Source organism: Microbacterium sp. p3-SID336 (genome assembly GCF_025143365.1).
Taxonomy (GTDB): Bacteria; Actinomycetota; Actinomycetes; order Actinomycetales; family Microbacteriaceae; genus Microbacterium.
Map to the genome: position 1 here is coordinate 1 of NZ_JALXPE010000027.1, position 54,104 is coordinate 54,104.

51 protein-coding genes and 1 tRNA gene are annotated in these 54,104 nt (G+C 64.4%); 24 read left to right on the plus strand and 28 right to left on the minus strand.

Going from position 1 to position 54,104, the window contains the following annotated elements:
- Nucleotides 1–24: 24 nt before the first annotated feature.
- Nucleotides 25–549 (minus strand): hypothetical protein, encoded by a 525-nt coding sequence (locus tag M3C17_RS09595; RefSeq protein WP_259977461.1) that lies wholly within the window; start codon nt 547–549, stop codon nt 25–27.
- Between the two features lie 350 nt (nt 550–899).
- Between M3C17_RS09595 and M3C17_RS09600 the strand changes: the two genes are divergently transcribed.
- The 10 genes from M3C17_RS09600 (at nt 900) to M3C17_RS09645 (ending at nt 12,170) form a co-directional block, all read left to right on the plus strand.
- Nucleotides 900–2,540, plus strand: a complete 1,641-nt coding sequence (locus M3C17_RS09600) for a hypothetical protein (RefSeq protein ID WP_259977462.1) — start codon at nt 900–902, stop codon at nt 2,538–2,540.
- A gap of 172 nt (nt 2,541–2,712) precedes the next feature.
- Nucleotides 2,713–2,937, plus strand: coding sequence for a hypothetical protein (locus tag M3C17_RS09605; protein ID WP_259977463.1), 225 nt, complete (start codon nt 2,713–2,715; stop codon nt 2,935–2,937).
- Between the two features lie 108 nt (nt 2,938–3,045).
- The gene (locus tag M3C17_RS09610; RefSeq protein WP_259977464.1) at nt 3,046–3,552 is read left to right on the plus strand and encodes a hypothetical protein; all 507 of its coding nucleotides are present in this window, start codon (nt 3,046–3,048) and stop codon (nt 3,550–3,552) included.
- Nucleotides 3,549–4,136 (plus strand): hypothetical protein, encoded by a 588-nt coding sequence (locus tag M3C17_RS09615; protein ID WP_259977465.1) that lies wholly within the window; start codon nt 3,549–3,551, stop codon nt 4,134–4,136. Before M3C17_RS09610 ends, M3C17_RS09615 begins: the two co-directional genes overlap by 4 nt.
- The gene (locus M3C17_RS09620; protein WP_259977466.1) at nt 4,133–5,962 is read left to right on the plus strand and encodes an FtsK/SpoIIIE domain-containing protein; all 1,830 of its coding nucleotides are present in this window, start codon (nt 4,133–4,135) and stop codon (nt 5,960–5,962) included. The genes M3C17_RS09615 and M3C17_RS09620 overlap by 4 nt, the downstream gene beginning before the upstream one ends.
- Nucleotides 5,963–6,365: 403 nt before the next feature.
- Nucleotides 6,366–6,731: a hypothetical protein gene (locus M3C17_RS09625; RefSeq protein WP_259977467.1), complete on the plus strand. Its 366-nt coding sequence runs from the start codon at nt 6,366–6,368 to the stop codon at nt 6,729–6,731.
- 1,571 nt (nt 6,732–8,302) lie between these two features.
- On the plus strand, nt 8,303–8,830 hold the full coding sequence (locus tag M3C17_RS09630; protein WP_259977469.1) for a hypothetical protein: 528 nt from the start codon (nt 8,303–8,305) through the stop codon (nt 8,828–8,830).
- Between the two features lie 719 nt (nt 8,831–9,549).
- A complete protein-coding gene (locus M3C17_RS09635; protein ID WP_259977471.1) occupies nt 9,550–10,476 on the plus strand; it encodes a hypothetical protein in 927 nt (308 codons plus the stop codon).
- A gap of 163 nt (nt 10,477–10,639) precedes the next feature.
- Nucleotides 10,640–11,608, plus strand: coding sequence for a prepilin-type N-terminal cleavage/methylation domain-containing protein (locus tag M3C17_RS09640; RefSeq protein WP_259977472.1), 969 nt, complete (start codon nt 10,640–10,642; stop codon nt 11,606–11,608).
- Between the two features lie 97 nt (nt 11,609–11,705).
- A complete protein-coding gene (locus M3C17_RS09645) occupies nt 11,706–12,170 on the plus strand; it encodes a hypothetical protein (protein WP_259977473.1) in 465 nt (154 codons plus the stop codon).
- 45 nt (nt 12,171–12,215) lie between these two features.
- Here M3C17_RS09645 and M3C17_RS09650 read toward each other — a convergent pair whose 3' ends face one another.
- Entirely contained in the window at nt 12,216–13,010 is a 795-nt protein-coding gene (locus tag M3C17_RS09650; protein WP_259977474.1) for a hypothetical protein, read from the minus strand.
- 112 nt (nt 13,011–13,122) lie between these two features.
- Between M3C17_RS09650 and M3C17_RS09655 the strand changes: the two genes are divergently transcribed.
- Entirely contained in the window at nt 13,123–13,590 is a 468-nt protein-coding gene (locus M3C17_RS09655) for a hypothetical protein (protein WP_259977475.1), read from the plus strand.
- 81 nt (nt 13,591–13,671) lie between these two features.
- On the opposite strand, the gene M3C17_RS09660 is transcribed toward M3C17_RS09655, so the two are convergent.
- Genes M3C17_RS09660 through M3C17_RS09675 form a run of 4 tightly spaced genes read right to left on the minus strand, consistent with a single transcriptional unit; the run spans nt 13,672 to nt 19,412 of the window.
- Nucleotides 13,672–16,473 (minus strand): DNA methyltransferase, encoded by a 2,802-nt coding sequence (locus M3C17_RS09660; protein ID WP_259977476.1) that lies wholly within the window; start codon nt 16,471–16,473, stop codon nt 13,672–13,674.
- A 37-nt stretch (nt 16,474–16,510) separates the two neighbouring features.
- Nucleotides 16,511–17,140 carry a hypothetical protein gene (locus tag M3C17_RS09665; protein WP_259977478.1) on the minus strand — a complete coding sequence of 210 codons (630 nt, stop codon included), beginning with the start codon at nt 17,138–17,140 and terminating at the stop codon, nt 16,511–16,513.
- On the minus strand, nt 17,127–18,542 hold the full coding sequence (locus M3C17_RS09670; protein WP_259977479.1) for a hypothetical protein: 1,416 nt from the start codon (nt 18,540–18,542) through the stop codon (nt 17,127–17,129). Before M3C17_RS09670 ends, M3C17_RS09665 begins: the two co-directional genes overlap by 14 nt.
- Nucleotides 18,543–18,563: 21 nt before the next feature.
- Nucleotides 18,564–19,412 carry a hypothetical protein gene (locus tag M3C17_RS09675; protein ID WP_259977480.1) on the minus strand — a complete coding sequence of 283 codons (849 nt, stop codon included), beginning with the start codon at nt 19,410–19,412 and terminating at the stop codon, nt 18,564–18,566.
- A 213-nt stretch (nt 19,413–19,625) separates the two neighbouring features.
- Between M3C17_RS09675 and M3C17_RS09680 the strand changes: the two genes are divergently transcribed.
- Together M3C17_RS09680 and M3C17_RS09685 are read left to right on the plus strand one after the other, a co-directional pair.
- Nucleotides 19,626–20,255 (plus strand): hypothetical protein, encoded by a 630-nt coding sequence (locus M3C17_RS09680; protein WP_259977481.1) that lies wholly within the window; start codon nt 19,626–19,628, stop codon nt 20,253–20,255.
- Nucleotides 20,256–20,371: 116 nt separating this feature from the next.
- A complete protein-coding gene (locus tag M3C17_RS09685; protein WP_259977482.1) occupies nt 20,372–20,929 on the plus strand; it encodes a hypothetical protein in 558 nt (185 codons plus the stop codon).
- Between the two features lie 64 nt (nt 20,930–20,993).
- On the opposite strand, the gene M3C17_RS09690 is transcribed toward M3C17_RS09685, so the two are convergent.
- Nucleotides 20,994–21,314, minus strand: a complete 321-nt coding sequence (locus tag M3C17_RS09690; protein WP_259977483.1) for a hypothetical protein — start codon at nt 21,312–21,314, stop codon at nt 20,994–20,996.
- Between the two features lie 120 nt (nt 21,315–21,434).
- On the opposite strand from M3C17_RS09690, the gene M3C17_RS09695 reads away from it, so the two are divergent.
- On the plus strand, nt 21,435–22,502 hold the full coding sequence (locus M3C17_RS09695) for a tyrosine-type recombinase/integrase (RefSeq protein ID WP_259977484.1): 1,068 nt from the start codon (nt 21,435–21,437) through the stop codon (nt 22,500–22,502).
- Between the two features lie 28 nt (nt 22,503–22,530).
- Here M3C17_RS09695 and M3C17_RS09700 read toward each other — a convergent pair whose 3' ends face one another.
- The 3 genes from M3C17_RS09700 to M3C17_RS09710 all read right to left on the minus strand — a co-directional run bounded on the left by M3C17_RS09700 (nt 22,531) and on the right by M3C17_RS09710 (nt 25,429).
- Nucleotides 22,531–24,105 (minus strand): tyrosine-type recombinase/integrase, encoded by a 1,575-nt coding sequence (locus M3C17_RS09700; protein ID WP_259977485.1) that lies wholly within the window; start codon nt 24,103–24,105, stop codon nt 22,531–22,533.
- Between the two features lie 144 nt (nt 24,106–24,249).
- Nucleotides 24,250–24,337, minus strand: a tRNA-Ser gene (locus M3C17_RS09705).
- Between the two features lie 45 nt (nt 24,338–24,382).
- Nucleotides 24,383–25,429 carry a hypothetical protein gene (locus M3C17_RS09710; protein WP_259977486.1) on the minus strand — a complete coding sequence of 349 codons (1,047 nt, stop codon included), beginning with the start codon at nt 25,427–25,429 and terminating at the stop codon, nt 24,383–24,385.
- Nucleotides 25,430–25,572: 143 nt separating this feature from the next.
- Here M3C17_RS09710 and M3C17_RS09715 point away from each other — a divergent pair, with 143 nt between their 5' ends.
- From M3C17_RS09715 to M3C17_RS09725, 3 genes are read left to right on the plus strand one after another with little or no spacing between them, the layout of a single operon-like run.
- A complete protein-coding gene (locus M3C17_RS09715; RefSeq protein WP_259977487.1) occupies nt 25,573–26,349 on the plus strand; it encodes a hypothetical protein in 777 nt (258 codons plus the stop codon).
- A gap of 38 nt (nt 26,350–26,387) precedes the next feature.
- On the plus strand, nt 26,388–26,864 hold the full coding sequence (locus M3C17_RS09720; RefSeq protein WP_259977488.1) for a molybdenum cofactor biosynthesis protein B: 477 nt from the start codon (nt 26,388–26,390) through the stop codon (nt 26,862–26,864).
- Nucleotides 26,861–27,295: a molybdenum cofactor biosynthesis protein MoaE gene (locus tag M3C17_RS09725; RefSeq protein WP_259977490.1), complete on the plus strand. Its 435-nt coding sequence runs from the start codon at nt 26,861–26,863 to the stop codon at nt 27,293–27,295. Before M3C17_RS09720 ends, M3C17_RS09725 begins: the two co-directional genes overlap by 4 nt.
- 218 nt (nt 27,296–27,513) lie before the next feature.
- On the opposite strand, the gene M3C17_RS09730 is transcribed toward M3C17_RS09725, so the two are convergent.
- From M3C17_RS09730 to M3C17_RS09755, 6 genes are read right to left on the minus strand one after another with little or no spacing between them, the layout of a single operon-like run.
- A complete protein-coding gene (locus M3C17_RS09730; protein WP_259977491.1) occupies nt 27,514–27,747 on the minus strand; it encodes a MoaD/ThiS family protein in 234 nt (77 codons plus the stop codon).
- Nucleotides 27,744–28,019 (minus strand): DUF6457 domain-containing protein, encoded by a 276-nt coding sequence (locus M3C17_RS09735; RefSeq protein ID WP_259977492.1) that lies wholly within the window; start codon nt 28,017–28,019, stop codon nt 27,744–27,746. The genes M3C17_RS09730 and M3C17_RS09735 overlap by 4 nt, the downstream gene beginning before the upstream one ends.
- Complete coding sequence (locus M3C17_RS09740; RefSeq protein ID WP_259977493.1) at nt 28,016–28,630, minus strand: molybdenum cofactor guanylyltransferase; 615 nt, start codon at nt 28,628–28,630, stop codon at nt 28,016–28,018. Before M3C17_RS09740 ends, M3C17_RS09735 begins: the two co-directional genes overlap by 4 nt.
- A complete protein-coding gene (gene moaC, locus M3C17_RS09745) occupies nt 28,627–29,100 on the minus strand; it encodes a cyclic pyranopterin monophosphate synthase MoaC (protein WP_259977495.1) in 474 nt (157 codons plus the stop codon). Before moaC ends, M3C17_RS09740 begins: the two co-directional genes overlap by 4 nt.
- A complete protein-coding gene (glp, locus tag M3C17_RS09750; protein WP_259977497.1) occupies nt 29,097–30,323 on the minus strand; it encodes a gephyrin-like molybdotransferase Glp in 1,227 nt (408 codons plus the stop codon). The genes moaC and glp overlap by 4 nt, the downstream gene beginning before the upstream one ends.
- Nucleotides 30,320–31,699 (minus strand): HesA/MoeB/ThiF family protein, encoded by a 1,380-nt coding sequence (locus tag M3C17_RS09755; RefSeq protein WP_259977499.1) that lies wholly within the window; start codon nt 31,697–31,699, stop codon nt 30,320–30,322. The genes glp and M3C17_RS09755 overlap by 4 nt, the downstream gene beginning before the upstream one ends.
- A 156-nt stretch (nt 31,700–31,855) precedes the next feature.
- Here M3C17_RS09755 and M3C17_RS09760 point away from each other — a divergent pair, with 156 nt between their 5' ends.
- The 4 genes from M3C17_RS09760 to M3C17_RS09775 are packed head-to-tail and all read left to right on the plus strand — an operon-like array spanning nt 31,856 to nt 34,749.
- Nucleotides 31,856–32,245, plus strand: coding sequence for a molybdopterin-binding protein (locus tag M3C17_RS09760; RefSeq protein ID WP_259977501.1), 390 nt, complete (start codon nt 31,856–31,858; stop codon nt 32,243–32,245).
- A gap of 26 nt (nt 32,246–32,271) precedes the next feature.
- Nucleotides 32,272–33,033 carry a molybdate ABC transporter substrate-binding protein gene (modA, locus tag M3C17_RS09765; protein WP_259977503.1) on the plus strand — a complete coding sequence of 254 codons (762 nt, stop codon included), beginning with the start codon at nt 32,272–32,274 and terminating at the stop codon, nt 33,031–33,033.
- A gap of 10 nt (nt 33,034–33,043) precedes the next feature.
- Nucleotides 33,044–33,862 carry an ABC transporter permease gene (locus tag M3C17_RS09770; RefSeq protein ID WP_259977504.1) on the plus strand — a complete coding sequence of 273 codons (819 nt, stop codon included), beginning with the start codon at nt 33,044–33,046 and terminating at the stop codon, nt 33,860–33,862.
- Complete coding sequence (locus M3C17_RS09775; protein ID WP_259977509.1) at nt 33,859–34,749, plus strand: ATP-binding cassette domain-containing protein; 891 nt, start codon at nt 33,859–33,861, stop codon at nt 34,747–34,749. Before M3C17_RS09770 ends, M3C17_RS09775 begins: the two co-directional genes overlap by 4 nt.
- A 115-nt stretch (nt 34,750–34,864) precedes the next feature.
- Here M3C17_RS09775 and narI read toward each other — a convergent pair whose 3' ends face one another.
- The 4 genes from narI to M3C17_RS09795 are packed head-to-tail and all read right to left on the minus strand — an operon-like array spanning nt 34,865 to nt 41,707.
- Nucleotides 34,865–35,620: a respiratory nitrate reductase subunit gamma gene (gene narI, locus M3C17_RS09780; RefSeq protein WP_259977511.1), complete on the minus strand. Its 756-nt coding sequence runs from the start codon at nt 35,618–35,620 to the stop codon at nt 34,865–34,867.
- The gene (gene narJ / locus M3C17_RS09785) at nt 35,617–36,324 is read right to left on the minus strand and encodes a nitrate reductase molybdenum cofactor assembly chaperone (RefSeq protein ID WP_259977513.1); all 708 of its coding nucleotides are present in this window, start codon (nt 36,322–36,324) and stop codon (nt 35,617–35,619) included. Before narJ ends, narI begins: the two co-directional genes overlap by 4 nt.
- A complete protein-coding gene (gene narH / locus M3C17_RS09790) occupies nt 36,321–37,958 on the minus strand; it encodes a nitrate reductase subunit beta (protein ID WP_259977515.1) in 1,638 nt (545 codons plus the stop codon). Before narH ends, narJ begins: the two co-directional genes overlap by 4 nt.
- Entirely contained in the window at nt 37,955–41,707 is a 3,753-nt protein-coding gene (locus M3C17_RS09795) for a nitrate reductase subunit alpha (protein WP_396819967.1), read from the minus strand. Before M3C17_RS09795 ends, narH begins: the two co-directional genes overlap by 4 nt.
- Nucleotides 41,708–41,836: 129 nt before the next feature.
- Here M3C17_RS09795 and M3C17_RS09800 point away from each other — a divergent pair, with 129 nt between their 5' ends.
- Both M3C17_RS09800 and moaA read left to right on the plus strand, forming a co-directional pair.
- Nucleotides 41,837–43,078 (plus strand): MFS transporter, encoded by a 1,242-nt coding sequence (locus M3C17_RS09800; RefSeq protein ID WP_259977517.1) that lies wholly within the window; start codon nt 41,837–41,839, stop codon nt 43,076–43,078.
- A 1-nt stretch (nt 43,079) separates the two neighbouring features.
- A complete protein-coding gene (gene moaA / locus M3C17_RS09805; protein ID WP_259977518.1) occupies nt 43,080–44,138 on the plus strand; it encodes a GTP 3',8-cyclase MoaA in 1,059 nt (352 codons plus the stop codon).
- A gap of 1 nt (nt 44,139) precedes the next feature.
- Here the strand turns inward: moaA and cydC are convergent, their stop codons facing one another.
- The 5 genes from cydC to M3C17_RS09830 are packed head-to-tail and all read right to left on the minus strand — an operon-like array spanning nt 44,140 to nt 50,584.
- Nucleotides 44,140–45,807: a thiol reductant ABC exporter subunit CydC gene (gene cydC, locus M3C17_RS09810; protein WP_259977520.1), complete on the minus strand. Its 1,668-nt coding sequence runs from the start codon at nt 45,805–45,807 to the stop codon at nt 44,140–44,142.
- Nucleotides 45,804–47,468: a thiol reductant ABC exporter subunit CydD gene (gene cydD / locus M3C17_RS09815; protein WP_259977521.1), complete on the minus strand. Its 1,665-nt coding sequence runs from the start codon at nt 47,466–47,468 to the stop codon at nt 45,804–45,806. Before cydD ends, cydC begins: the two co-directional genes overlap by 4 nt.
- The gene (cydB, locus tag M3C17_RS09820; protein WP_259977522.1) at nt 47,465–48,493 is read right to left on the minus strand and encodes a cytochrome d ubiquinol oxidase subunit II; all 1,029 of its coding nucleotides are present in this window, start codon (nt 48,491–48,493) and stop codon (nt 47,465–47,467) included. Before cydB ends, cydD begins: the two co-directional genes overlap by 4 nt.
- Before the next feature lie 14 nt (nt 48,494–48,507).
- On the minus strand, nt 48,508–49,923 hold the full coding sequence (locus M3C17_RS09825; RefSeq protein WP_259977523.1) for a cytochrome ubiquinol oxidase subunit I: 1,416 nt from the start codon (nt 49,921–49,923) through the stop codon (nt 48,508–48,510).
- On the minus strand, nt 49,910–50,584 hold the full coding sequence (locus M3C17_RS09830; protein WP_259977524.1) for a metalloregulator ArsR/SmtB family transcription factor: 675 nt from the start codon (nt 50,582–50,584) through the stop codon (nt 49,910–49,912). Before M3C17_RS09830 ends, M3C17_RS09825 begins: the two co-directional genes overlap by 14 nt.
- Before the next feature lie 100 nt (nt 50,585–50,684).
- Between M3C17_RS09830 and radA the strand changes: the two genes are divergently transcribed.
- On the plus strand, nt 50,685–52,052 hold the full coding sequence (gene radA / locus M3C17_RS09835) for a DNA repair protein RadA (RefSeq protein ID WP_259977525.1): 1,368 nt from the start codon (nt 50,685–50,687) through the stop codon (nt 52,050–52,052).
- Between the two features lie 42 nt (nt 52,053–52,094).
- Here the strand turns inward: radA and M3C17_RS09840 are convergent, their stop codons facing one another.
- From M3C17_RS09840 to M3C17_RS09850, 3 genes are all read right to left on the minus strand, one after another.
- Entirely contained in the window at nt 52,095–52,505 is a 411-nt protein-coding gene (locus M3C17_RS09840; protein WP_259977526.1) for a dehydrogenase, read from the minus strand.
- 346 nt (nt 52,506–52,851) lie between these two features.
- The gene (locus M3C17_RS09845) at nt 52,852–53,496 is read right to left on the minus strand and encodes a hypothetical protein (RefSeq protein WP_259977527.1); all 645 of its coding nucleotides are present in this window, start codon (nt 53,494–53,496) and stop codon (nt 52,852–52,854) included.
- A 60-nt stretch (nt 53,497–53,556) separates the two neighbouring features.
- Nucleotides 53,557–54,057, minus strand: a complete 501-nt coding sequence (locus M3C17_RS09850) for an amino-acid N-acetyltransferase (protein ID WP_259977528.1) — start codon at nt 54,055–54,057, stop codon at nt 53,557–53,559.
- Nucleotides 54,058–54,104 lie beyond the last annotated feature (47 nt).

The window sequence follows — 54,104 nt, forward strand, 5'->3', positions numbered from 1 at the left end:
TGGGGCGCTTCTTCTTGCTGTTGCTCAGGCGTTGGCTTCTGCTTCGAGCTTGGCGAGTCGGTCTGCGAGTCGCTTCGCATCCTTCTCTGCCTTCTCCTTCGCCTTGCGGAGTTCTGCGAGCTTCTTGGTCTTGGCGCTGTTCTGCTTCTTCTCAGCGTCCCGTGCTGCCTTCTCCTGCTGCTTCACGAGTTCACGCTCGTAGCGGGTGATCTGCTGCTTCTTGTCCTTGATGCCCTGAGTGAGTTCGATGACTCGCTCCTTGGCTTCGGCAAGGTCGCTCTCCCACCCGGACAGTTCGGCGCGGAGGCTGTTCAGCCCCTCATCGTCAAGGTCGCCGGTGATGACAGCCCGCTTCTTGCGGGGGTTCTCGTTCTTCCACCCGAGGCTGTCAAGAAGGGACTGAGGGATACGGGACTGCTGCCCACGTCCACCGAGTTCAGCCCCACCATCCTTGAGAGCCTTCTTCTTCTCCGGGTCGTTGAGCCACGCGACAGAGTAACCGAGGTACTCCGCTGCTTCCTTGAGCGAGAAGAACTGTTCCTCTGCCATTGTCTTCACCTTGCTTCCTTGAATCAGTCAGGTTTGAAAGCCACTTTACACAGAGGATCCGTCATTTCGTCGTACTTCGCCCTCGTTAGAGATGAAGTACACCCCCCGCCTGACCATCCAAGGAGACCAACTCATGAAGTTTTTAACCACCCATCCCCAACCCGACCGGCTTGCCCAAGCCCGATCCGTCTACTACCGCTCCCCCGAAGGGAAGGTAGCGCTCGCTCGTGCGGGTCGCTTCATAGAGCTTGTGTTCGTCGCTGATGAGACCGAAACAACCGAACTGATTGAAACCTACCGATAACAGTTGGTGAGAGCATTCCCCGACCCGCTCTCACAAGGAGACCCTGATGTGCCAATTGAAGAGTGAAGGACCACGCTGCGCCACTCACGCCCCCGCCCTCTACCTGTATGCGGAGAACCGCTGCTCCGTATACGCCCGCATCCTTGCTGATGACTCCGTTCTCACACCTGAGGAACAGGCATCGTTCAAGGAACTCTCCGCGAAGGCAGTGTTGGATGCCAAAGAGAAGAACCGCCTGTCGGAGTTACAACGCATCCAAGCCAACGGCTCTAAGTTGTCTGAGACTGAGAAGGACAATTACGAGAAGAACCGCGCCTCCTTCTTGAAGCTATCTCGTGACGTTGACCTGAACGCTGTAGCCGGTGGAGCGATGAGCGTTCGTCAGCTTCATGCTGCTCGTGTGGATGTGCTGCGCGCCGTGACCCGTGACCCTTCCTTCAAGTCCCGCCCTGACCACAGGCTCATCACTGAGGCATTAGCGGACATAGACAGAGACCCCGAGAACTTCGGAAAGCTCTCTCGTGACCTTGAACGCACCGCCGATGAGCTTGTGGAGAGTGGCGCAGTAGCCGACTTGAAGCCCACCGTGAAGCTCGGGAACGGTCGCATCTACCCGGTGGACGCGAACAGGTTGGAGAACTTGAAGTTTCTTGCCAACCGCTACTACGAGGTGAGGGGTCAATCTCCTGTCGCTGCTGACAAGAAGCAGCGGGACGCGTATGGGGTAGTCACTCGACTTCGTGTGAACAACCCTGAGGCGTTCAAGACGATGTGTGACTTGGATGCCACAGAGGAAGAGATTGCCGAGCTACCTCCTGAATATGTTCAGTTGCGTACAAGCGCTCACTTCACCAAGGTGCTTGCGCTCGCGCATCACTATGACACGAAGCAGTTCGCGTCGGGCATTATCGCTGCTGAGGCGAAGGTTCACTCTCCCACGAACTACAAGAACAACCCTGACCGTGATGTATATGACGAGTACATTGCTGCGCTACCGAGCGTCCCTCACGTAGACGGCGTTGAGTGTGGATGGGCGGACGAAACGAAGTTCGGCAGCATGCGCAAGAGACTCACTCGTGACGAAGCTCTTCTCAGAGTGGGGAAGTATGCGCAACTCATCGAAGACTACAACGGAATGTTCACCACAACCCCACCCACCGTTGCTCTTCCAATGCCCGGTGCTCCAAAGAAGAATATGAACCCTCGTGAAGCTGAGCTACACGCTGCTGCTTCTCTCCCTCGTGGTACATCGCCTTCAAAGAAGACCGAACCATCTCTCCGTCCTGAGCTACTAACCGGCAAGGGAGGGGTGAGTCCATCAGATGCGAAGGCTCGCGCGACTGTGAAGACCTCAACTTCCACGGATGAGCCTGTGACCACACCTAAGAGCACCGTCAGGGCGTCCATCCGTTCGGATGCTCAGAGCACTCCTGCTCCTACGGTCAAGGCTGCGCCGTCAGCGACGAAGCCCTCTCCACTGCCTTCACCTCTGCCTCTTCCTTTCCCTGACAAGCAATCGTCTGCGCCGATGAAGACAACCTCCGTGGAAGTTCCTCTCAGTGCGGTCACTTCGGTGAAGGAGAGTAAGCCTCTGCTACCTCCTGCTGACACAGCGAAGGAGAAGGTAACCGAGGGAAGCATCACTGACTTCATAAACAAGATACTCAGACCAAAGAGAAGGCACTGACGTTCGTGAACCCCCACCGAATCAGGTGGGGGTTCTTCGTTCGCGCCTCTGACCGGGAAATGGGTTGAGGGACAAGTTTCCGTCCCATCCGCATTTTTGTTCCTCGTCATCATCTTGCTCGTTAGAGATAGATCATCACTCTCCCCTGAGTGCCTGACCAAGGAGAACCAAAATGCCTGAATTACTCATACCCGCAATCGCTGTCGTGATGGTGGTGCTACTCACCTTCTTCATTCCGAACACGGTTGTGAAGGTGTTGCTCGTCGTGGGCTTCATCAGTTACGTCGTGTTCGCGGGCTTCAACGCTGCTGACACGCAACAGAAGTTCGTCAACGACACCACCTCATACATCGGTGAACTCGACTCAGTGAAGACCATCACTGATGGTTTGAAGTGACCCGAACCACTTCACGGCAGATCTGCCGATAAAACTTGTGAGAGGTTCCTTCGGACAGTTTTCGGACGAGTTTCGGACGAGTTTCGGACATGCCCTCTCAATCATCAGATGAAAGGACTGTCTATGTGTAGACCTCAACCCGCTCCCCGTTGCGCATCTCACGCCAAGGGTGCGATAGCGAAAGCGAAGAAGAACGGTGACGTTGAAGCTCTGACTGCTGCGCAACGCGCCTACGAACTCACGCCTGAGTTCAGGAAGCAACTGAGTCAAAAAGTTGAAGAGTTGCGTGCTGACCTTGTGCGTGGTGTATCCGATGGAAAAGGACATCAGGAGCTGCTTGATGAGCTTGCTGCTGCGGAGCTACTACTTGCTCGCCGTTCTCGCGAGTACAACAGGCGCATCAAAGCTTGGAAGAAGAGTCGCTGTGTTCTTGCTGCTGACACCTCAGCCAACTACCCCACCATCACGAAGCTCGTGGAAGACGAGAGAGAGCCTGTGGAGGCTCGTCGCATCGGGATAGAGAACCTTCGCACTCGTGGTGGACTCTACGGCTCATTTGAGTCGCGTGAACTGTCCGCGATGTTCGGGGTTCCTCTGTTGAAGGAGTCCGCATGAACCCGAACGAGTTTGAGATGCGTGTGCGTTCTTCTGTCTACCGAGCGAGCGCTGCTGTTGCTGTGCTTCCCGCAGTCAATCCACCCAACCCACCACAACCGGCTGACTTCATCAATGCCTACTTCAAGCACATAGGAGAACCCGCCCCTGCGATGACAGACGGAGTGAGAGAAGGGTTCCTTCACGCCGGTAGTCAAGTACAGATGCTCTTCGTGGCAATCAACCACACGCAGTGGTGCCTCTGTGCCGATTGGTTGAACAGGGAGTTCTCTTCTCAAATCACCGCCTCAGCAAGCATCCGTTGCTTCACCGACAGGGTTACCGCAGCGAACGAACCGTTCCGTCAAAGGATAGGGAGAACTGACTACCTCGTGTTGGTGTCCACTCCCTACGGAGCGAAGAACACAGTGAAGAACCATGTGAGCGACATATGGCGGGTAAACGTGAACGTGCTGAACGCTCAACCGTCAGCATCATCTTCACCGCAACCAACGAAGTTCAACCTTCACACCCCGGACAGGTTCAAGAACCTTCCACCCCGACCACAACCATTTACCCCAATCAACCGAAAGGACACACCATGAAAAAGAAAGAAGAAGAGTTACCCCGCATCAACCGTTGGGAACTGTTAACCAACAAGCAAGACCCGTGGGAAGACCTCTACGAGTTGTACACTCGTCCGCGAGTGGAGCAGCCCTCTCCGGTAGCTGAGCTCTTACACTCAATACTGCGCGGGGTCGGCATCTTTGGTGTAATCGCGGGGATAATCATACTATTCTTCGCACCGTTCGCCGGAATCACACTCATAGCCGTAGCGAGCGGGGTCTACTTCGCTCAGGTCTTCCTTGTGATACTTGACTTTGCGTTCCTGTTCGTCATCTCTCGTTATCCCCTTCAAGTTCACGTTGCGGGGTTGGCAGTTTCGTTCGGAGTGTTCGTAGCGAGCTTAATCTTCAAGCTTGGAAACACAACCACGGCATTTGCCTTCTTCTCTGCCGCCTACTTCTTGGCGGTGTCAGTAGTTGTAGGTCTCTACATCGGCATTCGTCGCTTTCTAAATCCACCCGTGATGGAGGAAGTGACAACCAAGAAAGACACGAGAACCAAGTTCGAGGTCAAGGTTGATGAGCAACTCCCCTCCACCCTTGTCAACTACTACTCACCAACTACCGAGTATCCGGTAGACAGGCTTGTAGAACGAGACTTCGCGAGCAAGGAAGATTTCAAGGTTGCGCAAAGAGAGGCAAAGGAGGAAAACCATCTTGAACGCGTCCGTGACGCCAACCGCTACATTGACCATGCCCGGGAGATAGAAGACGGCGTGGTCGAAGTTCTGTTGCTCACCAAAGAGGGAACTTCAGCGGACAAGCTCATCAGCAACATATCCATCATCAACAACGACTTAGGCGCTTTCGGGGTGAACGTCGTTGCTAACCCCGACCGTCCATCCAACCAAGTTCTCATTCACATCAACATGAAGAGACAGAAAACTGAGATGGAGAAACTGATTGAAGCTCGTCCCAACGCTGCGATGTACGCGAATCACTCACGCGAGAACCTCTTCCGTCTTCCAATCGGCGTTGACGCTTCGGGTACGACTATCTACCTTGACCTCTCACACACGTTGATTGCGGGCGTGAGCCGTTCCGGAAAGGGTTCTCCAATTCAAAGAATCCTTGAGTACTACGCACCCCTTGTGAAGGAAGGCAAGGTTCGTCTGTGGGGTATCGACCCCAAGAATGCGGAGTTCAAAGATTTTCGCAACACCACCCTGTTCTACCGTCTCGCGATTTACTCCAACGAGCAAGGAGCGCTACTCGATGAGTTCCACTCCGAGATGAAGCGTAAACAAGAAATCTCCGGGCGTCATGGAGAGGTGTCTACCGAGACCCCCATTGACATCCTCATCGTCGATGAGATTGTGGCGTTGATGAACAACAAGACTGTGATGAAGAGTGAGGGATACACAGGAGAGTCGCGTCAGCTTCTTTGGGACGAGATTCTTACCCAAGGTGCTTCTGACTTCTCCTTCATCGTTGCCGCGACTCAGATAGTGGTTGCGAGTGTCTTGGGTGATACTCGTGTTAACTACATCAACCGAATCGCGCTTCGTCTTGCTTCCGCAAGTCATGTTGACATCGTTCTCGGAGATGGTGCCGTTCGTGACGAAGGTGCGCTTGCTAACAAGATTCCACGCGCAACAGTCGGAAACGGCTACTTCTCGTCCGGTATCGCTAACGTGGTTGGCGACGATGGGCTTCATCTCATCAGGTTCGCATACACAAGCGACGAGGATATTGAGAGGCTGATAGAGGCGTTCCCTCTACCCGAGGGCACTCCCCCTGTGGACGTAGGTGAAGACAGAACGGCTGAGATTGATGCCTTCCTCTCTTCCTTCGCTGAAGACTGAGAATCATCCTGAACGAAACCCACCACTGAAAAGTTGGTGGGTTTCGTTCGTTTTGGCGTACTTCTGCCGATATAGAAGGAGACAAGGTTCCCCGTTTGAATCAGTCCTTTCGTTGAACATGTCACCGAACCCATAAAGGTTCTCCAACACAGATCAAGGCTCAGGGGTAAAAGTAGTCTCTGATCACCGAAGGTTGGAGGAAGTCACACCACTCCGGTACTGACATCCTCCAACCTTCTTTTTCGATTCGGGAATGTTGCTTTTCGGAGAAGTGTTCTACTATGTACTACACAACATGTCAAGTTGGGAGTTCTCAAAGTCATTCTCGTTAGGGATGTACTTAACACAAGATCGGAGAACTAACCGATATAGCTTGTGAAGTCCCGACCAAAGGAGAACACCAATGACTATCAAGAAGAGCCTCACAGTCCTCAGCCTCATCGTGGCTGCGAGCATCACACTCACCGCGTGTAGTGGCACCGCAGAACCCACACCCAAGCCGAGCGTGACCGCACCCGCAACCACCGAACCCACACCTGTTGAGACCCCTGACGAGGGTGAGCAGATCAGCGGCGTGGAGGACAAGGCAGTCGACATTGACCTTGCGGAGGGTCAGACCACCGTTGAATACGAAGGTCAGACCTACGAATGTGAGAGCGGTGCTATCGCTGTTCGTATCAAGACCACGCCAAGCGGAACCATCCACGAGTGTGTTCTTCCCGTTGATGACGAGATCGGTGGGCTGATTGAAGAGCATGTAGGCGAGTAAGGGTTTGACCGTTGTATGAACCGATTACTCAACTACATACTTGGAGGCTTCCTCGTCCTAACAGGCGCAGCCCTATCACTCACGCTCAGTGAGACATCCGCTCATGCGGTGAACTGTGGCGCTGCTGAATGCTACGCCGACTCCACCGTTCGCGGTGAAAGCAATTGGGAGGACACAGCATCCTCCGGTGGCTCAGGTTCCACGGGTGGCGGGGGCGGAGGTCACTCTTCCTCAGACTTCGTGATGACCGTCCGAACCTGCGACTCGTGGCTTCCTGTTGGTGGAGGGCAAAGCACCGGCACCTACCCTGCTGAGAACTCCAACCGCTACAACTGCTCGTTCGCTGATGGTGGCGCATACACAGGCTCAGGCGGCGAGATATGGTTCAGCTGTGCTCCACGCTCTGACCGTGCCTCAAACGGTCGTGTGACGGTCTTCTACCAAGACCCGAACACCGGTAGACGAACCTACGCGTGGTACTACTGCCTGTACCCCACCGACGCATACGCTCCGATTGAACGCCTACAAGGTTCCGGAAAGATCTACACAGGCGGTCAAGGCTCCTTCTTCCTCACAGGAACAAGCCCCAACGCGTCACAGGTGCGAACCTATAACGGTGGAGGCAACCTCTCCAACACCTCCGGTTACATCAGCCGAAACGTGAACCTCGCAAATCCTGAGGCGTACACCGGGGCATGGCAACCATCCTTCACCGGGCGAACTTCCACGAAATCCAACGGAGACCCTGACTACGGGTTCTACCGTTTGGATTGGCGTTTGGACTACCGAATCTGTGAGAAGTGGGCTTATCCATCTTGGTTGGGTGTTCCCGCCCGCTACGACTGTTCTCGCACCGGAGTGGACACTTCCGCGACTCCATACACCTACGCATGTAACTTCAACCCACCACTTGTTGAAGGCGTCCGTTCAGATGGACTGTTCATCCCGAGCGCGTGTGAACCACGTTGGGTATGTGACATCAGTGGTGACACCACCGTTGGTGGTCAGCCTGATGCTCTCACAGTGATGCGTAACGGTGAGCAGCTTCCTGTTCGCTTCCCAAGCGTAGGAGTGTCAGGAACGAACGTTCGCAACGCTACTGATTGGCGCTACTTCAACGCTCCCCTGCGGGATGTGTCACCAACCCTGAACTACGTGGAGTCCTCGTGGGCTTGGAGCACGTGGGATAGCTACCGTCAGGATGGAACGATTGCGTTCCGTTGGGCAAGTGTGAAAACAGGGCAAGGCTTTGAGTGGAACACTCGCTTCCGCTTCACAGCGCAGTTCTACCTACCTACACAGACCGTGGTGGGTGGTTCGCCTACCTACCGTTGGGTGACGGGCACGGCTGAGTGTCCTCAGACTGTTGATAGTCCGAAAGTGGAGGTGGTGCGTGCTGTGAACAGATGAGCCGATAGTACTTGTGCCACCTCGGTTCGTATCGTTGTTCGGTTTTTGTGTTGAAGTGCCCCACCTGAGTCAGGTGGGGCACTTCGTTGTTTCACCCTCGCCCGCATTTTTGTGGCGATTCTGCCGATATAGAAGGGGAACGACTAACCAAGGAGGACTCCATGAGCGAGATCACTGACCAAACACCTGAGATGAAAGCAGTGATGCTTCATACGAAGAAGACCACGCGTGCGTTCTTGAAGCAGCGTCATCCTGAGTTGGGGTCTCGTGCTTCCATCGGAAAGATCGACTACGGCTTAGAGAAGAAGCAGCGTGCCGAGTTTGATCCTGAAACGGCTGATGATGACTACAAGCACTTGATGTCAGTGTTCCCATACATCTCACGTTCTATGACTCGCTTGGCGGTTGAGAACCCGGATGTCTACAACGAAGAACTCGTTGAGGATCTCGTTGAGATGTACAACGCTGACCCCGCTATCCCTTCAACTGTGCTCGCTTTCGCCTCTCCGTTCAATGAGGACGGCAATCTGTTGGTCACTTTTGTGTTCGCGGACATCCCGCTTCGTGACGAACGTGCTGCTGCGGGTGAGTACACCACGCTTGAGGATGTCGTGGAACCGATAGAGCTTCTACCTCCACGTCCTGTCTCCAAGGTCAACCCAATGAATCTGCTTCGTTCAGCGGAGTGACCACCTGAAACCCCCACGCTGCTTGTTCGGCGTGGGGGTTTCGTTTTGCCCGTTAGGAACTTCAGGTCTTCAAGTTTTTGAAGCGTTCTGTCCGTTACGGACGAGATCTGCCGATAACACTTACAACCCCTGATCCTGCCACCGACTGAAAGGCAGTTCACCCTGAAGGAGACCTAACGATGACACCCTCAACCACCACGCTCAACGAGCAACACTTAGCTGATGCGGCATTCGACGCTCGTGGTGCCACAACTGAGCATCAACGAAATCGCGCTCGTCTATACCGAGACCACATCACGTTCAACCGAATCTCTTCAACCGCAAGCGGTAGGAACTGTTTCCGTTCTCGTCGTGGAGGCTCCAACGGAACTGCACTACTTAGGACACACACATCCAAAGGCATCTTCTCAAAGTGGGCGCGTCAGTCTTGTAAGAGTGCTCTCTGCCCCATCTGCTCCACACAACGCGCGAAGCAGGATGCTGCTGAACTTACAGTTGCGACTCGTGCTCACGTGGCTCGTGGTGGCACAGCCCTGTTCCTCACGTTGTCCGCGCGTAGTGTCTATTCGCGAACTCCACAGTTTGACAACGCCGAGTACCACTTCCGCAACGACGCAGAAGCCCTTACGGCGTTCAGAGAGTCAGAGAAGAACTACTCTCCTGTCGGAAGGTCAGAGAGGCTCAGAGCACGGGTAGCTGCTTACGCAGAAGAACATGCCGTGAAGGTTCACACTCACACGGATTGGGAGCTTACTCATCGCCATGACGTGTTCAAGAGTGTGGCATCTCGTAGCGTCTTTGGTGGAGCACAGTGGAGCAAGGACGCAAAGCGTTACGGTGTGCGTGCCCGCGTCATCGTGACTGAGTTGGTGCCTACTCCCGCGAAAGCCAAGTCATCCGCACCCAACAAGCGCGGCGTGGATTGGAACTATGTGACCCACAACCTTCACCTTCATATCGTTCTCTTCCTTGACCCTCTTCCTACGGAAGAGGGTTCCACTCGTCGTCTGAACGCTTCGGAGCGTGACGAGCTCGTGAACCGTCTATACGGTCGTTGGGAACGCGCTCTCAAGAAGCACGGAATCACCGCGAAGAAGGAAGCACAGGATTTCTCTTGGATAGCCGCTGATGAGATTGAGAAGGTTGCTCACTACATCAACAAGCTTCCTCGTGAACTCATCACCGGGAAGTCAGCGGGTAAGGAAGGGCACATGTCGATATGGGATGCGTTACGTGCTGCTGAAGGCGGTCACATCACTGAGTCAGGTGAACTACTTGAAGCTGACCCCGCTGCTCGTAATTGGTTCCGTCAGGTTGAGCAACTCTTCTACCGCAAGAAGCTCATCATGTTCTCCACCAACTTCGCTGAGCGAATGGGTGTTGCTGATGAGTTGAAGGCTCGCCGTGAAGAGTTCTTCAGCACCGCACTGACGGAGACCGTGCTGTTGTTCGGTGAGGGCACGTGGAGGTGGATGTGTGAAGAGAACCCCGAGTTCCGATACGAACTTCTCAACATGGCTGAGAACACCACAGGCGAGAACTTGAAAGCCTTCATCAGAGAACACGGTTACCCGTTCATCGAGCCGTCAACACCAACCTTGGATGAGGTTGAAGATGACGACTTTTGGAACATGGAACCGTTCTGAGTCACTCCCGTTCTCGCTACTGCCCCTCGTTCTTCTTGAGCAAGGGGCAGTTCCATGTCTCGCCCTGATTCACGGTCGTAGAGAGACGCGATCTTGTCCCGTCCGCATTTTCTGAGATCTACCGATATTAGAAGGGAATGAACAACGAAAGGACTACACCAACATGATTCAAAAGCTTAGAGAGTTACAAGCGCAAGCATCGGAAGAAGGCTTCACCCTCATCGAACTGATGATCACAGTCGTCATCATCGGAATCCTCGCAGCGATAGCGATCCCCATCTTCACCGGGCAACAGAAGGCAGCCATAGACGCAGGAGTGAAGAGCGACGTGAAGAACATGGCTGACGTAACCATACCCACCAAGCTCTCCGCGAACGGCAACAACCTTGCTGCTCAAGTCGCTCCCTTAGTTGGCTCCGTGGATGGTCAAACCCTCACCGCACAACAAGCCAAGTATCAAGACATCAGCCTCTCAGACGAGAACACCAAAATCACCATCGGTGGTGGGTGGTCTGACTTCACTGTTCTTGCCACCAACGAGAGTAGTGAATCCGTATGGTGTTCATCTATCAAAGATGGAGCAAGACGCCTTCACTCCGGTGAGGACTGTAAGGGCATCCCCGGTTACACCGAATGGACAGATGAACTTGGTAACCCCGGCGAAGGCGGCGGCTCATTAGCTGAAGGTTGTGAAGCGTTCGGCGGACTACAACCGGAAGAGGTTGCTCTACAACACGGATGGTACGGCTCATACGAGGCTGACCACTACGTAGACAATATTGACGAAGGTTGGTTACGCACACCTCAGCAGAAGGCTGACTGTCGCGCTCGCTACTCAGCAGCCGAAGCAGCTGATATTGGCGCAAAAGAACGTGCTGCGGCTCGTGAGGTTGTTCTTCAAATGGTGAAAGACAACATCGCAGCAAACAACAGAACCGACCGCACCGAGTGGAGTGGAAGCACTACCTACTTAAATATTGAAGGTAGCTACAATTACAACTACGGAGCGGTCGACGTTGATGGTGCTGACTTCAGCGCAGAAGCATCAGTGACTTCCAAAGATCCACGTATCGGAATCCAAGAGAACTTCACTTGCTACGGAAGTTCAATCGCAACCGCTACCTGTTTCTAAACGCTCCGACTGAGACCCCCTCTGACTTGTTCAACGAGGGGGTCTCATCATGTTTCGTGTCAGATCTTCCGATATTAGAGATGAACAAGGAGAACCCATGAAACGAAAAACACTCACACTCACTGCGATAGGTGCTTCCGCCCTCATCCTTGCGGGAGCAATCGCTGTTCCTTCTCTCGCAGCAACCACCACATCCAACGCCACCGCTCCACCCGCTATGAACCAAGCAGCGGTCAGTAGAACCGCTGTCGTGGCTGCTGCTGTTGCGGGAACGAAAACAATCACTTCATGTATTGCCTCAAAGCCCGTGGACACCTACGCGAACGTCGTTCTGACTGAGGATGTGGAAGATTGCCGCTCTCGTGCCGGATGGAAGGACAGCTATACAGACGGCTACCTCTCCCAAGCGTTCGGCAACAACACCAAGGCTCCCGTAGACCCCTACAACTTCGGACGCCCCATACCACCATCCACATACTGCGTAGAGGTCACCTATTTTGGTAGCGAAGACCTTCCCCGCTACCCGGTCATCTGTAACGGTGTGCTCTACACCACGTACTGACACGAAGAACCCCCACCTGAATCAGGTGGGGGTTCTCGCATAGGTTCACGCAGCGAGGTCAACCATGCGCCACGTCTGAACGTCACAAGGGAACAGGAGCAGCCCATCGAACTGCCACTCGTCAAGCGATGGACTGACACAGGCAATTGGCACTTGAACACAGTGGTCAGTGTCAGAGTTCGGGCTGAGGGTAAACGCTGCTGCTTCACCCGGTGCCTCATCCTCAGGGAGGAAACCCAACACGGCATGTTCGTTGGCGTGAGCGTTTCGGACATTCTCAATCTCGGTCGCTATCCCACTCATCTCTGCTCTGAAGATGTCACTCAGTGCGATAACAACTTCGTAGTACTCATCGTCGTAGTCGTATGCGATGCGTGCGGCTGTCTCGTTGATGAAGGCTTCGAACTGTTCACGGTGTTCTCGGGTGGGCACACTGATGATGAGCGTCTTGGTTCGAACAGGACGGTACTCAGTTCTGTGAACCTCGACTAATCCACCGTCGTCAGACATCACCGCGTGGGTGTTGTAGCCGTTGCTTGGTGGACGTGTGTCCACAATCGGGAATAAGGTGTAGAACTCAACACTGCTGTCCTCACCGAATGAGTAGATCGCATGGATGGGGTAGTCCCTCACATCGTCTTCTACGCGGTGGGTGGATGGGGTGATGCCGTGGTTGGCACACCAAAGCTGATAGTTGCGGATGAGGGGTTCAAGGGAGAGATCGCGGATCATCCCGGCGTAGGCACTGTGGTCATCTTCTTTGGGGTGGAGGTGGTCTGTGGTGAGTCGTTCGTAGAGCGTGGGTTCGTCGTTGTCAAAGTTCAGTATGTCTGCGTTCATGTTGGGTGCCTTTCGTAAGATGTCCACCTTCTATATCGGTAAGAACACACTCCGATGAACAGCAAAATCATCATGTTGAGTAGAGTTAGATCGTCAACGAGGGGATGGGTGCGTGCCGATCAACGACCCGGATGAGCGAGAAGCGATAGATTCATCCAACCCTTTCCGTCTTTGGTGTTTGGCTCAGCACCCTTCTGCGCAAGTGAAAGAGCTTGTGGCATACAACTCTTGGACGCCGCCTGACGCGTTGGCATGGCTCGTGGGCGGTAGTAACCCATATGTTCGCGAAGCGGCTCTGAAACACCCGCGTATGACTTCTCAGGTCATGTTGTGGGCTTGGGAGGTAGCTGATGTTTGGACGAAAGTGGATTTGGTGGAGTTGGAGGACTGTCCTCTTGAGCTTCTCACTGATGCGCTGTTGGAACATCAGCCGATGCGGTTGAGGTGGGCTGCGTGGCAGCAGATTGTGGAAGAGCCGCTTGGGTCTGAAAAGTTCGAGACTGTGATGCGTCCACTGTGGGCTGATGGAGACTACACGTCGATGCCGCACTCGTGGATCGGTGCCATGTTCGGCTTCTGAACCGGTGTCGTGCTGAGAAGCATGAACTGAGAGAACAACACTTCTCTCAGCGTTGTTCTCTCAGTTCATTGAAAGCCCGTCTTAGCGCCTCTGACGCTTCTTCGGAGCAGCCGCAAGCAGCCCTGCCGTGACGCTCTCGTAGAGATTGAACAGCGTCTCCAAGATTCCGACCTCACTCGTGTTGGTACGCAGCCCATAGGCGTTGAGAACAGCCTTGTCGAGATCTGCGTGTGCCTTCCGGAGGACGGTTGGCATCACTGCGCGGTTGTAGAGAGTCGCGAGTGTGGAGTCCGGGAACTGAGCACGTGCTTCCAACACCTTCTCTGCTGCGACCGTCACAGCCTTCTTACGAGCATCATCCGTGTAGACCGGGAAGGGGAAGTTGTTGTAGGTGATCTCAGAAGAGATGCGCGGGTCTTCCTTCAACCGTCCCGACACCGCTTTGTTCCAAACGCTGAAGACCTTGCTGCTCATCACACCGAAGGTCTCAGTGCTTGCCCCGATAACGCATGAGAGCGCATCGTTCGGCACGAAGTCGGGGGTCAGGAACTCAAACGGCGTATAGTCCCGGTCGTGAGATGAGTGCCGGGGAACCCCAAGGAAGTCGACGGTGGGCTGACGGTTAATCTGCTGCCACTCCCACGCCCGGTCGGCATCCTTCTGAGTGGCGAGCTTCGTTGATGCCGCACGGAACGCCCGCACAGCCTCAACGCGCTCCTTCAGCACCGGGCTGTTGAGCAGGTCGTTAGGGTCAACCCCCACCATCCACAGCCCCCACCGCTCAATGCCGTTGATGAGTTCCTCGCTGCCGACAACTCGCCTCAGGTACTTCGCCGCAATGGGGTCATTCGCCCGGATGCGCGCAGCGTCCTCAGCGCTGATCTTGGAGAGCAGGTTGTTGTCCACCGGCTTATTGCCGTTGGTCATGGGAGGGCTGTCCGCACGAAGGGGCTTGCTCCTGCTGCGGATGAGAAGGTTTGGGGCGTCCAACAGGTAGGCATTGATGTTGTCCACCGCGACAAGCTCAGGGTCGCTGTTCACGGTTTCGTATGACCACAGCGACCGCTTCCCCTTCTTCGGGGTGTCTCCATGCCAACTGATGCCGACGATCACCACATAGACGCTTGCTTCCTTACCGCCCGCGTTCCTCCACCGGAAGGTGCGGTGAGCGAAGTCGATAGCGGCACCCAACTGATAGAGAACGTTCCAAATCACTGCGGGCTGCTGCCCCTGAGTGATGCTATTGGTGGAAACGAACGCCGCTACAGCCTTGGTTCCTTCGATGTGTCGTGCCGCCACGAGATACCACGACGCGACGTAGTCGAGGATGCCGGAACCGCTGAGTCCCTTCCACACCAACGCAACGTCTTGCTTCTGCTCCGCGTTCAGGTTCGTTGAACCGTAGAACGGAGGGTTGCCCATGATGATCGTGTTGTCGTCCATCGGGCAGACCTCAGCCCAATCCAAACGGAGAGCGTTGCCCCTCACGATCTTGGCGGATTCCTTCAGCGGGAAACGGTTGGGAGATGACCCCAACACCTCATCCATTGCGAGGTTCGCTTGCCTGTCAGCGAGATACATCGCCACGGTTGCGATCTGTGAAGACCACTCTTCATACTCAATGCCGTGGAACTGTGTGAGCTTCACCACCACGCCCACATTGTCTGCGTTCGCAATCTCCAACCCGACCTGTCCCTGAGTTCCCTCAAGCTCTTGAAGACGAGCAAGGATCTTCAACTCAATGTCGCGGAGACGCTTGTAGGCAACGATGAGGAAGTTACCGGAGCCACACGCGGGGTCAATGTAGTTCCTCTCCCCAAGCGACTTACGAAGCTCCCTCAACCCCTTAACGTCATCCCACACCTTGCGCAGCCGATCCAAGTAGTCATCAAGGAAAAGCGGACGGATGAGCTTCAGGATGTTCTGCTCCGAGGTGTAGTGCTCTCCAAGCGCCCGTCGTTCTTCTTTGCTCTTGACGGTTTGGAACATCGCACCGAAAACAGCAGGGCTGATGCCCGACCAATCGTAGTGACAGGCTTTCAGAAGCGCTTCCCGCATCTCGGGGGTGAACTTGAAGAACGGGAGATCGTCCTTGTTGTCATACAGCCCGCCATTCACGTAAGGGAAGGCGGCGAGCAGCGGATCCGTGTGGGGCGGTCGTTCTTCGTGAGCGAGGACGTAGAAGAGTTCCTGTAACCGGCTACCGACATCGGATCCGTCAGGGCGGGTGGCTTCAACGATCTCCTGAAAGCGTCCCTTCTTCTTCCACATGTAGGTGTCGTCACCAAAGAGAAGGAAGAGGACACGGACGAGGAAGACTGAGACGTGATGACCGGTGTACCCGGCTTTCTCAAACGTCTCAAACAGGTCGCCCATCAGAACTGCCGCGTCCCTGTCAGCGACAATCTCGTTGATGGTGGCGTTCTTGTCGTACTCCCCGAAAACGGCTTCTACCCGGTGGAGGTTCGCCGGAAGCTCGTCAAGTGCGAACTCTGACGTGGTGCCTTGGAACACGTCGATGATGCGGATGGTTGCGAAGTCGCTGATGATGAGGAACGGAGCACGGTCGTGAGACGGGAGGGAGACAAGGTAGTCACGCGCTTGCTTCTCGGCAGCGTCAAGGCTCTTCCCGGCGCTCTTGTGCTCGATGAGAACGATGCCGCTCCACAGCACGTCAATGAACTGAATGGTGTTCGTGGTGCTGCTTCGGACGGGGTACTCGAACTCCACCCCGGCTGCGAGTAGGTCTTCAACTCCGACGACGTATCGGAGGAAGTCGCTCCAAAAGGACTGCGCGTACTGCTTCTCACGCTTGATCTTGCTCCACTTGGAAGCGAAGTCTTTCGCTGCTTTTCGACGCGCGGTTACGTCCTTGATCGCCATGACCACACCCTATCGGCTGCGGAGGCGGTCACCGTCGTCAGTAGTCCGCTTGCTCCCTAAGTGTTGGCACGTGGGAGTAGACGCCGTCGATCTCATCCTCAAGGAGGGCAAGGTTGGTGTAGCCGGTATCCAACCAATCAGCGAGCGCCGGGAAGTCCGCGGACTCCTGAACGTTCGGAAGGTTCCCGGCATACCTGAACCCCACCCCGCCTGCGTCATCCTCGTGGAACGCAAGCACAAACTTCTCCATCTCAGGAGGGAAGGGTCGACCTTCACTCAGTACCTCGTAGTGAACCTTCGTCTCAGCGAGTAGCCGGTCAAGCTTGTGCCCGAACTTCTTCCTCAGCCATTCGGCGCTTGCTGCGTCCCTCAACGCGGGTGTGACTCCGTCGACGTAGTTCATACGGATGCTCGCGAAGTATTGGATATGGCTCTTGAGCCTTAGCTCCACTGCCTGACGGTAGAGGTAGAGGAAGGGCAGCAGCATGGTGTCGTCTTCAGGCTTGCCGCTGAATGTTGAGGCAAGGCGCTTCGCTGATTCTTCGTAGAAAAAGGCGAAGTCTCCCGCGTCTTTGTGTGCGTATCGGACGATGAGGTTGCGGTAGGTGGTTGCCGGGGCGTTCCCCATCACAGCCGTTGACTTAGGCGTGGGCTTAGGATTCTTCATTCGGCTCTCCACCTTCGGTCGACACGATGTTCCCTCGCGAGTCAAAAGCTAAGCGATAGTGCTTCGCACGGTTCTCAAGGTCTCTCATTGCTCCGACCTCACGATACTGAGTGAGAAGAGAACCACTCTCGTCAAGAAGATGAAGAGTCATCAACCTCACGATCATCTGCGCAATACCACTAACGAGGTGGGAAACTGCCGCGTCGGGGTACTCTCCATCGTTGAAGTGCTTGATGGAGTTGTATGTTCGCGCGACACCTCGGGCGATCCCTGCGTTGTCGCCAATTTCGCCCCATGAGACACCGACAACATCGAGGCAACGATAGACCTGTGTAGCCGTGATGGGGCGGTTGCGCTCGTAAGTATCTTCCTCGCCGGGTCTCTCCCCGATCATCTTGCCCGCTGCTTCAAGGCTCATGGACATCGAGATGATGGTGTCTTCCATGAACGAGTTGGTGCGTCCGAAGTCTCCTACCGCAGGGAGTATGAACTTCTTCCAAGGCTCGTACTGTTCGTTCCACCGAACCATTCCCGCTTCGCCAACGTCGCTGAAGCGGGTGAGCATGCCGTCCAATGCTCTCTTGTTCGGTCTCGGTTGCGCGTAGTCCTGAACCGTGTGACTACTGATCGCCTCAACCTTCGGGTGCCCGAGCACGGTTGCTCCCATCGATCTCAGCACGATCTGCTCATCGCCCACATGATGCTGACGGAAGTGAATGGGACTTCCGGCTATGAGGGTCAGAAGGTGAACAACCTTCCGTTGCTCGTTGATGTGATCATTCAGGGGGCGCGGTTCCGGGAACTTGGATACGAGCACGGGTTGCGTAGAGATGTTCAAACCACTGTGAGGGTCGATATCGGGAGCCGCTGTGCGCCAATCACTCATGAGGCTCATCGTTGCCTCACCCTGTTGCCACGTGGACTCAACCCCGGTTGTGACTCGCACGACGAGATCTGCCGTCCCGTCTTCGCCAATCTCCCGGTCGGATGTGATGCCGTACAGCTGAGTCCACTGACGAAGCCCGTCAACTGCGCTACGAGCCTCAGCAACTTTGAACGGCTCGCTAAGAGAGCCTTCGTATCGTCCCAATAGGGTCTCTGACGGGGTGAGCTGTCCCAAAGAGACTCCGCTTCTCACTGAGTGCCCCCGCCACCGAATCCCGTAGAGACCGATCATGCCGTCAGGTGTGTGAAGGATGAGGTTTTGAGGGGGCGTCTGCGTCCGAAACCACTCGTCCACGTGTGCGAACTGCCCGGTCTCGTCGTGGGAGATGAAGGGAACGTCGACCACCGGACCCCGGTCTTCCATTCGCAACGTTGCGCCTGTGTAGGGGGTGCCGTCCACGCCGTCGATGAGCAAGCCGACATACGACTGACCGGGCGTAAGAGAGGTGATAGCCATACCCCGCAGTGTATGGGTGCTTCAGGCGCCCTGTTCCTCTGTTGGTTTGTCGTCCTCCGCGCCCTGTGACTGTGCCTGTGCGCCGAACACCTCGTGGAACGACTTCCAACCTTTCCCGAACTCTTCCCCCATCGCGGGTGGTTCCGGGAGTTTCCCATCCTCGCCGTACTCGGCTAAGTACACGCGAGTCTTGACGGCAGCTGTTGCCTCGTCGTAAACAACGTCCTCATTGAAGACGTTGCCGAGGTCAGGGATAGTGCCGTTCGCGTGAAGCACCTCAACGAAGGTGAGCGTTGTCATCGCGAGCATCAGTAGTCGAACCACCACAGGAACGGCGGCACGGTAGCGCTCATCTACTCCGAAGATTTGCCCCTGCGCTCGTCTTTCCGGGTCTGCGTGAACAACATCACCGTATATCCATGAGAACGCCAAAGCGTTGTCGCCAATCTGAGTCTCAGGATCATCGTTCATCTGAACGCGCACTTCGTAGTATCCGTTGCTCTCTGCTTTCGGATTCACCTTCGCCCACTGCTGCTTGAGCACACGGATGGATTCGATGTTGACCTCAGGGAGATTCGCCTTGTTCGCGAAGTAGGAGATCGCTTTCATGACCTTGGCGTGATAGGTGTCCTCGTCGTTGAGGATGAGTGGTCTCACTCGGGCAGCAGCGCTCTCTACCTGTTCTTCAGGCGGCAGGTTCCACGTAAGCGTGGTCTCGCCCGTCTCCGGGTTGAGTTGAATGGTCATCGTGGGGTTGAGCAACTTCTGAAGGAGCGCGGCATCCTTGGACAGGGAATGCGCCCGTATGCGTCGGGCACGGAGCACGAACGCCCGTAGCGTGCTCAGATACCGCTCTTCATGGTCAGTCATGACTTCACCCTATGGCTGCGTCTCTGATGACCGGTCGACACGCCCGAGAATCAATAACCTTGACATAACTTATATAATCCCATATATTGGTTATGTAACCGCCCGTGACCGGGAATTAGCTTGGGACGCGAATCTGTCCCGCCTATGGTTCGAAGTAGTGCCGATCTCTCACCCTCACTCGGAGGGGTACGAGAGATACACGAAGGAAGACCAATGGCAAACGAATGCTACAACCGCTTTGAAATCACCGCCCCTACTGAGCATGTCACCTCGCTTCACGAGCTGCTGACCACAGCCCCCAAGAATGGCGATGCTGACGGGTGGCTTGACGCCCTGAACGTCCTACTTGCTACGGACGCAACCACGGGCATCCGCGACGACGCTTTCTATGACTCGCTTGAAGATGAAGAGAAGCGCTACCCGTTCGATACGGAGTGGACTTTGACTGACAACGAGGATGGGTCATCAACGCTTGGATGGGTTTGCTTCACCAAGTGGTTCGGGTACAACCCGATTCTTTGCCCGCTCTTGGACTTCCTTGAAACCAACTGCTCCCTGATTCGGTTTGAGTACTTGGAGTGCGAACCTGCGACTTCTTACGGCTATTGGGTTGCTTTCTCCCGTGACCGCAACGGAAGTCTTGAACGAGACTTCTCTCGTGAAGTAGTGGAGTCCATTTCGGAGGATGATGTACAGGCTTCGGATGAGGTCAAGTTTTTCAACCCGACCGGCTATGACCTTGAGGATTACTACCCCATCCTCATGTGGGATGACGGAACGTTCACAGACATAACGTACGTAGACGTGTTGACTGTGCTTCCTCTCACACCTGTCAACCGGTAACCACCGTGTGAGACAGAGACCGCCACTGCGCCAAGCTCTGTCTCACACCCCACTTCTTCTCTGATCGCACTCCCTCACAAGGAGGGGTGCTTCTTGAATCAGAAAGAAGAACATCAATGGACATCAACCACTCTCACTACGCAGATTATGGACCCAACCTACTTCGGATTCTTGACCGTACGACGTGCCTGAATGAAGAAGCGGATGGATTCTTCATCAACCCGGAGGGCGTCAACCTTGAAGAGCACTTCCCCATCCTCATGTGGGATGACGGAACTCTGTCAAGTGGGGCGGAGAAGCTTGCCCTCGGCTTCGCTTGTCCACCTCATCTCTATGACGAGGACTTTGACGTTGACTCTGATTGGGTGACCGTGTACTTGTATGGCTTCCCTCAGACCTTCATGAAGAAGCTCATCCCTTTTCTATCAGTCGCGGCTCTCACCAACATCGAGAGCGACGAGTTCTTGTCAGAGAACGAGGTGTTCAGGGCGGGCTTCCGTGCCGAACTTCGCGAACGCTCTGCGAATGACGCAGTTGCGGAGTTCATGGAAGTAGCCCTCCCTATTCTGTTTTCAACAGCTTCGTCTACTTTCGTGAGCAACCGCGATGCGCTCATGTTTGAGATGGGTTGGGCATGCGGAAAACTGAACCTTGCCGCACCCGAAGGATTGTGACCGAGCATCCTTCTCCAAACTTAAAGAAGTTGGTTTGGAGAAGGGTGATTCTCTTCGTTTGAGGTCAAGCGTTCTTCCACAGCCGGTAGGCAACTCGCTTCACCGGCATGGAGTATCCCGGCTTCCGAAGCACGTACTCCCACAGCCGAGCGTCAGCGTTGTCGTGGTTGAGAAAAGACATCGCGAGGTCATCGTGATGAGGGAGCAACGTCTGAACAAGAGCAAACAGAAGATCCCTTGGAGTGGATTGATTCGTGATGAGGTTTCGGAACACAGCCTCACGAACGATGGTGTCACTGTCGCAAGCCCACTCCCACAGTTCAGCAAGCTCCTGCTCACCGGTAGCCGGGTTAGCAGACCGTCCAATCAGAGTGTTCTCGCTCACGGTATCTCCTTCTCCTGATGGGAAGCACACTACGAGGAACCGCCGACATTCCTTCACCGAGTTTCTTTTAGTTCAATGTCCGAACTTCGAGCGATACTGTACGCAACGAAGGGAGTAACCATGAGCACCATTGAAACCGTAGAGGCTGTGATTGTTCAGCCGGTCGCTAACCGTGATGCGATTCTCTCCACCATCGCTGATGAGGTTGCTTCCTCCACTCAGAAGGCTTACGCACAGTCCATGAAGGGGCTTCTCGCCTTCTACGAGCAGCAGGGGTGGGACTTCTACCCTCAGAGCGGTGATGTGACCCGTGACAGCGGCATGTTCACTGAGCGTGTGCTGTCCTATCTGCGTCACCTCGCTGACAACGGACGAACTCTCTCCACCATCAATAAGACTCTCGCTGCCGTGAAGAACCGCACCTCGTTTGAGAACCCGCTGTTCTACTCAGCGCTTCACTCCAAGCCCGTCAAGGCGTTCATGGAAGGTCTCGCCCGTCAGGGCAAGGAACACTCCCCCCGCAAGGCTCAGGCGTTCACCCTTGATGACCTGAACCTCATCTACAAGAGCATCAGCACCCACACGCCGCGTGACATCCGGGATAAGGCACTCATCGCACTTGGAGTAGCGACCGCTCTTCGCTCATCCAACCTTGGAGAGCTCACCCTGTCTGACATCACCCCGGCAGTAGCGATTGACGGTGTGAACGTCCGTGTCCGCTTCTCCAAGACCGATCAGACCGGGCAGGGGATCTTTATCCCTGTGGCACGGTTCTCCAAGCGCCGGTTTGACCCGGTGCGGGCGCTCACGGATTGGCTTGCTGTGCTCCGTTCCTTCGGATACACGAAGGAGACTCACCCCAAGTTCCCGCTGTTCCCCGTCATCCGGGGTCTGAGGGGCGTTCAGGCGACCGGAATGCGTCATCCGAGTATCGCGATCACCGAGATGCTGCGTCAGCGCGTTTTAGAGGCGTCTGTGGCTTCTCCCGCTCAGGCTGAGGCGTTCTCGTCCCACAGTCTCCGCGCTACGTTCATCACCCTGAGCAATCAGGCGGGTGTTGCTGAGAAGGACATCGCTCGTGTTTCAGGGCACAAGGATATGACGACGCTTCGCGGGTACGACCGCACGAGTGCTGAGATGAGTGCTCAGACCGCCTACCTGAACCCGGTGAAGAAGAAGAGTCGGTAACTCGTTCACCGGAGAAGACCCCTGTTGCCTACGCTACGGGGGTCTTCTCCTTTTCCGCCTGAGCCTTCTTGATTGCCGCAAGGTCGGTTTCCGCTCGCGTCTTCGGCTCACGTCCGGTGGAGTTCAGGATCGCCTTCATATCTGCGACAGCACGCTCAGAGGCAGTCATGTCGATCTCATTGCCCTTGGGGTCTTGCCCCATGAGCAGCAGCTTGGTGAGAGCGTTGCTGCTACCCACCACTTCGAACATGTCGTCGGCTTCTCCGTCTGCTTCCACCCGGAGAGTCGGAGCATCAGCGGAGAACATCGCTGCCACTTCGGTAAGAGCTTCTGCCGTATCAGCGGCATTGAAATGCATGTAAAAAAATGTCATCAACGTAGTGGAGTGACCGAGGATGGAACGAGCTATGGCGGGGCTAACTCGTGCCGTGCCCAACGCTGTAGCGGTCATGTGGCGCATGTCATGCCCACGGTGGTGAGGCAGGTTGAGACGAGTGAGCAGCCGCGTCCACGCGTACCTGTCCTTCTGAGGTCGGATCGCGGTGCCGTCCTCCTTCACGAAGAACAGATTCTCCAACCCCTCATCAGGCTCCCACGTGCCGTTCTTCTTGCCCTCTCGCTTCCACTTGTCCCGCTGCTTCTTCCACAACAGAAGGTGATGGGTGACTTCATCGGGCAGGGTGATGATGCGCTTACCTGAGCGGGTCTTGGTCTTCTTCTTGATGAAGAACTTCCCGGTTTCCCGGTTCCGGTCAAGCTGCCTGTTGATGATTAGTTCGGTCGGGTGGGACGGGTCTTCCAAGTGGCGGAAGGATGAGTCCTCCACCCCAAGCCGTTCGCTTGCCCGGAGACCCATGAACGAGAGAATCCACATCCCGAGTTCAGGGGTGTCGTAGAGCGACTTGTAGATCTGAGCAGGGATGTAGTGGTGCTCAATGATTGCTGCTTCTGCCGCGTCACTCATCTTGGCTTGCTTGGGTCGGGTGACACCAAGCAGCGGGTTGTGAGTCAGGAGGTCATCGAAGACCGCGTATTCAAGCATCTGATTCAGCAGGGAGTAGATGGTTCGCCTGAGAGACAGTCCGTTCCGAGGCTCATCGGTCTTGACGATCTCCCCGTTCTCATCCACTCGCGTCTTCTTCTCAATGACGAGGGTTGTCCATATGAACGTGTTGAGCATCTTCTTGGTGAGGGCGCTGATGCGCTTCGTCCCAAGGTGCGGCTCAATGTGGACGCGGAACCGGGTGTTGTACTCGCCTACTGTTGCCTGATCGAGCTTGTCCTTGTTGGATGCTTCCTGCCGGTGAACAAGCCACTTGTCGTATAGCTCTGAGACGGTGATGCTCTGCTGATACCGCTGAGGCACGAGGTTGTCGTTGTAAGGGTCAGCCACCATCAGGGCACGGAAGTCCATGACCTTCTCTTCAAGGCGCTGCTCAGCGAGAGCTTTCGTGGGTGCCGTGCCGGTGAGACGCTTCTTGATGCGCTCAAAGCCGATGACCGCACCTGTCGCCTCATCCTGAACGGGACGCTTGACGGTGAACACCCTGACGGCTTGCCACGACGGGACACCGTTGATGGTGCGTCTGTTCGCCTGTGCCATGCCCCGTACCCTATCTCAGGGTCGCGGATTCATTAACACCCATATTGACACCGGGGCGGCGTTTTTCAACCCGTCCGACAGGTGCCCGAGTAAGAGAAAACCCCCGGTCAGAGTGGATTTCTCCATCTAACCGGGGGTCTAACGCGGTGACGGTGGGATTTGAACCCACGGTAGGGGGTTACCCTACACAACTTTTCGAGAGTTGCACCTTCGGCCGCTCGGACACGTCACCGCGGATCAGTTTACGACACACGGGGCGGCCGCGCGAATCGGGCGCTCACCAGGCGGCGGCGACCTCGGCGTGCGTGCGCAGGATCCCCTCGGTGCTGCCGGCCGGTGCGCGCCCGATGCCGCACTCGGTCGCGACGCCGAAGGCCTGCACGTACGGGGTGGCGGCGGCGATGCGGCGCTGCGCTCCTTCCGCGCCGTCCTCGCGGTGCACGAGACCGAGATACAGCTCGTCCACCGGAGACAGGTCGGCGAGCGGCGCGAAGTAGGCCTCGTCGTCGTGGGCGATCGGCACGGGCAGGTGCAGCCACGTCAGCGACCGGGAGGCGGCGGCGGCCACGGCGTTCGCGTAGCGCACGAGGTTCCCCGCGTCGGACGGCTCGAAGAAGTGCTTCTCCCCCGCGTCTCCGTAGCAGAGGTGCACGCCGACCTCGACGTCGACCGGCACCGCGTCGACGAGGGCGGCGAGCCGCGCCACGAGGCCGTCGAAGGGGTCGCCGGGCCACCAGGCCTCCATCACGGCGCCGTACCCGGAGGCGCGTTCGATGATTCCCATCTCGCTCGCGACGTCCCACTGCACGGCGAGGTCCTCGTGCGGGATCGCCGCGAGGATCTCGTCGAGCTCGCGGAGGACCGCGGCGGTGTACACCGGCTCGATGGCGGCACGGTCGTCGCCGCGGAAGAACGACGAGATCACCGCGAGCGGCGTGGGCAGCGACACCTGGAAGCGCGTGCCCGGAGCGACGACGCCCTCCGCGCGCAGACGGGCGAAGAGGGCGTACGACTCGATGGCGGCAGCGGCGTAGCCCAGCGGGGGCAGCACGATGGCGGCCGCGTCGACGCCCTCGGCGATCCGCAGTCCGCGCGCGTCGATGCCGGCGGGGAACGGGATCGGCTCGTCGCCGATACGCTCGATCCCGTCGGCCTGCCCGATCACGTCGGGCTGGAACATGATCCAGTGGAACCGCTTCCCGACTTCCCCGTCGGGGATGCGGCGCAGCCGGTCGCCGAGCAGCCCCGCGGCCGTGCGGATGGTGGTCTCGGCGTCGTCGTAGTTCACACTGCCCACGAGAAGGGCACCCTGGGGCTGCGTCATGCCCCCAGAATATCGGCGCGAGCACCGGCCCAGGGGCCGGCTGTTTTGCACGGGCATCGGCGAGGCGGTGGTCGCGAACCCGGTTAGGATTGCCTAAGAACCCGCCGCCTGAGGGGGCAGCACCGACGGGAAGGATGCGCAGCATGGGATTCATCACCTCCGAGGCGCTCGCGAGCACCGGCTACGTCGTGCTCGACGACGACACCACCCCGATCGACCCCTCCGAGTGGCGCGACCTCGAGTACGTCGGCTGGCGCTCCTCCGGCGTCACGCGCTTCGCCCCGCTCGCGAGCTACGCAGGAGCCGTCGACTGCAACGGGTTCTGGAACCACACCCCGCCGCGCACCGACAAGGACGGCGTGTGGATCGACTCCCAGGTCGCAGTCGCACCCACGCTCCAGCGGCGCGCACTGGAGCCGGGCGCCGGTGTCGGGCGGTGCCGCGTGATCGAGCTGCAGCCCAACGAGTACGCCGATGCGATCTACAACCTGCACCAGGACGACAACAACCGCCTCAACGAGCCCGGCACGGGCTGGGTCGTCCGCGGCTACTACAACCTCACCGACGACGCCGACTCGATGCTGATCCTGCGCTCCGATCGGTTCGACCCCGCCACCGAGGTCCGCCTGCCGCTGCACGCCGGGTCGCGCATCATCCTCGACACCCAGCGCTTCTGGCACGCCGTCTGGCACCGCGGCACGGAACCCCGCTACGCGCTCATCACCTCGTGGACCAGCGGCCCCGAGCTCGACGCCTACATCGCCGCCCACCACGGCGACCCGCATCCTCCCACCGTGCCGCTCGATCCGCGGCTCGTGGACGACGCACAGGTCGAACTCCATAGGCGCATCGAGGAGCGCCGCCGCGCGTTCGAGGCGCAGGGCATCGTGATGGAGCCGCCCGTCGACATGAGCGTCTGACCCTCGATGTCCCGGCAGTGCGACGCTACGCTCACCTCATGACCACCGCAGCCGTCCTCACGGTGTCCGACCGCTCCGCCGCCGGCACCCGGACCGACACCGCCGGACCGATCGCTGTCGCCGCCCTCCGCGATGCGGGCTTCGAGTGCGCCGACGCGGTCATCGTGCCGGACGGCGCCGATTCGGTCGAACACGCCCTGCGCGCGCTGCTGTCCCGCGGCGCACGGCTGGTGGTCACCACCGGCGGCACCGGAGTCGCTCCCCGTGACGCGACACCCGATGGCACGGCACGTGTGCTCAACCACGAGCTGCCCGGCATCGCGGAGGAGCTGCGTCGCCGGGGCGCCGCCACCGTTCCCACGGCTCTGCTCGGCCGCGGACTCGCGGGGGTCGCCGGCGGCGCACTGGTCGTGAACCTGCCCGGATCCGTCGGCGCGGTCGAAGACGGCATGCCGGTGATCCTGTCCGTCGCGCAGCACGTGATCGCCCAGCTCGACGGCGGAGACCACGCATGACCGTCGCTCTCGCCGCGATCACCGAGGGCGAGCTGTCGCTCGACGCCCACGTCGCCGCCGTGGAGGATGCGACCGCCGGCGCCGTCACCACGTTCCTCGGCCGGGTGCGCGACCACGACCCGGACGCGAGCGGCACGGTGGTGGCCCTGGAGTACACCGCGCATCCGGATGCCGAGCGCATCCTGCAGACCATCGCGGCGCACGCGGTGTCGACCGGGGAGAGCGGTGAGGCGATCGTGGCGGTGAGCCATCGGATCGGCCGCCTCCCGGTGGGTGCCGCCGCCGTCGTGATCGCGGTGGCCGCGGCGCACCGCGACGAGGCGTTCGCCGTGTGCCGCGAGACCATCGAGGCCATCAAGCGCGATCTCCCGGTGTGGAAGCGTCAGGTCGAGGCCGACGGCACGACGGTCTGGAAGGGCATCGGCGGCTGAGCTGCGCGTCACCCTCCCGCGAACGGCGGCTGAGGGCTGATGCTCACCCTCCGGCGAACGGCGGGAGGGGACCGCGCGCTCCCTCCGGCGAACGGCAGCTGAGGACCGAGCGCGCCCCTCCGGCGAACGGCGGGAGGGGACCGCGCGCGCTCCCTCCGGCGAACGGCGACTGAGGGCCGAGCACGCCCCTCCGGCGAACGGCGACTGAGTGCCGAGCGTCACCCGCCGGCGAACGGCGGGAGCACGTCGACCGTCTCCACCCCGGCCAACGCGAACCCGTCGTCGACTCGACGCCCGTCCACCAGCAGCGCGCAGCGGTCGAGGATCCCGGCAAGGCCCGGATGGTCCGCCGTCAGGCGTGCCCGCAGGTCACCCAGCGTCGACGCCTCGAGAGCCTCGGCCTCGACGCCCGCCGCATCCTGGGCGGCGGCGAAGTAGCGCACCGTGGTCATGCCGACTCCTGCCCGCGGTGGGCTGCGGCGAGCGCGACGATCTCGGCCACGGTCGCCCGCACCTGCTCCGGTGTCCCTCCCCCACGCCCGGCGACCAGCCCGGCCACGAACGCACTGAGGGGTGCCGCAGGTCGCGCGACCCCGGTCGCCACATCCCGCGCGAGGTCGAGGATCAACGCGATCGGCACGTCGTCCGGGCCGAGCGCGAAGCGCTCACGGAGTTCGCCCGCCCAGGCGTCGAGGGCCTCCGGGGGCAGTGTGCGATCGGTCATGGCGTGTCCTCCTTCTGCTGCTGCTCGCGAGCGCGAGCGAGATCGGCCGGGGTGTCGATGTCGTCGCAGAGCCCATCCTCGTCGGGCAGCCACGTGATCGCGAGCCCTTCGAACAGCTCGCGCGCCGCGACGCTCTGCACGGTCCCGAGGGCGGCGCGCGCCCGCTCCATTGCCGCGGTGCGGTAGAGCCCCGCGAGCCACTGCGGGTGCCCGCCCGCTGTGAACACGAAGCCCTCCGCGTCCGCCAGCGCTCCGGCCTCCGCCGCCTCCGCTCTGGCCGCGGACAACCGTGCGACGAGCGCGGCCGGATGCACCAGGTCGCCCGCGAGCACGAAGGCCCACGGGGCGTCCAGCGCGGGAAGGGCAGCCGCGATGCCCGCGACGGGGCCCCCGTGCGGCGGTTCCTCGCGGGTCCACGCCACGCGCTCGTCGTCCTCGATGCGCGGTCCGACCGCCACCAGCGGCGCGACACCCGCCCCGGCGAGGGCGCCGACCGTGCGCACGAACAGGCTGCGGCCGCCGAGCAGGAGTCGCGGCTTCACGACGCCGCCCATCCGGCTGCCGCGTCCGCCCACGAGCACGACGGCGGCGGTGCGCAGATCGTCCGTCACTCCCCCGGCCTCCGCCACGATCCGCTACGACCGCCCTCCTTGGCGACGATGCGCACCTGCTCGATCGACGCCGACCGGTCGACGCCCTTGATCATGTCGACCACGGCGAGCGCCGCGACAGACACGGCCGTGAGCGCCTCCATCTCGACGCCGGTGCGGTCGGCCGTGCGCACGGTCGCCGTGATGCGCACCCCGTCGTCGTCGATGTCCAGATCGACCACGGCGCCATGGACCCCGATCACGTGCGCGAGCGGCAGCAGCTCCGGCGTGCGCTTGGCCGCCTGGATGCCCGCGATCCGGGCGACCGCGAGCACATCCCCCTTCGGCACCGCGCCGTCGCGGAGCAGCGCGATCGTCGCAGGGGCGCAGCGCACGAGCCCCGCGGCCGTCGCCGCCCTGACGGTGGGCTGCTTGTCGGTCACGTCGACCATGCGGGCATTCCCGGCCGAGTCCAGGTGGGTGAAGGTCATGTCAGCTCCATCACGTCGATCAGGTCCCCCGCCGCGACCTCGACGGTCTCCGCGGGGACGATGGCATAGGCGGTCGCGGCGGCGAGGCCGACCGCGAGGTGCGAGCCCGAACCGCCGCGGGCGGCCGGCAGCACCACGCCGCCCTCGGCGAGCACGGCCGGAAGGTACTGGCGCCGACCGGGAGGGGTGCGCCACGAGGCCCCGGCGGGCAGACGACGGAGCGGGCGATGGAGGTCCCTGCGTCCCTGCAGCCTCCGCAGCGCCGGCCGCACGAACACCTCGAACGACACGGCCGCGCTCACCGGGTTGCCCGGCAGTCCGAACAGCAGGGTGCCGCGGTCGGTCACCCCGAAGCCCTGCGGCTTCCCCGGCTGCATGGCGATCCGTGCGAACTCCATCGTCCCGCCGAGGCTCTGCCGCACCGGCTCGTACGCCCCGGCGCTCACACCGCCGGAGAAGATCACGACGTCCACGCCGAGCTCCTCGGCCGCGGCGACCGCCGCACGTGGCTCGTCGCCCTCGTCGCCGAGCACGTCCCGCAGCACCACGTCCGCGCCCGCCTCTTCCGCGAGGGCAGCCAGCAGCAGCCCGTTCGACTCGGGGATCTGCCCGCGGCGCAGCGGCTGCCCCGGTGCGACCAGCTCCGCACCCGTGGAGAACACCGCCACGCGAGGGCGGGCGACCACCGGAGCCGTGTGGATGCCGACGGAGGCCAGGGCGGCGAGCTGCCGCGCGCCCAGCACGCTCCCCGCGGGAAGGGCCATGGCACCCGCCGCGACGTCCTCGCCGGCTCGACGCACGTGCGCCCCGGTGGCCCGCGGCGCCCGGAGGACCGTGATCTCGCCCAGCGAATCGGCCAGGCCGCCCGCCGTGTCCTCGAACGGCACCACGGTGTCGGCGGCACTCGGCAGCGGCGCTCCCGTCATGATGCGCGCCGCCGTGCCGGGCGGAAGCGCAGGGTCGTCGCCGCTGCCCGCCGGCACGTCCGCGACGACGCGCAGCCGTGCGGGCGCGAACTCGGTCGCGCTCGCCACGTCGCCGAAGCGCACCGCGAAGCCGTCCATGGCGGAGTTGTCGAACACGGGCACCGGGTTGCGCGCGAGCACGGGCTCCGCGAGGGTGAGGCCTCGGGCCGCGGCGAGCTCCGTCTGGATCGACGGGAGCACCGCGGCAGCCGCCAGCACTCGCGCGAGCTGCTCCTCGACCGTGCGGAGACCGCTCATCGCGCCGCCCACGCCATCATGCCGCCGGTCAGCACCACGGCATCCGCGCCGGCGGCCCGCAGCGCCCGCGCCGCGCGTGCCGCGCGCATCCCTGCCTGACACACCACGACGATCCGCCCGCTGTCCGCGAAGCGCGCGGGCGCCGCGAGCACCTCGCCGAGCGGCACATGCTCGGCCCCCGGGATCATGCCGGTGGCGACCTCCGCCGCCTCGCGCACGTCGAGCACCGCAGCACCCGCCGCGACCTCGGCCGCGAGGGCAGCGACATCGACATGAGGCACGCCGGGAGGCGCAGAGCGAGGAGCCGTGCCCGCCGTGGGCACTCCGCGATCGACAGGGCGCGTCTCGTGATCGACAGGGCGCGTCTCGGGATCGACAGAGAGCCTCTGAGGATGGACCGCGCGCCCCGCAGGACCGACCGCCCGCCCCTCAGGACCGACCGCGCGCGTCTCGGGACCGACCGCGCGCGTCTCGGGACCGACCGCGCGTGCCTCGGGATCGACCGCGCGTGCCTCGGGATCGACGAGGCGCGCCCCAGAATCGGCGGGCCGTGTTCCTGCGGCCGGCGAGCGCTCCCCGGCTTCCGCAGCCGCGCCCGTCGTCGCGGCACGCGATCCGCGCAGGGGCACCTCGCTCATGCGGCCGCGCAGCGCGTCGATCAGCAGTACCCGGCCGAACAGGGGCTCGCCGATGCCCGCGACCAGCTTGATCGTCTCCATCGCGAGCAGCGACCCCACCTGAAGGCACAGCGCGCCGAGCACGCCCACCGCCGCGCACGAAGGCAGTGCCCCCACCTCCTCCGGCGGATACAGGTCGCGCAGGACGACCGGCTCGGTGCCGGCAGGGGGATCCGACCAGAACACGGTGACCTGCGCCGCGAACTCCTGCACCACGCCCCACACCAGGGGGACGCCGCTGCGCTCGCAGGCGGCGGCCACGAGGCTTCTGGTCTCGAACGAGTCGGAACCGTCGATCACGACATCGGCGCCGGCGAGCAGCGTGTCCGCGTTCGCCGCGGTCAGCCGCTCACGCACCGGGCGCACGATGGTCTCGGGAGACAGCTCGCCTGCCACGCGTACCGCGCTGTCGACCTTGGGCGCATCCACATCGGCGAGGCGGTGCAGCACCTGCCGCTGCAGGTTCGACAGCTCCACCGTGTCGTCATCGATGACGGTGAGCGTGCCGATGCCCGCGGCAGCGAGCGCGAGCACCACGGGCGAGCCCAGTCCGCCGGCACCCACGACCGCGACGTGCGCGGCCCGCAGCCGCCGCTGTCCGAGCTCTCCCAGATCGGCGAGGACGAGATGCCGCGCGGCTCTGGCGGCTTCGGCGCGGCTGAGCGCCTCGACCGGCTCGACGAGCGGGGGCAACGGCATGCGGCCAGGCTACTCCGCAGCTCGCCGACCGCGGCCCGAGTTCGCCCGGGGGAAATCGCGCGCTGCATCCACTGACAGGCTCGAAAATCCGCAGCCACGGAATAATCCCGGCACAACCCCTGGATCTGCGGAAGTGAGGGCTTTAGGCTCGGCGCTGTGAGCAGCTATCGCATCGCCGAAGCAGCGCGCCTGCTCGGCGTCAGCGACGACACCGTGCGGCGATGGGTCGACCAGGGCACGCTCCCGGTCACCGACGACAGCCCCGCCCGGATCCCGGGCGAGGCGCTGGCGCAGCATGCGGTCGCACTGGCCGCCGCTCCCGCTGTGCCGGGCGACGTGCTCTCCAGCGCGCGCAACCGCTTCACGGGGCTCGTCACCCGCGTGCAGGTCGACGGGGTCATGGCGCAGGTGGACATCCAGGGGGGACCGCACCGCGTCGTCTCCCTGATGTCCGCGGAGGCGGTGGCGGAGCTGGACCTTCATCCCGGTTCGCTGGCGGTCGCCGTCGTCAAGGCCACGACGGTGATCGTGGAGACCCCGCGATGAACGCGGGTGAGCGCGGAACAGGCCGCATGGCACCTCGGGGCCGTCGCGTCACCGCGGCCGCCGCGCTCGCCCTCGCTCTGACTCTCGCGGGCTGTGCGAGCGCCCCCTCCTCGGCGGACCGGGCGGGGGCGGACGGCGAGGTCACGGTGTTCGCCGCCGCCTCCCTGCGCACGGCCTTCGACGCGATCGCCGAGGCCTTCCGAACCGCGCACCCGGAGGTCACCGTGCACCCGATCGTCTACGACGGGTCGAGCGTGCTCGTCACCCAGCTCACCGAGGGCGCGCACGCGGATGTGCTCGCCACGGCGGACGAGCGCACCATGCAGACCGCGGTCGATGCCGGACTCGCGTCCGATCCGCAGCCCTTCGCCACGAACACGCTGGTCGTCGCGATGCCGGCCGGGAACCCCGCCGGCATCACCACCCTGTCCGACCTCGCCGCAGCCACCGCCGTGCTGTGCGCGCCGGAGGTGCCGTGCGGGGCGGCCACCGCACGGCTGCTCGAGTCTGCAGGGGTCACCGTGACACCAGCCAGTGTGGAGCAGAACGTCACCGCCGTGCTGCAGAAAGTCGTCGAGGGCGAGGCGGATGCCGGCATCGTCTACGCCACCGATGTGCGCGGCGAGGACGTCGAGAGCTTCGCCCCGGAGGGCGCGGAGGACATCGTGAGCCGCTATCCGATCGCCACGCTCGACGGCTCCTCTGAGGCCGGCGCCGCCTTCGTCGCGTTCGTCCAGGGGCCGGAGGGGCAGCGCCTCCTCGCGGATGCCGGCTTCGGGACGTCCTGAGGCCGCCCCCATGCCCTCGACCATCCGCACCGACACCGGGGCCACGCCGCCGTTCCTGCTGATCGCCCCGGCCGCGCTCGGCATCCTGCTGCTCGTCCTGCCCCTTCTCGCGCTGGTCGGCCGGACGTCCTGGGCGACCTTCTGGACGGACGTGACCTCGCCCACAGCCCTCGACGCCCTGCGCCTGTCGCTCACGACCGGGCTCGCTGCCACCGCCGTCTGCGTCCTGCTCGGCCTCCCGCTCGCCCTGCTGATCGCCCGCTCCGGCCCGCGCACCTCGGCTCTGCTGCGCGCCCTGGTCGCCGTGCCGTTGGTGCTGCCGCCGATGGTCGGCGGAGTCGCGCTGCTGTTCCTCCTCGGCAGGTCGAGCCCGCTCGGCGCCGCGATCGCGGACTGGTTCGGCACCGGCATCCCGTTCACCCCGCTCGCGGTCGTCCTGGCGCAGGCATTCGTCGCCCTGCCGTTCCTCGTGCTCGCGGTCGAGGGCACGATCCGCAGCACCGGCAGCCGCTACGAGCGCACCGCCGCCACGCTCGGCGCCTCCCCCTCCATGGTGCTGTGGCGCGTCACCCTCCCCCTGGCCGCTCCCGGCATCGTCGTCGGCGTCATCCTGTGCTTCGCCAGAGCCATCGGCGAGTTCGGCGCGACCGCGCTCTTCGCCGGCAATGCGCCGGGAGTCACGCAGACCATGCCGCTGGCGATCTACACCGCGTTCAACGGTGCGAGCGGCGGCCGCGAGACCGCGGTGGCCCTGTCGGTGCTGCTGCTCGCGACCGCCGTGGTCGTGCTGCTGCTCGTGCGGGCCTGGCGCCCCGGGGCGCTGCGATGACGCGCGACGAGGGTGCACCGCAGGACGGTGGGGCGACGCAGGACCCACAGGCGACGCAGGACGGTGGGGCGACGCGCGACAGTGGAGCGACGCGCGACCGTGGAGCGACGCAGGACTCACGAGCGACGCACGACTCACGAGCGACGCAGGACCCACGGACGACGCAGGGCCCGTCGACGGCGCAGGGCCTCGACGCACACGTGGTGGTGCGGCGCAGCGGCCTCGACGCGGCGCTGCGCGTGGGGGCGGGCGAGGCGGTGGCGATCATGGGGCCGAGCGGAGCCGGCAAGACCACGCTGCTGGAGGCGGTAGCCGGACTCGTGCGCATCGACGACGGTCACATCGACCTCGACGGACGACGCCTCGCGGGAGCGACCACGCACACACCCCCCGCGCAGCGCGCGGTCGCGCTCCTGGGCCAGGAGGCGCTGCTGTTCCCTCACCTCAGCGCGGGGCAGAACATCGCGTTCGGGGCACGCGCCGGCGGCCTCGACCGCACACAGGCACGGCGGTCCGCTGCCGACTGGCTCGCGCGCCTCGGGCTCGAATCCCTGCGCGACCGTCGCCCGCACGAGCTCTCCGGCGGTCAGCGGCAGCGCATCGCCCTCGCCAGGGCTCTGGCCGCACGACCCCGGCTGCTGCTGCTCGACGAGCCCTTCACCTCGCTCGACGTGGAGGCCGCCGCCCACCTGCGCGACGTCGTCCGCGCACACCGCGACGACACCACGAGCGTGATCGTGTCGCACGGCATCGTCGATGCCCAGTCCCTCGCCGCACGGCTCGTGATCCTGCAGGACGGCCGCATCGTGCAGGACGCCCCGGTGGCGGCCGTGCTCGCAGCCCCCGCCACGTCGTTCGTCGCCGCGCTGGCGGCCTCCGCCCGCTGAGGCGTCCCGTCGGTGCCGCCGACCGCCCGCCGCGTCAGGACCGTAGCCCGCGCCCGCCACGTCAGGGCCGAAGCGCGAGCCGTCCGCCCGCGGACCGCCGCCCGCGCCCGCCGCGTCAGGGGCGCCGCAGCCGCGCGGCGTCGGGTGTGGACACCGGGTCCCACCCGCGCTTCGGCGCGCGTGTGCCGCGCTGGTCGTCGCGCGAGCGGTAGACGATGTACGGGCGGAACAGGTACCCGACCGGGGCCGAGAACACGTGCACGAGTCGCGTGAACGGCCACAGCGCGAACAGCAGCATCGCCGTGAACACGTGCAGCTGGAACAGCAGCGGCACGTCCAGCATCAGATCGGGCCGCGGCTGCAGGATGATCAGCTGGCGGATCCACGGCGAGATCGTCTCGCGGTAGTGGAAGCCGCCGCCGAACACCTGGTACACCACGGTCGCGCCGGTGCCGAAGAGCAGCGTCGCGCCCAGGAACACGTACATCACCTTGTCCATCACCGTGGTCGCGAGGAACACCGCGGCCACCGTGCGCCGCCGGTAGATCAGGATCGCGAGGCCGGCGAGGGTGAGCACCGCGGCCGCCGTGCCGAGCACGGTCGCCCCGACGTGGTAGATCTCCTCCGTGATGCCGATCGCGTACAGCCACTCCCGCGGGATCAGCAGCCCCACGACATGCCCCGCGATCACCATGAGGATGCCCAGGTGGAACATCGGCGACCCCCACCGCAGCAGCCGGTTCTCGTAGGTCTGCGACGACCGCGTCGTCCAGCCGAACTTGTCGTAGCGGTACCGCCAGATGTGGCCGAGCACGAAGACCGCGGCGCAGACGTAGGGCACCACGACCCACAGGATGATGTCGAGGCTCATCTCGGCTCCCTCGTTCGGAAAGCGGGCATCGGCAGGCTCAGGCCCACGGTCTCGGCGGGCGGCCCCTCGTTCACGAGCGACAGCACGCGCTCGCGCATCGCCTGGTCGACCTTCGGAAGCGACAGCGTCACCGCACGAACCACGTCCGCCCAGCGGCTGTCCATGCTCTCCAGCGCCGCCCGCAGCACCTCCACACCCTCGCGGTGCGCGGCCAGTACGGCGTCGGCCACGGGCGAGGCTGAACGCGCGGAGAACTCCAGCACGGCGGGCAGGTAGTCGGGCAGCTCCGCCGCGTCGAACTCCCATCCCGCCGCGCGGTATGCCTCCCGGAACGTGACGAGGGCCGTTCCCCGCCGCCGCGTGTCACCCGTCGCGTAGTAGCTCAGATACAGCGAGCACTTGCGCTTGAGGTCGAAGGTCGTCACGTATTCGCGCTGCACCTGCGCCTCTCCGGCCTGCACCGCACTCTCGAGGAACCGCAGCAGCGGCTCCTCGACCGCCGCCGGCAGCCCGACTGTGTGCGCCCGGACGACCGGCACCCGGTCGAACCACGCCGCGTCGGGGTAGTCGAGCAGCAGCGACGCGATCATGTGCACGGTGCGCCGCTGCGGCGGGCTGAGCGGCGCCGGCGTCAGCGCGTCCGGCAGCGGGCGCCGCGGGGTGACCCGCCCTGCACGCTCCCTGATCGGCAGGACGCTGCTCATTTCTCGGCCTCCGGCGGGAACAGCCCGCCGGGGCGACCGTTGCCGTCCCAGTTCAGCAGGTTGACGCGGCCCGGTGTCGATGGGCGGTCGGCGGTCTGCCGGTCGGCCAGCACGTGGAAGTTCTCCACCGCCACCGGGGTGAGCCGGCCACTGTTCTCGCCGAACGGTCCGGCGCCGCCCATGCCGGGGCCGTCCTCGTAGTCCAGCGAGCACGCCATCTCCTCCAGCTCGTGCGCCCGCTCGGCATGTGCGGCCGGGATCACGTAGCGCTCCTCGTACTTGGCGATCGCCAGCAGCCGGTACATCTCCTCGATCTCCGCGCCGGTCATGCCCACGGCGTTCGCGATCCGCTCGTCGCGCTCGTCGTCGAGGTTCACTCCGCGCATGTACGACCGCATCGCCGCGAGCTTGCGCAGGGAGGCGTCAACGGGCTTCACATCCCCGGCGGTGAACATCTCGGCGAGGTACCCGATCGGGATCCGCAGCTTGTCGATCGCGGCGAACAGGGTCCGCGCGTCCTCCCCGTCGTTGCCCGATCCGCTCACCACGTCGACCACGGGCGACAGCGGCGGGATGTACCAGACCATCGGCATCGTCCGGTACTCGGGGTGCAGCGGCAGCGCCACCCGGTACTTCTGGATGAGCCGGTAGATGGGGCTGCGCTGCGCCGCCTCGATCCAGTCCTCGGGGATGCCGTCCCGCCGCGCGGCCTCGACGACGGCGGGGTCGTTGGGGTCGAGGATGATCGAGCGCTGCGCATCGAGCAGTTCGTGCTCGTCCTCCACCGCCGCCGCCTCGGCGACGCGGTCCACGTCGTACAGCACGAGGCCGAGGTAGCGCAGCCGTCCGACGCAGGTCTCGGAGCACACCGTGGGAAGCCCGACCTCGATGCGCGGGTAGCACATGGTGCACTTCTCGGCCTTGCCGGTCTTGTGGTTGAAGTACACCTTCTTGTACGGGCAGCCCGACACGCACATGCGCCAGCCGCGGCAGGCGTCCTGATCCACGAGGACGATGCCGTCCTCCTCGCGCTTGTACATCGCGCCGGAGGGGCACGAGGCCACGCACGAGGGGTTCAGGCAGTGCTCGCAGATGCGCGGCAGGTAGAACATGAACGCCTTCTGGAACTCGGCCTCGACCTGCTCGCTCATCTTCTGCAGGATCGGGTCCTCGTGCATGGTCTCGAGCGATCCGCCGAGGTCGTCGTCCCAGTTGGCCGACCACGAGATCTTCATGTCCTTGCCCGTGATGAGGCTCTTCGGCCGCGCGACGGGGGTGTGCTCGCCGCTCGGGGAGTTCACGAGCATGTCGTAGTCGTACGTCCACGGCTCGTAGTAGTCGTCCATGCCCGGCAGCTTCGGGTTAGAGAAGATCCGCGCGAGCTTCGCGAGCCGCCCGCCGCTGCGCAGCCGCAGCCGCCCGCGCCTGTCGCGGACCCAGCCGCCGCCCCACTTCTCCTGGTCCTGATAGCCGCGGGGATAGCCGACGCCCGGCCGGGTCTCCACGTTGTTGAACCAGACGTACTCCATGCCGGTGCGGTTGGTCCACGCCTGCTTGCACGTGACCGAGCACGTGTGACACCCGATGCACTTGTCGAGGTTCATCACCATCGACATCTGCGCCATGACCTTCATCGGTACCGCACCTCCTGATCGCGGCGGCGGATCGTGGTGACCTCGTCGCGCTGGTTGCCCGTCGGCCCCAGGTAGTTGAACGCCCACGCCAGCTGCGCGTACCCGCCGATGAGGTGGCTGGGCTTGAGCAGGATGCGCGTGAGCGAGTTGTGGATGCCGCCGCGCTGACCGCTGACCTCGGAGATCGGCACATCGACCGTTCGATCCTTCGCGTGGTACATGTACACGGTGCCCTCGGGCATACGGTGCGACACGTTCGCCCTGGCGACGACCACGCCGTTGCGGTTGTACGACTCGATCCAGTCGTTGTCCCGCACCCCGATCTTCTCCGCGTCCTGCGGACTCATCCAGATCGTGGGTCCGCCGCGGGAGAGCGACAGCATGAACAGGTTGTCCTGGTACTCCGAGTGGATCGACCACTTCGAGTGCGGCGTCAGGTAGCGCACGTGCACCTCGGCGGCGCTGCTCGTGCCCGGCACGACGTCGTCGAAGAGCCGGTGCATGTCGAGCGGAGGACGGTACACCGGCAGCGCCTCGCCCAGCTCGTCCATCCAGTCGTGGTCGAGGTAGAAGTGCTGACGCCCGGTGAGGGTGTGCCAGGGCTTGAGGTGCTCGACGTTGATCGCGAACGCGGTGTACCGTCGGCCGCCGTGCTCCGACCCCGACCACTCCGGAGACGTGATCACGCTGCGCGGCTGCAGCGAGACGTCCGCGAACGTGAGCCGCGTGCCCTCGTGCTCGTCCGCGAGGAAGGCCATCTCCTGCCCGGTGTGCTTCTCGAGCGCGTGGAAGCCCTGCACCGCGAGCCGGCCGTTGCTGGTGCCGGAGAACGCGAGGATCATCTCGCACGCCCGCCGATCCGTGTCCAGGCGCACCGAGCCCGTGTACGGCCCGGCCGCGACCACCCCGTTCACCCGCTTCAGCTTCTCGATCTCGGGTTCCGCGCGATAGGTGATGCCCTTCGTGGTCATCCCAAGCTTCTGGGTCAGCGGACCCAGCGCCTTCCACCGTTCGTAGAGGTTCGGGTAGTCCCGCTCGACCACGGCCAGCTTCGGCATCGTCACCCCTGGCACCCGCGGCAGGTCCTGCACCCGGCCGTGCGGCGTGGCCATCACGTCCGGGGTGTCGTGCTGCAGCGGCGTGGCGACGAGATCGTGCCGCACCCCCAGGTGGGTGCGCGCCATGGCGCTGAACTTCTCCGCCAGCAGGCCGAACGCGTCGAAGTCGGTCTTCGTCTGCCACGGCGGGGCGATCGCCGGATTGAACGCGTGGATGAACGGGTGCATGTCGGTCGAGGAGAGATCGTGCTTCTCGTACCAGGTGGCCGCGGGGAGCACGATGTCGCTGAACAGCGTGGTGCTCGTCATGCGGAAATCGGCCGTCATCAGCAGGTCGAGCTTGCCCTCGGGCGCCTTCTCCCGCCATGTCATCGTCGCCGGGCGCGAGCCGGGCGCCGCCTCCTCCGCGCGGATCGCGGCATCCGTGCCCAGCAGGTGCTTCAGGAAGTACTCGTTGCCCTTGCCGGAGGAGCCGAGGATGTTCGCCCGCCACACCAGCACGATGCGCGGGAAGTTCGCCGGCGCGTCCGGATCCTCCACCGCGAAACGCAGAGTCCCGTCGTCCAGGCTGTCGACCACGTGCTGCGCGGGCTCCTTGCCGTGGGCGGCCGCCTCGTCGCACAGGTCGAGCGGGTTGCGGTCGAACGTCGGATAGCTCGGCATCCAGCCGCGCTGCACGGACTCCACGAGACAGTCCGCGGTGGTGCGTCCCGCGAACCGCCCGGTGCCGAGCGGCGAGGCGAGCTGATCGGCCGGGAGTCCGTCGTAGCGCCACTGATCCGTCGCGAGGTACCAGAACGCCGTGCCGATCGTGTGCCGCGGAGGGCGGCCCCAGTCGGCCGCCGCCGCATACTGCTGGTAGCCCGTGATCGGGCGCACCTTCTCCTGCCCGACGTAGTGCGCCCAGCCGCCGCCGTTCACGCCCTGGCAGCCGGTCATCGTGGTGAGCGCCAGGAACGTGCGGTAGATCGTGTCGGAGTGGAACCAGTGGTTGGTGCCCGCGCCCATCAGGATCATCGACCGGCCGCCCGAGCGCTCAGCGTTGTCCGCGAACTCCCGCGCGATGCGCAGAGCCTGCGCTGCGGGCACCGCGGTGTGCTCCTCCTGCCAGGCCGGGGTGCCGGGGGTGCCCGCATCGTCGTAGCCCTCCGGCCACTCCCCCGGCAGGCCATCGCGCCCGACACCGTACTGCGCCAGCATCAGGTCGAACACCGTGGTGACCGCCCTTCCGGCGACCGTGCGCACTGGCACTCCGCGGACGACGACGCCGGACCCGCCCGCGTGCTCCTGCCCGGGCTGCGGGTCGAGGTCGAAGCGCGGCAGCCGCACCTCCGCCGACTCCGAGGTTCCGGGCAGGTCGGCGATCGACAGCGGCGGAACGACGCCCTCCAGGTCGAGGTTCCACTTCCCCTCGTCCTCCGGCGTGAAGCGGTGGCCGAGCGAGCCGTTCGGCACGACCGGCTTCCCGGACGCATCCAGCAGCACCGGCTTGAACTCGGCCCGCGGCTGCGCGGCGGTGTCGCCCTCCAGGTCGGACGCGGTGAGGAACTTGCCAGGCACGAGTCCCCCGTCCCGCTCCTCCAGCGCCACGAGGAACGGCGCGTCGGTGTACCGCCGCATGTACTCCTCGAACCTCGGCGTGCGCTTCTCGACGAAGTGCTCGCGGAGGATGACGTGGCCCATCGCGAGCGCGAGCGCGGCATCGGTCCCGGGGTGCGGGGCGACCCACTCGTCGGCGAACTTCGTGTTGTCGGTGTAGTCGGGTGAGACCGTGACGACCTTCTGACCGCGATACCGGGCCTCGGCCATGAAGTGCGCGTCGGGGGTTCGGGTGACCGGTACGTTCGAGCCCCACATGATGAGGTAGCCCGCGTTCCACCAGTCGGCGGACTCCGGCACGTCGGTCTGGTCGCCGAACACCTGCGGGCTGGCGACAGGGAGGTCGGCGTACCAGTCGTAGAAGGACAGCATCGTGCCGCCCAGCAGGTTCAGGAAGCGGGAGCCGGCGCCGTGCGACACCATCGACATGGCGGGGATCGGCGAGAAGCCGGCGACGCGGTCGGGACCGTAGAACTTGACGGTGTGCACATGCGCGGCCGCGGCGATCTCGATCACCTCGTCCCACGTGGTGCGGATCAGGCCGCCCTTCCCCCGCACCCGCTTGTAGGCGGCGGCCTTCTCCGGATTCTCGACGATGGACGCCCAGGCGTCGACCGGGTCGGCGTGGATCGCCCGCGCCTCGCGGTACAGCCGGGCCAGCGTGTCGCGGATGTACGGGTAGCGCACCCGGGTCGGCGAGTACGTGTACCAGCTGAAGGCCGCTCCGCGCGGGCAGCCCCGCGGCTCGTACTCCGGGGAGTCGGGCCCGATCGACGGGTAGTCCGTCTGCTGCGCCTCCCACGTGATGATGCCGTCCTTGACGTACACCTTCCACGAGCACGAGCCGGTGCAGTTCACCCCGTGGGTCGAGCGGACGACCTTGTCGTGCGACCAGCGGTCGCGGTAGAACGCATCCCCCGCGCGCCCGCCGTCGAGGAACAGGGACCGGAGGTCGGGCGACACCTCCCCGGGGCGCAGGAACCGTCCCAGATTGAGCAGGCCATCGGCGAGGGCGCCGTCGGTCGCAGGCGGGCTGTCGGTTCGGCTGCCAGGGGTCACGGCTGCTCCTTCACGAGGCTTTTGACTCAGCATCCTTTCTCCGGGTCCGAGGGCGCACAAGGGTACGCCGGGGTAAATCACCAGGGCGGAATTAGCACGGGTGATGGTGCCTCGCGCGGCCGGACGCGAAGCTACTCTCAACGCACGAAGGAGGCTTCACCCATGACTTCTGCTGCTCCCGCCACGACCGCCACCGCCCAGGACGACCTCCGCGGCGGCATCGTCCAGGTCGTCCTCGCGACGCTCGCCTCCACGGTCGGCTTCTGGGCGTGGATGGCGATCTCGCCGCTGCAGAAGCTCTACGCCACGCAGATCGGGCTCGACGAGGGGCAGATCTCCCTGATGCTCGCCACCCCCGTGCTGGTGGGAGCGCTCGGTCGCATCGTCGTGGGCGCCATGACCGACCGCTTCGGCGGGCGCAAGATGTTCACGTTCGTCCTGGTCACCTCGGTGCCGGCCGTGCTCCTGGTCGCTCTGGCCGGACAGATCGGCAGCTTCCCGCTGCTGCTCGTGGCCGGCTTCTACCTCGGCGTCGCCGGCACGATCTTCGCCGTCGGCATCCCCTTCTCCAGCGCCTGGTACCCGCCGTCGCGCCGAGGCTTCGCGAACGGCGTCTTCGGCATGGGCATGATCGGCACCGCGATCTCGGCGTTCTTCACGCCGCGCCTGGTGGAGGCCATCGGCTACCTGCCCACGCACCTGCTGATCGCCGGAGTGCTCACCGCCTTCGCCGCGATGTCCTGGCTGCTGCTGCGCGACTCCCCGGCCTGGCGACCGAACACCGACCGCTTCGTCCCGAAGGTCGTGGGGGCGCTCAAGCTCGCGGTGACCTGGGAGATGGCCTTCCTCTACGGCATCGTGTTCGGCGGCTTCGTCGCGTTCTCGACCTTCCTGCCCAAGTACCTCACGACGATCTACCCGGACGACGTCGACGTGGTCGGCGCCGGGACCCGCACGGCGCTGTTCGCGGCCGCGGCGGTGGTCGCACGCCCCATCGGCGGTGTGCTCGCCGACCGGTTCGGCCCCAAGGTCATCGCGCTGATCTCGCTCGGCGGCATCGTCTCGCTCGCCTACATCGTCGGCCAGCAGCCGCCGGAGGGCATCGTCACCGGCGCGACGTTCATCATGATGGCGGCCGCCATGGGCCTCGGCATGGGCGCCGTGTTCGCCTGGATCGGCCCGTCGACGCCCCCGGAGAAGGTGGGCTCGGTCAGCGGCATCGTCGCGGCGGCCGGCGGGCTGGGCGGCTACTTCCCCCCGCTCGTCATGGGCGCGACCTACAATGCCGACACCAACTCGTATTCGCTCGGCCTCTGGCTGCTCGTGTTCGTCGGCGCGTTCGCGCTGGTGGTCGCCGGGATGCTCCGCGACGTCGGAGGGCGTCGCAACGGAGGGAAGGCATGACATGACGGCAGTGGCCGTGCAGATCGGACGCCGCAGGCCCGTGGCCACGGCGCCCGCCTCGCACGGTCCGCTGCTCGACACGCACGGCCGCGTGCACCGCGACCTGCGCATCTCCCTCACCGACCGGTGTTCGCTGCGCTGCACGTACTGCATGCCCGAGCAGGGCAACGAGTGGCTCGCGCGCACCTCCATCCTCACGCTCGACGAGATCGAGCGGGTGGCGCGCGTCGCCGCCGCGGCGGGCATTACCACCTTCCGGCTCACGGGCGGAGAGCCGCTGCTGCGCCCGGACCTGGTCGAGGTCGTCCGACGGCTGAGCGCGATCGACGAGGGTCACGGTCCCGTGCAGGTGGCCATGACCACGAACGGCATCCGCCTGGCGGAGCAGCTCGACGCGCTCGTCGCGGCAGGTCTCGCACGCGTGAACATCTCGCTCGACACGCTGCGCCGCGACCGGTTCGCCGCCCTCACCCGCCGCGACCGCCTGGACGACGTGCGGCGGGGCATCGAAGCCGCCCGTGACTCGGGTCTGCGACCGCTCAAGCTCAACGCGGTCGCGATGCGGGGCGTGAACGAGGACGAGTTGTGCGACCTGGTGGAGTTCGCGCTCGCGCACGACGCCGAGCTGCGCTTCATCGAGCAGATGCCGCTCGATGCGGGTCACACGTGGGATCGCGCGCGGATGGTGACACGCGAGGAGATCCTGCACGCGCTGGCGGAGCGCTGGAGCCTCACGGCGGTGCCAGGGCGCGGCGGCGCCCCGGCCGAGCGCTGGCGGCTGGACGGCGGCCCCGCCACGGTCGGCGTGATCGCCTCCGTCACCGCCCCGTTCTGCGGAGACTGCGACCGGCTGCGCCTGACGGCCGACGGGCAGCTGCGCAACTGTCTGTTCTCCACGGACGAATACGACCTGCTGCCCATGCTCCGCGACTCGACGCGGACGGACGCCGACCTCGAGGCCGTGCTGCGGAACTGCGTCTGGGCGAAGCTGCCTGGCCACGCGATCGACGACCCCGGCTTCCTGCAGCCCGACCGCGGCATGAACGCGATCGGCGGCTGACTCAGCGCGTGCGACCGGCCTCGATGTGCACCACACGATCGATCGTGCCCGCGGGCGGCGCCACGTGCGAGATGAGCAGCACGGACTGATCGCCCGCAGCCCCCAGCAGGTCGCGCAGCAGCGCGTCGGACGCCTCCGGGTCCACCCCGGCCGTCGGCTCGTCGAGGACCAGCACCGGGAACCCCCGCAGCAGCGCGCGAGCCAACGCGATCCGCTGCGCCTGACCGCCGGACACCAGCGCGCCGCGGTCGCCGACCCTGGCGTCGAGGCCCCCGCGCTCGCGCACCCAGGCCCCGAGCCCGACACGGTCGAGCACGGCCAGCAGCTCGTCGTCGGTCGCGGTGTCGCGTGCGAACAGCAGGTTCTGGCGCACGTCCTCGTCGAACAGCTGCGGCTGCTGCTCGCAGAGGCCGATCACGCGCCGCAGCGCCGGTCCGGACAGGGCGCTCGCGTCGTGGTCGCCCACCCGGTACTCCCCCTCCACCCGCAGGAAGCCGACGAGCGCGGCGGCCAGCGAGCTCTTGCCCGCACCGCTCGGCCCCGTCACCAGGACCCGCTCGCCGGGCCCCACGGCCAGGTCGACGCCCGCGAGTGCCGTGGCCCCGCCCAGCCACGCGGCTCGGACATCGCGCAGCGAGAGGGAGGGCGTGCCGGCGATCTCGACCTCGTCGCCCGCATCGGCGCGCAGCTCGGGCGGCATGCGCACCGGCAGCACGTCGACGATGCGCTCGGCGCTCGCGCGCACGCTCCGCCACGACGCCGCCGCCACCGGCACCGCCCCGAAGATCTCGAACACCACCATCGGCACGAGCACGGCCACCGCCAGCCAGGGAGCGTCGATCGCGCCGGTCGCGAGCCCGGGAGAGGCGGCGGCCAGCGCCCACACCGAGGCCGCCCCCGCGAGGAACGACACGGCGCCGGCCGCGACAGCCTGCGCCAGCGAGGCCCTGGTCACCACGCGCCGCAGAGCAGCATCCGCCTGCCGGATGCGCTCGCGCGCCGCCTGCTCCGCCCCGAAGGCGAGCAGCACGTCCAGGCTGCCGAAGTAGTCGACCAGCGCCGCAGACACTTCGGCCCGCCGCGCGGACACGGCGGCTTCGGCGCGCGAGCCGAAGACCCAGCCGAGCCCGACCGCCGCGACCGCCGCCAGCAACAGGCACACCGCGAGCGTGAGAGCCGCCACCGGTGACACGAACAGCAGGAAGCCCACGGCCCCGAGCGCGACGACGGCCGAGACCGCGAGCGGCTGCACGACGCGCAGGGGCAGGTTCTGCAGGTTCTCGACATCGTCCACCAGGGCCGCGAGCACCTGCCCGCGGTCGGTGGCGCCGAGCCCGGCCGGCGAGAGCGGGATCAGCCGCCTGACCATGTCGGAGCGCGTGGCGGCGAGCTGCCGCAGGGCGGCATCGTGTCCGCTCAACCGCTCGAGGTAGCGGGTGACCGCCCGCGTGACGGCGAAGAAGCGGACGCCCACGACGGCGATCGACAGGGGCACGAGCGAGTCGACGATCGAGGCGCTGACGATCAGCCAGCCGCTCACGGCGAGCAGGCTCACGGCGGCGGCGGCCGACAGCACGCCCCACACCAGTCCGGGCAGGAAGCGGCGCACCGGCGGCTGCGCGAGCCGCAGGACATCGCGGACCCGCTGCCCTCTCGTCACGTCGCTCATGCGGGCACCCCCAGGTCGACGATGCGGTCGGCGATGTCGCGGGCGGTACGGCGATGCGAGACGAGGAGGACCATGGCCCCGGAGTCCGCGCGCTCGCGCAGCGACCGCCAAAGCCGCGCCTCGGTCTCCGGGTCGAGCGCGCTCGACGGCTCGTCCAGCGCGAGCACGGCGTGCGGGGCACGGCTGTGCCGGTAGAGGGCACGGGCCACGGCCACGCGTTGCGCCTGCCCCCCGGAGAGGCCACTGCCCTGCACGCCCAGCGGCCGGTCGGGCTCGACCCCCTCCGCGCACGCCGCGGTGAGCGCCGCACGCACCAGCGCCGCATCGGGGTCTTGGTCGCCGAGCGCGACGTTGGCGGCGACGGTCCCCCGGATGAGCCCGGGGGCCTGCCCTGCCCACGCCAGCCACTCGGACGGGGCGAGTCCCCGCACGTCCCGCCCTCCCCACGCGGCCTCACCCGTGAACGGCACGGCTCCGCGCAGCGCCGCCAGCAGGCTCGACTTGCCCGATCCGCTCGGCCCCTCGATCAGGGTGATGCTGCCCGGCTCGGCCGTGAACGAGACCGGTGGAAGCTCGCGGACGCGGAGGCCGTCCACCACGAGCAGCCCGTCCGGCGTTCGCAACTCAGGAGAAGCACCGCCGGCTCCGCCGGAAAGCGCGCGGGATCGGCTCGAAGACGCGGGAACTCCTGCGTTGTGAACCTCCGCGCCCCGGTCCTGCGCGGCGTCCAGCACCGCGAACACATCCTCGGTGGCCGCGACCCCCTCGGCCGCCGCGTGGAACTGCACCCCCACCTGGCGGATGGGGAGGAAGGCCTCGGGTGCGAGCAGCAGCACGAACAGCCCCACCTCGAGGCTCAGGTCGCCGGAGAGCAGCCGGAACCCCACACCCACCGCGATCAGCGCCACCGCGAGCGACGACAGCAGCTCCATCGCGAATCCGGAGAGGAACGAGAAGCGCAGCACCTTCATGGTCTCGCGGCGGTAGTCGTCCGCCGTGGCCTCGATGCGGTCGGCCGCGCGGCGGTCCCGGCCGAACAGGCGCAGCGTGGACAGGCCCTGGACGGTGTCGGCGAAGCGCGCGGCGAGGCGCTGGAGCGTCTGCCACTGCCGCTTCTGGACGGTGCGGGTGGCCATGCCGATCAGGATCAGGAACAGCGGAATGAGCGGCAGCGTGATGATCGCGGTCAGTCCGCTCGGCCAGTCCTGCCACCACATGACCGCGACGAGCACGGGCGTCGCGATCACGGTGAGCACGAGCTGCGGGATGTAGCGCGCGAAGTAGGCGTCGAGCGCCTCCAGCCCGTGCCCGGCGGTGACCGCGATCTCGGTCTGGTTCCGCTGGGCCAGCCACCCCGGGCCGAGCCGCCCGACCGCGGCGACCAGGGCGGCCCGCAGCTGCACCCCGGTGCGGGCGGCGGCGCGGGTGCCCGCAGCATCGGACGCGGCGATTAGCAGCCCGCGCAACAGCGCCGCCAGCAGCAGCCACAGCAGGAAGGCGGACACGTCGCGTCCCGCGATCGCGCCGACCACGGCCTGCGTCAGCAGCCAGGCGAACGCGATCGTCATGCCGGTCTGCACGACCCCGATCAACGCGGATGCCGCGAGGAAGCCCCTCGCGGCAGCCGCGTATCTCAGCAGTCTCGGGTCGACCGGCTTCATGCGTGCGCCGGGGCCCCCTCGATGGAGCGGCGGGTGACGCGCTTGCGGAACACCCAGTAGGTCCACGTCTGGTACGCGATCACGAGCGGCAGGGCGATCAGCGCGGTCCAGCTCATGATCTGCAGCGTATACGGGGTGCTGCTCGCGTTCGCGATCGTGAGGCTGTAGGCCGGGTCGATGGTCGACGGCATCACGTAGGGGAACAGCGCGGCGAACAGCATGGTCACCGCCGACATCACGGTGACGACGCCCGCCGCGAACGCCTTTCCGTCCCGTCCGCGCAGTGACAGGGCCACCGCGCTGAGCAGCGACACCGCGGCCACGGCGCCGGCGCCGATCACAAGCCACAGCAGCGGCGCCTCACGACCGGAGGCGATCAGCACGGTCCACAGCACGGTCGCGGCGGCCGCGATCACGGTCGGCAGCGCGGCGCGGGCGGCGAGCTTCCTGGCGTCCTCGTGCACCTGGCCGTCGGTCTTCAGCGCGACGAACAGCACGCCGTGCAGGAAGAACAGCAGCAGCGTCGTCACGCCGACGAGCAGCGCGTACGGGTTGAGCAGGGAGAACAGGCCGCCGACGTAGATGTGGTTCTCGTCGATCGCGACGCCCTGCACGATGTTGCCGAACGCGACGCCCCAGAGCAGCGCGGGGACGACGGAGCCGATCACGATCATCCGGTCGAAGCCCTGCTTCCACTTCCGGCTCTCCCGCTGGTGACGGTATTCGAACGAGACGCCGCGCAGGATGAGCGCGAGCAGGATGAGCAGCAGCGGCAGGTAGAAGCCGCTGAACAGCGTCGCGTACCACTCGGGGAACGAGGCGAACAGCGAGGCGCCGGCCACGATGACCCAGGTCTCGTTGAGGTCCCACACGGGGCCGATGGTGTTGATGACCTGGCGGCGCGACACGTCGTTCTTGCCGAGGAACGGCAGCGACATCCCGACGCCGAAGTCGAAGCCGTCCAGGACGAAGTACCCCACGAAGAGGAAGGCGACGATCCAGAACCAGAGCGTTGCGAGATCCATGATGCTCCTTCCTCTCAGTACACGACCGACGGCAGCTGGGCCGTCTCCTCATGGGGCTGCTCGTCCGTGTCCGGCCCCTTCTGGGCGGCCTTCACGATCAGCCGGACCTCGACCACGGCGAGCGCGGCGTAGATGGCGGTGAAGGAGATCAGCGAGATCAGCACCTCGACGCCCGTCACGCCCGGCGAGACGCCGTCGCGGGTGGACATCAGCCCGAACACGATCCACGGCTGCCGACCCATCTCCGTGAACACCCAGCCCATGATGTTGGCGGCGAGCGCGAGCGGGAACGACCAGATGGCGAGCTTCCACATCCATGGCGCCGGTGCCTTCTTGGCGTTCTTGCGGGTCAGCCACAGACCGACGACGGCGACGAGCGCAGCGGCCATGCCGAGGCCGATCATCCAGCGGAACGACCAGTACGTGATCCAGAGGACCGGGGCGAAGTCAGTGAGGCCGGTGCTCGCGTAGGTCTGGGCGTATTCCGCGTTCAGGTCGTTGATGCCGTGCACGCAGGCGTCAAGCGTGTGCGTGGACAGCAGCGACAGCAGGTAGGGCACCCGGATGGAGAACAGCTCCGAGCTGCCGTCCGGCGTCCCCAGCGTGAAGAGGCTGAAGGAGGCGTCGGCGCCGCAGACGGTGTTGAACGTGGCCTCGGCCGCGGCCATCTTCATCGGCTGGGCGTCGTACATCGCCAGACCCAGCTGGTCACCCGTGAGCACGACTCCCGCGGTCGAGAAGATCATGGCCCAGAGGCCGAACTTCAGCGAGATGCGCATGGTGTCGAAGTGCTGTCCGCGGGCGAGGTGCCAGGCGGAGACCGAGATCACGACGCCGGCGGCGAACATGAGCGCACCGAAGATCGTGTGCGGGAAGGCGGCGAGCGCGACCGGGTTCGTCAGCAGCGCCCAGAAATCGGTGAGCTCGGCGCGATTGGTGACCTCGTTGTACGTGTAGCCGACCGGGTTCTGCATGAACGCGTTGGCCGCGATGATGAAGTACGCCGAGATGATGCTGCCGATCGACACGCACCAGATGGTGGCGAGGTGCAGCTTCTGCGGGAGCTTGTCCCAGCCGAAGATCCACAGCCCGATGAAGGTCGCCTCGAAGAAGAAGGCCAGCAGCCCCTCGAAGGCCAGCGGGGCGCCGAACACGTCGCCGACGAAGCGGGAGTAATCGGACCAGTTCATGCCGAACTGGAACTCCTGCACGATGCCGGTGACCACGCCCATCGCGAAGTTGATCAGGAAGATCTTCCCGAAGAAGCGGGTCAGGTGCAGGTACTGGACCTTGCCGGTGCGCACCCACGCGGTCTGGAAGATGGCGGCCACCATCGCCATGCCGATCGTGAGCGGCACGAACAGGTAGTGGTAGACCGTCGTGAGCCCGAACTGCCATCGGGCGAGAGCGAGCGGATCAAGCCATTCCATGCGTGATTCCCCTTCTGTCGAGCGAACGCGCGCTGGTGTCGCGCAGCTGCACCGTGCACTCCGCGGGGAGGTCGGCATCGCGCACGCACTCGGCTTCGAGCGGTCCTCCTGCGGCCGTCAGCACTCCCTGCATGAGCCCGAGGTGCACCTGGCAGAGCATCGGACGGTCTTCCGGCCGCCCCGCCGCGTGCGGGCACGGGCTGAGGTCGACCGTGAGAATCCGGTCGTCCACGACGGGCTCGAACCCGCTCTCCTCGAGGTGCTCGACCAGGGCGTCGAGCTGATACGTGGCGTCGCGGCCGAGCTCGGTGACGGCTCCCGGCAGCATGCTGCGGAGCAGGTCGCCGCGTCGTGCTGCGGCCTTGGCCTTGTCTCGTGCGACCGGGCTGGACGCCTCGGGCGCACCGGTCGCCGCGCGGTACAGCGTGCGCGGACGGCCCCGCGTGGTGCGGTGCTCCACGGTGGGGATGACGTAGCCGCCCTCGATCAGCCGCTGCAGGTGCTCACGCACCGTGTTGGGGTGCAGCGCGGTCTCCGCGCACAGCTCCCCGATCGAGAGCTCGCCACCTCCGCCGCTGCGACCGGCCTCGAAGAGCAGGTGCAGGATGCGCACCCGCGAGAAGCTGGAGATTGGTCCGCAGACGGACCCGCCGTTGGACATGACTCCATTATTCCGGCGTGACGGGGACGCATGGATAGTCCCGGCCGTGAATAATCACCTGGTCGATAGGGATGTCCGATCCCCCCGATAGCGTGGGGGCATGGCCACCCGAAAACCCGCTCCCCCCGCCTACGTGTGCACCGAGTGCGGCTGGACGACGGCGAAATGGGTCGGGCGCTGCGGCGAATGCCAGCAGTGGGGCACCGTGCAGGAGCAGGCCGCGCAGACCGGCATCCTCCGACGTGTGAGCGCCCTCGCGCCCACGGCCGATCGGGCCGCGCGGCCCATCACGCAGATCACGACGCAGGACGCTCCGCGGCGCACGAGCGGTGTCGGCGAGTTCGACCGCGTGCTCGGCGGCGGCATCGTGCCGGGCGCCGCGATCCTGCTCAGCGGGGAGCCGGGTGTCGGCAAGTCGACGCTGCTGCTCGAGGTCGCCGCGCAGGCCGCACGGTCCGGCCGCCGCGTGCTGTACGCGAGTGCCGAGGAGTCCCCCGCGCAGGTGCGACTGCGGGCCGAGCGCACCGGGGCACTGCACGACGAGCTGTACCTGGCCAGCGAGACCGACCTGGCGACCATCCTGGGCCACATCGACGCGGTGCAGCCGCAGCTGGTGATCGTGGACTCCGTGCAGACGGTGTCGTCGTCGCTGACCGACGGTGCGGCCGGACAGCCGAGCCAGGTGCGTGAGGTCGCCGCGACCCTCATCCGCGTCGCGAAGGAGCGCGACCTCCCGATCGTGATCGTCGGCCACGTCACGAAAGACGGCCAGGTGGCCGGACCGCGCGTGCTGGAGCACCTGGTCGACGTGGTGTGCCACTTCGAGGGCGACCGGCAGACGTCGCTGCGCTTCATCCGCGCCCTCAAGAACCGCTTCGGACCGACCGACGAGGTGGGCTGCTTCGAGATGACCGGCGACGGCATCGCCGAGGTGCCCGATCCCTCCGGTCTCTTCCTCTCGCAGGGTGCCACCGAGCCCGGCACCTGTGTCGCGATCTCGCTGGAGGGTCGCCGGGCGCTCCCGGTGGAGGTGCAGGCCCTCACGGTGCCCAGCAACGCCCCGAACCCGCGGCGCATCGTGCACGGGCTGGACTCGTCCCGGGTCGCGATGGTGCTCGCGATCCTGGAGCGTCGCGCCGGGGTGCCCACCGGCAGCCTCGACGTGTACGTGTCGACCGTGGGCGGCGTGCGCTTCACCGAGCCCGCGGCCGACCTCGCGATCGCGATCGCCGTGGCCGGTTCCATCCAGATGATCTCGGTGCCCCGCACGGTCGCCGCGGTCGGCGAGCTCAGCCTCGCCGGAGAGGTGCGCCCCGTGACCCAGGCGGCGCAGCGCCGGTCCGAGGCCGCGCGGCTCGGCTACGAGCAGGTCGTGGACGATCGATCGAAGACGCTGCGCGCGGCCCTCGGCGACGTGCGCTCCCGCAACGGCGCCCGCCGACCGGACCGCGACATCCCGCCGTTCTGACCGCCCGATCGCGCGGTCGGCTCAGGCGGCGGCGCGGTCGGCTCAGGCGTCGAGCGCCTTGAGCAGCTCGACCGGATCGGCCTGCATCGGGTGCGGCCCGGCGATGTCGAGGAAAACGGTCGTGATCGGGTGCGCGGAGAGGAAGGACCGCAGCCAGGCCGCGTCGTAGATGCCCACTCCTGGCGGGAGGTTGGCCGGCTTGTTCTTCGCGTCGCTGAAGAGCAGCAGCGCGAGGTCGCCCGAGTTCGGGTCGCGGTACGTCCACACCTCTCCACTGTCGAGAGGGTTGTCGCGCGCACCGGGCTTGATCAGCGGCACCACGGTCGTGCCATGGCGAAGAGCCAGCGCGACGGCGGCGACGTCCTGCTTCTCCAGCGCCACAGCCAGCGCCTCGGACCGGAAGTCCTCCGGTGCGGGCTTCTTCTTCGCGGACTTCGCCTTCTTCCCAGCCATGTCTCCAGCTTAGGCATCGGCGCGCCGTGCGGCGCCCGCCCAGGGGGCGGAGCGGGCCGGACATGATTGGGGCCCTCTCGAGTCCTCCATTGGGGACTGGGGTACTCGAGAGGGCCCTCGGACTCTCGAGCGGCGATGTCGAAGCGCTGGGGACGCTGTAGTTCGACGCCACTGGGGATGGCTTGTGCCGCATAGGCGGAGAGTCATGTCTATGGTATCCCAAAGAACCACTCCTGTCAGCACATGTTGCCCCTCCCGGGCATGTCGCCGCTTTTCGGAGCGGGCGCTGCCGAAGACCCCGCGATCCGAAGCACGGCGGCAGGAAGACCTCGAAAGCCGAGGCCGGTCAGTACAGCAGGAACTGTGCCGTGCCGGTGCTCGGGAAGCCCCCGATCGACACCGCCACGTGGTACGAGGCACCGCCCCCGGGGGCGCGCTGACGATTCTCCTGCGCGCAGGTCTCCACGCTCGACCGCGTGCGATCCCAGGTCACCGGCTGCTTGCTCACCACGGTCGACCCGGCCGTGAGCGTGGCGATCATGCTGCTCGGGTTCTCCTGACAGTCGGTCGAGCGCCACCACACGTCCGCACCGCTGGACACCGTGAACACCTGGGTGCTGGACCCCACGTCCATCGTGCAGTCCGTCGCGCCCTTGTTCGTGAGCGAGATCGACAGCTGCGGGTTGACGCCCGCCGCGTAGCTGTCGGCGTCGGTGACCGCCGTCACCTCGATGTCCTTCGCCTCACAGGCCACGATCGCCGGCGTCGCGGGGGCGGTGGGCGTGACGTCGGGCGTGGGCGAGCCCGTGACGGGCGGCGCCGTGGCCGTGGTGCTCGCGGACGAGGTGGGTGCCGGGCTCTCCCCCGCCGTCGCCCACGGCCGTGCGATCAGCAGCCACACCGCGATGCCGATGACGGCGACCACCAGGATCAGCGCGAGGAGCACCGCCAGGCGCCGACGACGATAGACGGCGGCGGAGGGACGGGGCATACGTCCAGGTTAAGCGATCCGCGGTCGCGAGCCTGGGAGGGCGCGGCGCGGTGCCGTGCGTCAGAGGACCTTGAGCATGCGGGTGTTGCCGAGGGTGTTCGGCTTGACGTGCGCCAGGTCGAGGAACTCCTCGACACCCGCGTCTCCACTGCGCAGCAGCTGCGAGTACACGTCAGGGTCGACGACCTGCTCGCCGATCGCCGTATAGCCCCGGCGCCCGAAGAACTCGACCTCGAACGTGAGGCAGAACAGCCGCGACAGTCCGAGGGCGTGCGCGTTCTCCTCGAGCCGGTCGACGATGGCCCGGCCCACCCCGCGCTGCAGCCAGTCCTCGCGGACGAGAAGCGTGCGCACCTCGCCCAGGTCCTCCCAGATGACGTGCAACGCGCCGCAGCCGATCAGCTCGCCGTCGGCCTCCGCGACCACGAACTCCTGCACGGCGCCGTAGAGCACCGCCAGGTCCTTGCCGAGCAGGATGCGCTGCTCCACCATCGGCTGCAGGAGGTTCCGGATGCTCACGATGTCGGCGCTGCGCGCCGGCCGGACGATGTACTCGGTCACCCGACCAGCCTAGGGCGATGCTCGCCGAGCGGACCCTGGACACGGAG

Excerpts from the sequence above, each read along its gene's own strand:
- M3C17_RS09595 (WP_259977461.1), bottom strand. The coding sequence starts at position 549 with ATGGCAGAGGAACAGTTCTTCTCGCTCAAGGAAGCAGCGGAGTACCTC.
- M3C17_RS09600 (WP_259977462.1), top strand. The coding sequence starts at position 900 with ATGTGCCAATTGAAGAGTGAAGGACCACGCTGCGCCACTCACGCCCCC.
- M3C17_RS09605 (WP_259977463.1), top strand. The coding sequence starts at position 2,713 with ATGCCTGAATTACTCATACCCGCAATCGCTGTCGTGATGGTGGTGCTA.
- M3C17_RS09610 (WP_259977464.1), top strand. The coding sequence starts at position 3,046 with ATGAAAGGACTGTCTATGTGTAGACCTCAACCCGCTCCCCGTTGCGCA.
- M3C17_RS09615 (WP_259977465.1), top strand. The coding sequence starts at position 3,549 with ATGAACCCGAACGAGTTTGAGATGCGTGTGCGTTCTTCTGTCTACCGA.
- M3C17_RS09620 (WP_259977466.1), top strand. The coding sequence starts at position 4,133 with ATGAAAAAGAAAGAAGAAGAGTTACCCCGCATCAACCGTTGGGAACTG.
- M3C17_RS09625 (WP_259977467.1), top strand. The coding sequence starts at position 6,366 with ATGACTATCAAGAAGAGCCTCACAGTCCTCAGCCTCATCGTGGCTGCG.
- M3C17_RS09630 (WP_259977469.1), top strand. The coding sequence starts at position 8,303 with ATGAGCGAGATCACTGACCAAACACCTGAGATGAAAGCAGTGATGCTT.
- M3C17_RS09640 (WP_259977472.1), top strand. The coding sequence starts at position 10,640 with ATGATTCAAAAGCTTAGAGAGTTACAAGCGCAAGCATCGGAAGAAGGC.
- M3C17_RS09645 (WP_259977473.1), top strand. The coding sequence starts at position 11,706 with ATGAAACGAAAAACACTCACACTCACTGCGATAGGTGCTTCCGCCCTC.
- M3C17_RS09650 (WP_259977474.1), bottom strand. The coding sequence starts at position 13,010 with ATGAACGCAGACATACTGAACTTTGACAACGACGAACCCACGCTCTAC.
- M3C17_RS09660 (WP_259977476.1), bottom strand. The coding sequence starts at position 16,473 with ATGGCGATCAAGGACGTAACCGCGCGTCGAAAAGCAGCGAAAGACTTC.
- M3C17_RS09665 (WP_259977478.1), bottom strand. The coding sequence starts at position 17,140 with ATGAAGAATCCTAAGCCCACGCCTAAGTCAACGGCTGTGATGGGGAAC.
- M3C17_RS09670 (WP_259977479.1), bottom strand. The coding sequence starts at position 18,542 with ATGGCTATCACCTCTCTTACGCCCGGTCAGTCGTATGTCGGCTTGCTC.
- M3C17_RS09675 (WP_259977480.1), bottom strand. The coding sequence starts at position 19,412 with ATGACTGACCATGAAGAGCGGTATCTGAGCACGCTACGGGCGTTCGTG.
- M3C17_RS09680 (WP_259977481.1), top strand. The coding sequence starts at position 19,626 with ATGGCAAACGAATGCTACAACCGCTTTGAAATCACCGCCCCTACTGAG.
- M3C17_RS09685 (WP_259977482.1), top strand. The coding sequence starts at position 20,372 with ATGGACATCAACCACTCTCACTACGCAGATTATGGACCCAACCTACTT.
- M3C17_RS09695 (WP_259977484.1), top strand. The coding sequence starts at position 21,435 with ATGAGCACCATTGAAACCGTAGAGGCTGTGATTGTTCAGCCGGTCGCT.
- M3C17_RS09700 (WP_259977485.1), bottom strand. The coding sequence starts at position 24,105 with ATGGCACAGGCGAACAGACGCACCATCAACGGTGTCCCGTCGTGGCAA.
- M3C17_RS09710 (WP_259977486.1), bottom strand. The coding sequence starts at position 25,429 with ATGACGCAGCCCCAGGGTGCCCTTCTCGTGGGCAGTGTGAACTACGAC.
- M3C17_RS09715 (WP_259977487.1), top strand. The coding sequence starts at position 25,573 with ATGGGATTCATCACCTCCGAGGCGCTCGCGAGCACCGGCTACGTCGTG.
- M3C17_RS09720 (WP_259977488.1), top strand. The coding sequence starts at position 26,388 with ATGACCACCGCAGCCGTCCTCACGGTGTCCGACCGCTCCGCCGCCGGC.
- M3C17_RS09725 (WP_259977490.1), top strand. The coding sequence starts at position 26,861 with ATGACCGTCGCTCTCGCCGCGATCACCGAGGGCGAGCTGTCGCTCGAC.
- M3C17_RS09730 (WP_259977491.1), bottom strand. The coding sequence starts at position 27,747 with ATGACCACGGTGCGCTACTTCGCCGCCGCCCAGGATGCGGCGGGCGTC.
- M3C17_RS09735 (WP_259977492.1), bottom strand. The coding sequence starts at position 28,019 with ATGACCGATCGCACACTGCCCCCGGAGGCCCTCGACGCCTGGGCGGGC.
- moaC (WP_259977495.1), bottom strand. The coding sequence starts at position 29,100 with ATGACCTTCACCCACCTGGACTCGGCCGGGAATGCCCGCATGGTCGAC.
- glp (WP_259977497.1), bottom strand. The coding sequence starts at position 30,323 with ATGAGCGGTCTCCGCACGGTCGAGGAGCAGCTCGCGCGAGTGCTGGCG.
- M3C17_RS09755 (WP_259977499.1), bottom strand. The coding sequence starts at position 31,699 with ATGCCGTTGCCCCCGCTCGTCGAGCCGGTCGAGGCGCTCAGCCGCGCC.
- modA (WP_259977503.1), top strand. The coding sequence starts at position 32,272 with ATGGCACCTCGGGGCCGTCGCGTCACCGCGGCCGCCGCGCTCGCCCTC.
- M3C17_RS09770 (WP_259977504.1), top strand. The coding sequence starts at position 33,044 with ATGCCCTCGACCATCCGCACCGACACCGGGGCCACGCCGCCGTTCCTG.
- M3C17_RS09775 (WP_259977509.1), top strand. The coding sequence starts at position 33,859 with ATGACGCGCGACGAGGGTGCACCGCAGGACGGTGGGGCGACGCAGGAC.
- narI (WP_259977511.1), bottom strand. The coding sequence starts at position 35,620 with ATGAGCCTCGACATCATCCTGTGGGTCGTGGTGCCCTACGTCTGCGCC.
- narJ (WP_259977513.1), bottom strand. The coding sequence starts at position 36,324 with ATGAGCAGCGTCCTGCCGATCAGGGAGCGTGCAGGGCGGGTCACCCCG.
- narH (WP_259977515.1), bottom strand. The coding sequence starts at position 37,958 with ATGAAGGTCATGGCGCAGATGTCGATGGTGATGAACCTCGACAAGTGC.
- M3C17_RS09795 (WP_396819967.1), bottom strand. The coding sequence starts at position 41,707 with ATGCTGAGTCAAAAGCCTCGTGAAGGAGCAGCCGTGACCCCTGGCAGC.
- M3C17_RS09800 (WP_259977517.1), top strand. The coding sequence starts at position 41,837 with ATGACTTCTGCTGCTCCCGCCACGACCGCCACCGCCCAGGACGACCTC.
- moaA (WP_259977518.1), top strand. The coding sequence starts at position 43,080 with ATGACGGCAGTGGCCGTGCAGATCGGACGCCGCAGGCCCGTGGCCACG.
- cydC (WP_259977520.1), bottom strand. The coding sequence starts at position 45,807 with ATGAGCGACGTGACGAGAGGGCAGCGGGTCCGCGATGTCCTGCGGCTC.
- cydD (WP_259977521.1), bottom strand. The coding sequence starts at position 47,468 with ATGAAGCCGGTCGACCCGAGACTGCTGAGATACGCGGCTGCCGCGAGG.
- cydB (WP_259977522.1), bottom strand. The coding sequence starts at position 48,493 with ATGGATCTCGCAACGCTCTGGTTCTGGATCGTCGCCTTCCTCTTCGTG.
- M3C17_RS09825 (WP_259977523.1), bottom strand. The coding sequence starts at position 49,923 with ATGGAATGGCTTGATCCGCTCGCTCTCGCCCGATGGCAGTTCGGGCTC.
- M3C17_RS09830 (WP_259977524.1), bottom strand. The coding sequence starts at position 50,584 with ATGTCCAACGGCGGGTCCGTCTGCGGACCAATCTCCAGCTTCTCGCGG.
- radA (WP_259977525.1), top strand. The coding sequence starts at position 50,685 with ATGGCCACCCGAAAACCCGCTCCCCCCGCCTACGTGTGCACCGAGTGC.
- M3C17_RS09840 (WP_259977526.1), bottom strand. The coding sequence starts at position 52,505 with ATGGCTGGGAAGAAGGCGAAGTCCGCGAAGAAGAAGCCCGCACCGGAG.
- M3C17_RS09845 (WP_259977527.1), bottom strand. The coding sequence starts at position 53,496 with ATGCCCCGTCCCTCCGCCGCCGTCTATCGTCGTCGGCGCCTGGCGGTG.